Genomic DNA, 56,327 nt, shown 5'->3' with positions numbered 1-56,327 from the left:
TCTCGCGCCAACGCGTACCGTCCAGTGGCTGCAAGCCCTGCACATTGGCAAAGTTGGCGAGCAGCACTTGCCCGACATTGCGATACAAGCCATTGCTGAAGGCCGCCCGCAGCATGCCGTCATCGTCGACTTTCAGGCCGTTGAGACTCCCCGCCGCATAGCCGTCGACCTGCGGCGATGCACGATTGTTCTTGTTGTTGTACTGGGTCAAGCGGGTCAGATCGATGGTCAGGCCGTCCGCACTGGCCTGGGCGCCGTTGGCCACCCACTTCTGATTCTGGGAACCGGGATTGTCTACCTTGGCCGGTATCCAGCCATGGAGCGTCAGCTTCTTGTCCTCAACCAGCATGCCGTCGCTGGCGAGGAGCGTGCGCAGGGAACCGTCGCTATCAAACAGCATGCTCGCGGTCATCGGGTCGGTACGTTCCGGATCAAGGGGATTACGCCCGTTGACCAACATATGCAGGTTCCAACTGTTGACGCCGTCCTTGACGAAATAGTGACTCAGCTGATGCCTGTTGCCCTGGCCGTCGTAGATGTCACTGGAAAAGGTTTCGTTATAGGAGTCGGTGTGAGCCGGGTTGAAGGTACGGACCATCCGGGAAATCACCGGATCCCCATCATCAACGCCCAGAATGGCGCCATCACTCAGCTCCAGGGGAATTAACGCGGCTCCCGCCGCCGGACCGGCGACCCAGGTGTGATTGACTTCCATAGCCGGCTTCCAGCCATCCACCGTGAATTCGCGGGCCGTGGTTTTCTTGACGTGGGCGATATCTCCGGCCAGCAACATCTGATTGCCGGGGTGATGACTGACCGTGACCGTCAGCGGCTCACTGGAAGCAGGGTCGACGGGATTGCGTCCATCGATCAGGGTACGCAGTGCCCACTGCCCAGACCCGACGTGGGTAAAGTAGTTTTGCAGTTCGTGCTCGACACCCTCGCCATCGACGACCTTGCTGCTGAGCAGACGGCTGTATGAAGCCGGATTGGCCGGATCGAAGGCCGGACTGCCGCTATGGATTTCGTCACTCGGCTCCATCGCGTTCTTGTCACCCTCAACCAACGGCATCGCCAGGCTGCGCACTGCCGGTGTCGCGGCAGCCACCCAACTGCCATTGACTTGGGCCGCCGGCTGCCAGCCTTCCAGAGTCAACTCCGGCTTGAAACGGGTCCCCAGGCGCTTGCCATCGCCAAGCAGGGAAACACTGCCGTCGGCGTTACGGGTAATGGTCGCGGTCAACGGCGTGATCCGCTGGGGATCCGCCGGATTGCGCCCGTCAATCAGGGTATGCATCAGCCAGCGGTTATCGTCGGTCTTGACGAAGTACTGTTTGAGCTCATGTTCCGCCGGGGCAATCGCCGGCCTGGCTGCCGCTACCAGCTGCGGTACGCCATTGGCGCCAGGGCGGGTAACTTCCGGTACTGCGGCTACGCCCTGATCCATGATGCGTCGGGTAATGACTTTGGTATAGGTGGAAGTATCAGCGGGATTAAACATGGGTACGGAAGATCGTGCCGACTGGGCCGCATTCAGATTGATCGTTTCCTTGATCATGGAAGTTGCCTTCGGCGCCATATCACCCGTATCAATATATAAGTCGCTGCGTATACCGCGAATGACATCGCCCTGGGCATTGACGGTATAACCTTGCAGGCGATGCCCGTCACCGTCGACCACATAACCCTGATTATCCCGGACAAAAGCGCCCGCCCGGCTGTAGTTGATAACGCCATTGTCGCTCAGCACAAAGAAACCGTTGCCCTGGATACGCATATCCAGTGGCCGCCCGGCCGTGGAGATAGCCGTTCCCGAGGAAAAGTCCTGGGAGACATTGGCCAGCCGCACGCCGTCGCCTGTGGCCTGGCCGCCACCCAGATGGGACGAGGCATAGACCGCCGCAAACTCGGCCCTGGACGACTTGTAACCAATTGTACCGACGTTGGCAATGTTATTACCGGCCACTTCCAGACGCTTTTGCGCAGCCTGTAATCCACCCAAGGGAATATTGAATGACATGAACACTCCTGAGCCGTATTAAACGGCACTTCCATTGATGCGATCATTTGATTACCCTCTCGACAGACTGAATTGGAAACATCCATTCAGAACCAATAAAGAGAAGGCGACTTTTATTCTCGCAGCATTGAAAGTAGGAATTTTCTATATATAGAGTGGGATATATCTATAAATTTTCAATTTATAAAACACTTATCAAACACTTCAATACCCTCAAACTCAGGATCGAGTAGGAGGCGGCTTTACAGCCGCCGTCCTCTCACACCACCGTACGTACGGTTCCGTATACGGCGGTTCAAGTTATGCGGCTAAACCGGTTTATCGTATCCAGTACCGAGACTAACCCAAGTTGATCCCATAGCCTCTTCGGCAACGCCTGATTCATATGAGATGCTCCCGAGCTCCACCATGGGCCTCGGCCATTGAAGGCTGATTTGCAGGCACGAGCTTCGCTAAGCCCCAGGCGCATCAAGTTACGCGCCCTCGTTGAGGGCCGCTTCCATTGACGCCAAAGGACGCAGCGGAGCTTGCGCCGCACCCAGCCGTCAATTTCCTCAAGTGGCCGTTTGCTCTGACTGAGCTTGAAGTAGCCTGACCACCCGCGCAGCACAGGGTTTATACGTCCGATGACATTCGCCATCTTGTGGCCCCGTGCCCCGCGCAGCAGCTCCATGAGCCGGTCGCGCAAGCGAGCCAAACTCATCGTTGCCACTCTCAATCTCGGCTGCTGATGCCAGCTCATCCCATAGCCCAAGTAATCACAGAACCACGGACGTGCCACACGGCTCTTTTCCCGATTCAGCGTCAGTTTTAGGCGCTGATTCAGGAAGCGCTCAACACCGGCCAACACTCGCTCGCCCGCACGACGAGTGCGCACATAAATGTTCGTATCGTCGGCATACCTCACGAAACGATGTCCCCGTCGTTCCAGCTCGCGGTCGAGTTCGTTAAGCAGGATGTTCGACAGCAACGGCGAGAGCGGGCCGCCTTGCGGCGTCCCCTCCTGTCGTCGGCTGACGATCCCGCTCGACATCGCTCCGGCTTCGAGGTAACGACGGATCAGTCTAAGCACGCGCTTGTCTTCGACGTGACGCTCTATCTTGTCCATCAATACGTCGTGGTTTACTCGATCAAAGAACTTTTCAAGATCAAGTTCCACACACCAGCGGTTGCCCGCTCCTACGTGGTCACGGGCCTTTTCGATGGCTTGATGAGCGCTTCTACCCGGACGAAAGCCGTAGCTATAGTCCGAGAACAGAGGATCGAAGATCGGCGTGAGCTGTTGCAGCAGTGCCTGCTGGATCAGGCGATCCACGACGCTGGGAATACCCAGTTGTCGTGTTCCGCCTTTGGGTTTGGGGATGTCAACGGCGCGTACACCCTGCGGGTGATACTCGCCGACCAGCAACCGAGCCTTGAGGATCGGCCAATACTGTTTCACGTAGCCCGCCAATTGCTCGACCGTCATGCCATCGGTACCCGGCGAGCCCTTGTTGCTGACCACGCGTTGATAAGCACGCCTAAGGTTAGCGGGTGCAAGCACCCGTTCCATCAGCGTGTCCGGCTCCGCGTTCGTCCACGTCACAGACGCCGCCGATACCTGTGCGCTGTCAGCCGTCATCCTCGGATACTGTCCCGGACTCGGAGTAACAGTCTTCTCTGGGAGAAATTTCTGCATTTCGGTATTCAACGAGACTTTGACGCCTACTGGCGGCATACCTTGTTCGGCCCTTGGTGACGGGGTTATTCGCCACTTACTACGGCCTCGGCTGACTTCTGCACGCTCATCCCGTCGCCTCTCGACGCTCGGTAGCACAGTGGCAAACGCGCAGATCTCCCAGGGTAATTCGCGCGACCTTCCTGCTTATGCCTGTCGGATCTACGTCACAGCGTTCCGTGCAAGTATCGGGCTTTGGGAAAATACGCCCCCTTACCCCGCTGTGCCGCCTCATCCGCTTCCTGTTCGTCAGGCCAGCATTTTGCCTCGGGCTTCCTTCAGATTCGCAGTCACCCGCGACACCCTTGCCTCTGGCTAACACTTCCCCTTGCCGGGTGTGTAGAGGACTTTCACCTCCCAGTCACCAGCATGGCCACCACAGCCAAACTGGTTGCGCTACGCGCAACGCGCCATGCCTGGCGCACGCAAAAAAAAGCCCCTTCGAAAAGGGGCTTTTTCAGCAGCTCGACGCTTACACTTAGCCAACCATCTGGATAGTGGTCTGCATGACAGTGCTTTCAGTCGAAATGGTTTTCGCATTCGCCTGGTAGTTACTTTGCGCCTTAATCAGGTTGACCAGTTCACTGGTCAGGTCGACGTTGGAATCTTCCAGTGCCTGACCCTGAACATAACCCAGAGTACCGCTGGTCGGTGCGCCGCTGACCGGCACACCGGAAGCGAAGGTTTCACGCCAGTTGGTACCACCAGCCGGGGACAGGCCCTGGACGTTGGCGAAGTTGGTCAGGGACACCTGGCCGATCACCTTGGACTGACCGTTGGTGTAGGTGGCGAACAGGTTACCGGTCTGGTCAACACTCATGTTGCTGATCTGGCCGGTGGCGTAGCCGTTCTGACTCTGGCTGATCAGGCCGGTTTTCGACGCGGTCTGACTGGTAGCAATCATGTCCAGTTTGATACCGGTAGTGCCGTTGGAATCCGCACCGTTCTTGACCCAGGTAGCGGTAGTGCCAGTACCCTGCTGCACGCCGGGTACCCAGCCGGTCAACTGGAAGGTGCCGTCGGTATTGAGCTTGAGATTGGTCGAGTCGGTCGGCTTGCCGGTACCTGTGGTGATCAGGTTGCCCGAAGAGTCGAACGTCAAGGTGTTTTTATCCGGCACTGGCGGGCTCACAGTCGGGTCAGCGATGCCACGACCGTCAACCAGGGAATACATGTCCCAAGTATTGGTGCCGGTTTTCACGAAGTACTGATCCAGGGTGTGGGCGTTGCCCTGAGTGTCATAGATCGGGGTGCTGTACTTGGTGTTGTAGCTGGTCGTCACCGTCGGGTCGAACGTGGTGATCACCGGAAGCGCTTCCGTCGAGTTCAGGTTGGACTTGTTGGTGATCTGGGTAGTGGTCTGCGGCGCCTGGTTCGACGAGTCGACACGCAAGTTGCTCAGGGCACCCACTACGACGTTGCCGTTGGCGTCAACGTTGTAGCCTTGCAGGTTATCGCCAGCACTGTTGACGACATAGCCGTCCTTGTCAGTGTGGAAGGCACCGGAACGGGTGTACAGCTTCTCGCCGTTGTTGCTCAGCATGAAGAAACCGTTGCCCTGGATCGCCAGGTCGAGGCTGTTGGCGGTGCCGGTGGTCAGGGAACCCTGAGTGAACTGCTGGGCCACGGCGGCAACGGTTACGCCGCTACCAACGTTGGTGTTGCCGGAAGTACCGCGAATGGATTGCGCGTACTGGTCGGCGAACTCGACACGGGAGGCCTTGAAGCCGGTGGTCGCGACGTTGGCAATGTTGTTGCCGGTAACGTCCAGAGCCTTGTTTGCTGCGAAGAGCCCGCTAAGACCGATATTGTAAGACATGTATCACTCCTCTGCCGTCGAGCCGGCTCTAGATTCCGATGGTTTGGACTTGAGACAGGGCAATGCTGGTGCCGCCCGCCAGGTTGAGAGTCATGCTGCCGCCGTTGGTCGCGGTGGTAACACTGTTGACGGTGGCTGGCAGGTAAGTCACCAGACCCGTGCCCGCACCATTGATAGTGCCGTTGGCCACGAAGCTGTAGTTGCCCGCTGCCAGGGTGTTGCCGGCGCTGTCTTTGCCATCCCAGGTGAACGAGGTGGTACCGGCTTTCTGCGGGCCCAGGTCGATGGTGTCGACCAGCGTGCCCGTCGAATCGCTGACCTTGATGGTGGTCGCGGTGGTGGTATCCGGAATGACGACCGAACCGTTCATTTCCTTGGTCGGATCGACATAGGTCGCGCCGGCATTGACGATCACCGAACGGCCAACCAGAGAAGAAGCCTGCAGAGCCTGGGACGACTGATAGCTGGTGGAGATCGAGTCCACGGAAGACGTCAGGTTCTGCATGCTTTCCAGGCTGCTGAACTGCGCCAACTGGGACACGAACGCAGTGTTGTCCTGAGGGCTCAAGGGGTCCTGGTTACGCAACTGGGTCGTGAGCAACTGCAGGAACGCGTCTTTGCCCAAGGTGGAGCTGCTTGAGTTAGGAACGGTCGGCGTCGGGTTCTGCAGTGCGGTGATGAACGCATTGCTGGTTACATCGCTAGTGGTAGTCATTTATTGCGCCCCTTGTTACTGACCCAGAGTCAGTACTTTCTGCATCATTGTCTTGGCGGTATTCATAATGTCCGCGTTGGTCTGGAACGAACGGCTGGCGGAAATCATGTCAGCCATTTCCTGAACCACGTTGACGTTCGGGTAGTAGACGTAACCGTTCTTGTCCGCTGCCGGATGGTTGGGCTCGTAACGTGCTTCCAGGTTCGATGGATCTTCGACGATGCCGGAAACCGATACGCCCTGCCCCGCTTCACCCTGGTCCTGGAACAGCGAGGTGCCGCCGGCACTCTGGCTCTGCTGGAACACGGTGGCGAACACCGGGTGCCGGGCACGGTAGGTGGTATCCATGCTCGAGGACACGGTTTCGGCGTTGGCGATGTTACTGGCGGTGGTGTTCAGACGGGTGGTCTGGGCACTCATGCCGCTGCCGGCGATATTGAAAACATTGGCTAGAGACATGAATTACTCCCCGCGCAGGGCTGCTACCAGCCCTTTGAATTTGCTGTTGAGCAAGGTGAAGCTGGCCTGGAACCCGACAGAGTTCTGTGCGTAGTTGGCCTGCTCGACCTGAGCGTCAACGGTGTTCTGGTCCAGGGACGGCTGCGACGGCGTGCGATACAGCAGAGTGCCATCGCCTTCACTATCGACGTTTTCCGCTTCGATGTGGCGACTGTTGGTGGTGGCCAAGGAGAAAGTGCCGTTCTGGCTCTTTTCGCTCTGGGCGGCCAGCACCGAAGAGAAATCCAGATCGCGGGCCTTGTAGTTCGGCGTGTCAGCGTTGGTGATGTTGTTGGCCAACACCTCGGCACGCTGCGCGCGGAAGCTCAATGCCTTCTCGTGGATACCCAGTGCTTTATCGAAGTTGATGCTCATGTCGGGAAACCTTTGCCGGCTGACCTGATTGACGTACCAGATATATAGCAATCGGCGTGCCAAATCCCCTCAGGCCTGTATTCAAAGGATTTTTCCTACGTCGGCGGGCGGCAATGCCAGAAAAGCGGCAAGTGATTTCCGCCTGATAACGGCAAAGCGGCAAGGGTGGCGTCGTTTTTCTGCCAGGGGCCTTGCCGTAGATTCCAGTAGCAGGATGAGCGTAGGACCGGCTTTAGCCGGGAAGGCGATGTTTTGATACCGCCATAGCGCCTGACGTATTGCCTTCCCGGCTAAAGCCGGTCCCACCTGACGCAACTAAAGTCTGCCCATAAAAAAAGAGACCCTGAGGTCTCTTCCTTGCACATCCACACGTATCACTTGGCCTGATAGATGATACCGGGGCTGCATTGCACCATCTGATAATGAGTCGGCAAACCGTTCAGGGCTTCCGATGCCCCGAGAAACAGATAACCGCCCGGTTTCAGGGTGCTGTGGATACGCATAAGGATGTCTTTCTTCACTTCGGCCGAAAAATAGATCAGCACGTTGCGACAGAAGACGATATCGAACTTGCCCAGGCTCGCGTAGCTGTCCAGCAGATTGAACGAGCGAAACTCGACGCGACTTTTGATCGGCGCCTTGATTGCCCAACGCCCCGGCGACTTGACGTCGAAGTAGCGCTGCAATCGCTCCGGCGACAGGCCGCGGGCAATCGCCAGGCTGTCGTACTCACCTGCCTTGCAGTTGGTGAGCATGGTGCCGGACAAGTCCGTGGCGACAATCTGCACGCCCGACCTGAGCGCACTGGGATTGCTGCGCTCGAACTCATCGATCGACATCGACAACGAGTACGGCTCCTGCCCCGAGGAACATGCAGCCGACCAGATGCGCAACCGCTGGCCGGGGCTTGCCTTGATCATCTCGGGAAGCACCTTGTTCTTGAGCACCTCAAACGGATAGGTATCACGAAACCACAGGGTTTCGTTGGTTGTCATCGCATCCACCACCTGCTCGCGCAAACCACTGCGCGGCTGGGTCTGGATACGCTGGACCAACTCGCCCAGGGACTTGATACCCTGCTGCTCCATCAGCTTGTTGAGACGGCTGGAGACCAGGTACTGCTTGTTTTCACCGAGCAAGATGCCACAGGCTTTTTCCAGGAAACCCCGGAACTGTTCGAAATCCAAATTAGCCGTAGACAAAGATGCCGCCTCTCAAATCATGTGAACCACCAGGAGCGACGCCCCTAGCTGATATCTGCCGCCTTGATCCGGTCGATGACCCTGGCCGCAAGGTCATCGGGCCGGAACTTGGCCAGAAAGTCATCAGCACCGACCTTCTTGACCATCGCCTGGTTGAAAACGCCAGACAAAGAAGTATGCAGGATGATATGTAGCTTTTGCATACGGGGATCATTTCGAATCTCCGCAGTGAGGGTATAGCCATCCATCTCCGGCATTTCAATGTCGGAGATCATCATCAGGAATTCTTCTTCCGGTTTTTTCCCCTCAGCCACCATCTGTTTCAGGTAATCCAGGGCCTGGCGCCCGTCATTCAGCGCCGTAACTTCGACACCGACGGTTTCCAGGCAACGGCTGACCTGCTTGCGCGCCACCGACGAGTCATCGACCGTCAGGACCCGCAGGGAAACGGCCTTGTGTTGCGTTTCGGCGTCGATCACACCGACGGAAATGGACTCCGACATGGGCGCCACTTCAGCCAGAATCTTCTCGACATCGATGATTTCCACCAACTGGTTATCGACCCGGGTCACTGCCGTAAGATAGTGATCGCGGCCGGTGCCCTTGGGTGGTGGATGAATCTCTTCCCAGTTCATGTTGACGATGCGTTCTACTGAATGCACCAGAAAACCCTGAACCTTGGTGTTGTACTCGGTAATGATTACAAACGCGTTGTCGAGCTGCGTCTGCCCCGGCAAGCCGGTCGCCATTGCCAGGTCGAGGATCGGAATCGTGCCGCCGCGAATGTTCGCAACGCCCCGTACCACCCGATTGGATTTAGGCATGATGGTAAGTTTGGGGCATTGCAGCACCTCTTTTACCTTGAACACGTTAATCCCATACAACTGCTTGCCGTCCAGACGGAAAAGCAGCAGCTCAAGGCGATTCTGCCCCACCAGCTGAGTGCGCTGGTTCACCGAATCCATTACACCCGCCATTGCGCACTCCTTCATCCAAAGCGACCAACCACCGTTGCGCCAAACCGGGCAAACGGCACGGGCCTTGCTTTTTATACGTCATGAACGCGAAAACGACAATTTCCCGACACAGCACTTTTGAAAAATGCCGCTTATTTTGCGTCATCGTGGCCTTGTGCCTGTTCAGCCTCGACAGCCATGGCCAGACATACACCGCCACCTTGCCTGAACAGCTTATCGGCGTCACGCAGGGGTTTCTTGAATTCACTGTGGAAGACTATTTGGCGACCAATCAAATTGATGGACGCTATCAGATCGAAGTCAACACCCTTGATCCGCGTCTGCGCATGCCCGGATGCGACAAGGATTTGACAGCCACCCTGGAAAGCCCGAAACCCGTGGGCCGGGTCACGGTCAGGGTACGCTGCGAAGGCGCAGGCCCCTGGACAGTCTTTGTACCTGCCCAGGTTCATCTGTTTCGCAACGTCGTCGTCACCGTACGGCCGCTCAAGCGCTTGGCGATCATCAGCGAAGAAGACGTTGCCATCCGCGAACGGGATATCGGCCAACTGGGCCAGGGTTTCCTGCCATCGCTGGACCAGGCGGTCGGGCAGAAATTACTCCGACCAACGGTCGTCGATCAGGTATTGGCGCCCAACTTCGTCGAGCAACCGGAGATGGTGCACAAGGGCGATCAGGTGGTGATTACCGCCCGCAGCGGCAGCCTGTCCGTGCGCATGCCGGGGGAAGCCTTGTCCGACGGCGGTTTCAACGAACAGATACGGGTAAAGAACCTCAATTCGCAAAGGGTGATAAAAGCCAACGTAACTGGCCCAGGCCAAGTGGAAGTCGCCATGTAAATCACTCGGAGACTGGCGTACAACCCACGTTTTTCCTAGACTGGGAACCTGATCCGGTCTTGCGCAGTCCATTTGAAACGGATTTCGCATCTAGCCTAAAGTTTTTTCTGGGTTGGTCGAAAACATGGCAAGCGTCCAATTACCCAGAGGTTTTCATCATGGTCATCGACTTCAGTCGTTTGAATAACGCTCCATCCGTTGGAGGCACCACACGCACCAGCAGCGGCAAAGAAACCGGCAAGATCGATACGCAGGCAACAGGCAGCGCATCGAGTGAACAGGTCAGCGGCAGCGGTGAATCCGTTCACTTCAGCAGCGAGGCCCAAAAATTGCAGAAGGTTACTGACACCCTGCGCGATCTGCCTACCGTCAACAGCAGCCGTGTGGCTGAGTTGAAACAGGCTATCGCCGACGGCAGCTATAAAGTCGACAGCAACCGCGTCGCCAGCAAGCTGCTCAATTTCGAAGCTCAGCAATAGCCCGAAAAGCTTGCGCTGGAATTATGGACGCTTAAAAACCAGAGCATGCGATGCAAGACACTACTTTGCTTCAACTGATCACTGACGATATCGTCCCGGCACAGCAGCTGCTGGGCCTGCTCCAGGCTGAAACACTGGTCCTGCACGGCCGCGATATGTTCGAAATGGAAAATATCCTGGCGCAGAAGCAGGCGCTGGTGATCGTCCTCGACCAGCATGGCCGCAAGCGCAGCCAGTTGCTGGCCAGCATGGGCCTGCCCCAGAACCGTAATGGTCTGGTCGCACTCGCCGCCCAGTCCTCTATCGGTGAGCAATTGATTGCCGCAGGCGATGAGTTAAGCGATCTGCTCGCTCAATGCCAGACAGCCAATGAGAACAATGGCAATCTGATCCAGCTGCAACAAATCAGCACTGCCCACCAACTCAGGATTCTGACCGGCGAAACACCTACGCTGTATGACAGCCGTGGGTCGACTGCTGGCAGATCGAAACCACGCCCGTTAAGCCAGGCGTAACTTCCTGTATCAAGGCGTCGTGCATACTGGCAAAATGCCTGCTATTGCGTTGCTGTCGTATTTTGCCTGGAGATGGAAAAAAGTGAATGGCTCAAGCGCGGAAGATGCTCCGCAGCCCCCAAAGGTTCTCACCACTCCTTTGGAAATTGCCGCTAACCTGCGGCAGCTACTCGAAAGTCATGATCCGCTGATCATTACTTTTCATGAGCGTTCCCAGCGCTTTCAAAGCTATGTCATTGAGGTCGACCGCGACACCAATGTGCTTGCGCTCGATGAAATGATCCCCCGTGACGGCGAGCGCTACCTGGCTGCCGGTGAACCCTTCAAGGTCGAAGGCTTCCACGACGGCGTGCGCATCGCCTGGGAATGCAGCGAACAGATGGAAATCGTCGACAGCGACAGCCAGCGCTTCTATCGCGGCACGCTTCCCGAAGAAATCGTCTACCACCAGCGTCGCAATGCCTTCCGCGCTGCGTTGAAGCTGGCGCAACTGGTCAGCATCCAGATGGATGGCGACAAGCTCAAGAAGCCGCTGCCCGGCAAGCTCCTGGATATTTCGGCAACCGGCGCCAAGCTGCGTTTCGATGGTGACCTGTCGGAAAGCATGCAATTGGGCCAGGTTTACGAGCGCTTCCTCGCCAAGCTGCCATTCGGCAACATGACCGCACCGGTCGAACTGCGTTACCTGCACTTCGAAGAGCGCTTCAACACCACCTTCGCCGGTGTGCGCTTCCACAACATGAGCGGGCTGGTGCAGCGTCAGGTTGAACGTTTCGTGTACCAGTTGCAGCGTGAAGCGCGTCGCTTCGATAAAGACGACGACTTCTGATCCACGCGCCAACAAAAAAGGGCTGCCCATTGGGCAGCCCTTTTTCTGCTCTCGGCCCCTCGCAGGACCGGCTTCAGCCGGGAGGGAGCCCTCGCGGCTGAAGCCGCCCCTACAGGTATGCGAAATAGCGTCAGACCACTTTCTCGGTCTCGGCCACAGGCTCCGCCACTTCCGGCTCGGCAACAGGCTCGACCGTATTCTGCATCTGATCCTGCACCACCTTCTCATCGACCCGCGGATCAAGCGCCACGACCAGTGGTGACGCGCACATGCTATCCGGCATGGCTACGTGATGCAGCGGTGCATCCTCGACCTGATGCAGGTTGGTGACCGCTTTCGGGCGGATCCGCCAGACCAGCATCAGCGCCACGAACGCGTCGAAGGCATACAGCATATTGCTGCCGAACGACTTCATCATGACACCGGTAAGCAGCGGACCGATGCTGGCGCCGATGCCATAAGTCATCAGCAGCATGGCCGTCAGGGAGACCCGGCGCTCGCCTTCGATATGGTCGTTGGAGAATGCCACGGCCAATGGATACAGGCCGAACAACAGCAACGACGCGGTAAAGCCCAGAACAAACATCACCTCAAGCGGCAAATGCGGAATGATCGCCAGCGGCAACACCGCAACGAACAGCACACCGGCAAAGCCGCGGATCAACTTGGCCCGGTCGTAACGGTCCGACAACCGCCCCAGCGGCCCCTGCACCAGCAGCCCGGCCAGAATGCAGCAACCCATGAACCAGCCAATTTCTTCGGTGGACAGCCCCTGCTGCTGCGCATACAGCGGCGCCAGGCCGTAGAACGAACCGAGCATGGAGCCGGCGCACAGCACGGTGGTCAGGGATTGCGGCACCCGCTTCATGAAGAAGCGCGGTTCAAGCGGTGCCGGATGCATGGGCGCCGGGTGAATGCTGCGGGTCATGGCCACTGGCACCAGACACAGGGCGAAACACAGGGCAACCAGCATCAGCAATTCCAGGCCCAGATGTGGATGAACCACCAGAATCAGCTGGCCCAGCACCAGCCCCAGGTACGAGGCGATCATATAGCCGCTGAACACTGTACCGCGCTGCTTGGCATCGGCCTGCTCATTGAGCCAGCTCTCGATCACCATGTACTGGCACATCATCCCCAGGCCGACGATCACACGCAGGAACAGCCAGGCCGGCAGCCAGTCGATCAGACCGTGACCCAGCACGGCGGCACTGACGATACCGGCACAGGTGGCGTAGGCACGAATATGCCCGACCCGACCGATCAGGCGGTGGCCGATCTTGCCGCCCAGCACCAGGCCGAAATAGTTGGCCGCCATCAAGCCACCGACCCATAGCCCATCGACATGATCGGCCGCCAGGCGCAGGGCCAGGTAGGTACTCAACAAGCCTGAGCCGATCAACATCATCAGCGAGGCGAAATACAGCGCGCGAAAGGACTTCCAGATTTGACGCATGGACTTTCCAATATAAGAGGCCCTCTTGAGACGGCCTCCAGACAGCGGTTTTTTAAGCCTGAGCAGCCAGTACGCGGCGTTCCCAGGGGGTAATTTCGTCAAAGAAACTGGTCAGTTCCATGACTTTAGAAGCAATGTAGCCTTCGACAAACTCGGCGCCGAACAATTCTCGGGCCAATTGACTGCGCTTCAGACGCTCCAGAGCGTCGTGCAAGGTACATGGCAGCGACAATTCATCGGGCACGGTGAAATCGCCCTGAATCGGCGGCGTCGGTGCAAGCTCCTGCTCGATGCCATACAGCCCCGCCGCCAGGCTGGCAGCGATGGCCAGGTAAGGGTTGGCGTCAGCGCCGGGCAGGCGATTCTCGACACGCCGGGCTATCGGCGCACTGGCCGGGATCCTTAGGCCCGCCGAGCGGTTATCGTACGACCAACAGGCATTGTTCGGCGACGCAAAGGGATGACACAGACGCTGATAGGAATTGACGTTCGGCGCAAACAACGCTGTGAACTGCGCCATGCACGCCTGCTGACCGGCAATGAATTGATGAAACAGTGCCGTGGGCGAACCATCTGCGGCGCTGAACACATTGCGCCCACTGGTCGAATCGACCACGCTCTGATGGATATGCATCGAGCTGCCCGGGGTGTGCGCCAAAGGTTTGGCCATACACACTACGGTCAGACCATGCTTGAGCGCTACCTCCTTGAGCAGGTGCTTGAACAGGAAGGTCTGGTCGGCCAACGACAAAGGGTCGCCATGCAACAGATTGATCTCGAACTGGCTGACGCCCATCTCGTGCATGAAGGTGTCACGGGGCAGCTCAAGCGCCGCCATGCAGGCATAGACCTCCTGGAAGAACGGACGCAGCCCGTTGTTCGAGCTGATACTGAATGCCGATTGGCCGTCCTCGCGACGCCCATCCAGGCCAATGGGCGGCTGGAATGGCTGACGCGGATCGGGATTGGGCGCAAAGACAAAGAACTCCAGTTCCGTGGCCACCACTGGCGACAGGCCACGCGCGGCATACCGGGCAATGATGTTTTTCAACAGAACGCGGGTCGACAGCGGCGAACCGCCACCACTGAGCTCCTCGGTATCGCAGATGGCCAGGGCCCGGGGCTGCTCGCTCCAGGGCAGGCGGTGGATCTGCCGGGGGTCGGCGACCATCGCTACATCACCGTCATCACTGCCGTAGAACCGCGACGGTGGATAACCGCCCATGATGCACTGCAGCAGGACCCCGCGCGCCAGCTGCAATCGTCGCCCCTCGAGAAATCCTTCGGCAGTCATGACCTTGCCCCGTGGCACGCCATTCAAATCCGGGGTAACGCATTCAATTTCAGCAACGCCAGCCAGGCGTTGAGCAAGTGAATTGTGGCCATCGCTGGTCATGACGCAGATCCTTGAGGGTTAGACAGGCCGCTCGGCGGCAAGGTGTACAAAATACGCAGCAGCCGTTCGAAATTTCAAGCACGACTAAGGGATATTCTCTACCCGGTCGGAGGCCGGAGAAATGGTATTACAGACCATTGCAGTTGCGGCCGATAACCGCTCATCTGGCCGAGTTATTGCTTCAGCAATACCCGCAGATAAACCGCCGGTTTAGTGACGGTTCATTACTGTTTTTCTTGAATTTTCTGGATGTATGCATGGACTCCTCCCGACTGGTCAGTATTGTCATTCCTGCCTTGCGCGCCGACTTCCTTGAACAGACCCTCGCCAGTGCCCTGGCGCAGAGCTACGCTGCCTGCGAAATCGTGATCTGCGATGACAGTACCGACAGTGCTATCGAGAACTTCGTCGAGGCCCTGCGTCCGTCCGCCACGCACCCCATCCGCTATCTGCGCAACGTTGTGCCAGTCGGTGAGACGGCAAGCCTCAGCCGTGCCATCGAGCAGGCGCAGGGGCTGTATATCAAGGTGTTGCAGGACGGTGCCCTGCTCGCCCCCGAATGCGTCGAGCGCATGCTGGGCGCCCTGCAGCGGCATGACAGCGCCAGCCTGGTCACTTCGCGGCGCCAGTGGATCGACGCCCAGGGCCAGCCCGTCGACACCCTGACCGTGGAGAACCCGCTGTTCGTCGAAGACGCCATGCTCGACAGCAGCGACACCCTGGCCTTCCTGGCCGGGCATGCCTGCAACTTCATCGGTGAACTGGGCAGCGTACTGTTTCGCCGCAGTACCTTTCTCGCACTGGGCAACGCGGCATTCAGCCTCAAAGGCCAATCCCTGCCAGCCATCAGCGAGCTGCTGCTGTTCGCCAACCTGCTGCGCAAAGGCCACCTGATCATGCTCAGCGAGCCCATGGTGACCAGTCGCCTGGTTCCACCTCATGGCGATGCGCCCTTGTCCATCGTGCCGGGGCGGCACACCGAGGAGCACATCCAGTTTCAGCGCCTGATGCGTGAAGCCGGGTTGAGCGCACCCTTGCTGATCAATCATCTGGCCAAGGGCGTCGCTCTCAGCGCCCCGCAGATCGTACGTCACTACAACCTGCTGGTGAGTTCATGGCAGCCTGAGTTGATTCTCAGCGCTGAACAGGTGGAAAACTGGCAGAACGGGCGTCAACCCAATGCGACCCAGCTACCGCTGATCGAAGACTACCTGGCGGCGCCCCAGAATCATCAGTCCCTGCTGATCGTCGTATTCGACGACTCCGGCAGCGATCAGGCACTGAATACCACTCTGCAAAGTCTGGAAGGTCTAAGCCCCCAATTGCCGGCCCTGGAAGTCGTGGTGGTCTCGCCTCGCCATGGGCTGCCTGCCACCTCGTTCACCGGCAGCCTGACTCTGCATCCACATAACGGCGCCGACCGCGCGTCGCTGATGAACCAGGTGATCGATCGCTTTACCTTTGACTGGGTCATGTTCACCGAGGCAGGGACCCGCTTCACTGCGTTCGGCCTCCCCGCCGTAGCGATCAGACTGGCGACCTCGCTGCACTGCCGCGCCCTGTTCGCCGACGAAATGTACCGCAATCAACTGGGCCAGATGAGTTCCGCCATGCGTCCGGACCTGAACCTGGACTACCTGCTCAGCTTGCCGCTGATCATGGCCGGTCACTGGTTCTTCCGTCGGGATGAGCTGTTGCAACTCGACGGCTTCGACCCGGCTTATGCCGGGGCTGCGGAGTTCGACCTGATCCTGCGCCTGATCGAGCGCGACGGTCTGAAAGACATCGAGCACGTCAGCGAACCCTTGCTGGTGCGGGACATTCCCGTACCGGACGACAACCCCGATGAATTGCGCACACTGCAACGCCATCTGCAGGTGCGCGGCTACCCCGACGCTCAAGTGCTGCACAGCGTACCGCGCCGCTATCACGTGCAGTATGGCCATAAAGCCCGGCCGCTGGTGTCGATCATCGTGCCGACCAAGGACCAGTTGCCGATGCTGCGGCGCTGTGTTGACAGCCTGCTGGAAAAGACCCTGTACACCAACTACGAGCTGTTGATCGTCGATAACAACAGCGAAACCCCCGAGGCGCTGGAGTGGTTCGCCGGGATCGACGCGCTGAACGACGATAAGGTACGCATCCTGCGCTACCCCCTGCCCTTCAATTATTCGGCGATCAATAACATGGCCGCGCGCCAGGCCCGGGGCGAATACCTGGTTCTGCTTAACAACGACACGGCAGTGGTCCACGGAAACTGGCTGGACGAGTTGCTCAACCACGCCCTGCGCCCGGAAGTCGGCACGGTCGGCGCCAAATTGCTGTTTACCAGTGGTCGTCTGCAACACGCCGGTGTGCTGCTGGGTTACAGCGGCCCGGCCACGCATATTTTTGTCGGCGACAGCATGTATAGCGCTGGCTATATGCAACGCGTCCAGGTCGATAACAACTACAGCGCGGTCACGGCAGCCTGCATGATGATTCGCCGCTCGATCTACGAAGAAGTCGGCGGTCTCAACGAACAGGACTTCACGGTTTCCTACAACGATGTCGACCTGTGCATGAACGTCGGCGCCCTCGGTTATCTGCACGTATGGACGCCGCACTCGGTGCTGATCCACGAAGGCAGCATCAGCCAGGTGTACATGGACACCGATAAAGGCAGGGAGAAACGCAGGCGCTTCGAGGCCGAACAGGCAGCCATGTACCGCAAGTGGCTGCCCGTGCTGGCCAACGACCCGGCCATCAATCGCAACATGGCCACCCACGTCACATCCATCGAACTGGAAAGCCTGAGCCAGACCTGGCAGCCCATGCCGTGGCGCCCGCTGCCGGTCACGCTGGTGCACCCAGGTGGTTCCGAGGAAATCGCCAGCTACGGCCTGATTGCGCCCTTCCTGAAACTGCGTGATGCTGGCCTGATCGATGGTTCGATCAGCACACGCACACTGTCGGTCATCGATATGGAGCGCTACAAGCCGGATGTGCTGGTGTTCCAGTGCCGTCTTGATCAGGCCCTGCTCGACGCCATGGAACAGGCCCGCCGCTACTGCGGCGCTCTGATCGTCCTGGAGCTGGGCGAGTTGCCGATCGAACTCGCTGCAGTCGGCCACGACCCGGACAATCGCTACGAAGCCGCCTTCGAATTGCTCCACGCCATCGTGCGCCAGGTCGACCGGGTCGTCGTACCGAGCCAGGCCCTGGCGCAGATCGCCAGAGGCCTGCACAACGATGTACGCGTCATCGAACATCGCCTGGACAGCAACAACTTCCCGGTCATTGCCGCGCGCACGGCCAATGCCAGGCCACGTATCGGCCTGCTGGGCAGATCCTGTCAGCTGGAAGACCTGCAGGAACTGCTGCCGACCCTGCAGGCGCTGGCCGATGAGGTGGACTGGGTCATGATCGGCAACTACCCGCCGGCACTGCGCGAGCTGCTGTGTGAAGTCCACGACGACAATGAGTCCCACAGCCTGCCGGGCCTGCTTGCCAGCCTCAATCTCGACCTGGGTCTGGCCCCGGCCGTGCAGAACCTGTACAGCGACTGCAAGAGCAACCTGGCCCTGCTGCACTTCGGCGCAGCGGGTATTCCCGTGGTCTGCAGCGAGGCCCGCTGCCACGACGGCGACTTACCGGTGACTCGAGTAAGAAATGGCAGCGATGAATGGCTGTCAGCCATTGCCGCCCATATCAATGATCCGCAGGGTGCAGTCAATCTGGGACAGCAACTGCGCAGGCAGGTGCTCAGGGACTGGACCTGGCAACAGGCTCATCTGCTGGCGTGGGGCGAGGCGTGGTTGGTGCGGTAGAGGTATTGCAGGGCGAGTAGTGAAGTGAAATGTGGGAGCGAATTTATTCGCGAATAAGCCAGTACATTCGAAGCATTTTCGGCGTCTGAACGACAGCTTTCGCGAATGAATTCGCTCCCACACCATCAGATGCGGAAATAACCCACGCACGAATCAAACGGCAGGCGCTTGAGCTCGACCTTGTTCAGGTCCAGCACTTCGCGCAGGGCGCTGGTTTCGCCGGGGAAGTTGCGGTAAGCCACTTCGTCCAGCACCACGATGGCGCCTTTGGGCATGTACGGAAGGAAGGTTTCCAGGGCGACCTTGGTCGACGAATACAGGTCGGTGTCGAGGATCAGCATCGCCACGACCAGGTCCGGACGGGTTTTCGGGAACGCCGGAACAGTCTCCATGATGTCGCCCTTGATGATCTCGCAACGCGGGATACGGTTGACCGGACGCACCAGGTCGTTGGCATCGATCATGTCCTGGATCAGCGACTCGTCAGTGTCAGAGAACATGGTTTCGTTGATATCGGCCGGGTCTTCTTCCGAGTCGATACTGGCAAAGCCTGAGAACGTGTCGAAACCGATGATCGAGCGGTTGATCGCATAAGGCTCGAGGATCATCGACAGCTGCATGTACAGCATCAGCGAGTTGCCCTTGTACACACCGCACTCAATGATCGCGCCAGGAATGTCCTGGACCATCTTGAACAGCTCGATACGCGACAGCGCAGCCGTGACCGCGATGCGGTTGGCAAATACGAACGGCGCGTCGGCCACGTATTGGGAATCCACGCGCTTGAGCACATTGGCACGTTTTTCGTTGTACTCGGCCTCAGGCCCGGTCAGGCGGCGCTTGGTCATTGGTTGACTCCCTGGAATGACGAAAAATCGTTGAGATGAAAGAGGTCCTTGTAACCGGCCTCGGAATCCTTGACGCCGCTGTCGACGTTGACCGCACCGCGTCCGCTCAACAGATCGGCGATGTGCAGCAAACGGAAATCGACGCTGAAGCGTGTCTCGTTGGTGTGATTGGCGACGGTGCCATGCAGATGCGCTCCGGAGAACGTCAGCATCTCACCGGCATTACCGGCAATGCGCAGCTCCGAAGCCGTGGAAATCTCTTCCAGTGGCAGCGGATGAACCCGGACTTCTTCAGTGACATTGCTGCCAGCCAGCGGGCGCTGCACGTTGATCCACTCGTTCAGGCTCCAGTCCACCGAGGAGTTCTTCACCGGCTCGGCGAAGTAACCGGCGTTGATCATCATGGTCTGCCCGGGCTCGATGGTGTAGACCGGCATCCAGGTATTGATCTGCGCCTGGGAGCTGCCGTACCAGGTATCCCTATGCGGCTTGTAGGCGTAGCTGACGCCCGCGTGCAGGTATTCGTAGTTGGGCACTACGCGCAGACGCGGCACGTCGAACAGATATTCATTGGGGTCGATGCCGATTTCCAGGGCGAAGCGCTGAATCATCTCCTTGACCTCCAGGCAATTGGTGAACTGCCCCTTGAGTCGGGTCACCAGGCGGATGAACTCGGTGACCGGCATCTTGGTGTGCAAGGCTTTGTGATCGGTCTCGCCATCGAACGCGGCAGTAATGCTCTGACGGGCGAACGCACACAGCTCGGCCGGAGCCGCAAGGGCGGTGTCGAGGAAGATATCCCCGGCGTAGACGCGCCCCTTGAAATCAGCCTTCTTTTTAAGTTGGTTGATGTACAGATTCACGGTTTTGCTCCTTAAGGCCGGTCTTGGATAATAGTCGGCGGCCCGGGGAAAAACTGAAGTCAGGGCAGATAGATACTGAACAGCCCGCCGCCCAGCGCGCCGCCATTACTGATCTCGATGCGCCCATGCACCCCGTTGCGCTCGTGGCGTTGGGCGATATGAGTGGAGAAGTACAAACCCAGGCCGGTGCTGCCACTGCGCTGATTGATGCCCTGCACATAGTCGGCCTGAGTACCGATCATGTAGTCCGGATAGCCGGGGCCGTCGTCGTTGATACTGATCACCAGTTGCTCGTCGTCTTCCCGGGCGCTGATCAGGATCGAACTGCGGGCAAAGCGGATGGCGTTGATGATGATATTGGCCACGACCGAGCCGATCAGCTCGCGGTCGAAGAACCCCAGCGTACTGATCCCTTCGACCTCGTAGCTGGCAGTAATGCCCCGGCTCTCGAGCACTTCGCGATGATGGGCCAGTTGCGCTTCGATGAAGTCATCCAGTTCGTGGTAGTCGGGGCGCAACGGCAGTTGATTGACGCCGAGTTTGTACAACCCCAGCAACTGCACAAGCATACCGTTCAGGTGGGCGAACTCGTAATCGATCACCGCGCCTTCCGGGGTCTTGCGCTGCTCCGGCGACAACTGTCCCAGCCAGTCGCTGTGGGCGTGCATCAGGGTTGCCAGGGAGTTCTTCATGTCATGCACGGTGGAGGCGATCACCATGGAAAAATCCAGCCCCGAATCCTGCTCACTCATGTAGCAAACGCCTTGCTCTGCAACTTCTGGAAACGCTCGAAACGAGCATCGGTGTCGGGCATCTTGCCGACCATCTTCAGACACGCCTGGCACTCGGCCAGCTGCTGCGGATTGAGGTTCTCGACCTTCAGGTGCAGCAAGGACTGCGCCATATTCAGGGCAATACTGATGTTCTTCGGTTGCAACGCCAGGGCCTTGCGGAACAACTCCTGAGCCTCGGCCAATTCACCGGCCTTGTAGCTGCGCACGCCCTGCAGATTGAGGTCGATGGCGGTCTTGTTGGCGCCCAGAATCTCCGGGTCATCCGTTTGACGGGCGATGCTCTGCATCACGGTCGGGTCATCGCCGTAGATTTCTGCACAGTTCTTGAGCAACCCGGAACTGGCATCTTCCTCCCCCAGGTTCTTCAACTGCGCGGCCACGGCCAGGGCGGCATCGGCACTGAGAAACTGCTCCATGCCCGACAAGTGTTCCATGGCCGAAGCCGTCAGCTTGGCGGCCATTTCCGGGTCGCTGCGCTGCAGGCTGGTGGCCTTCATCAGGCGCGCACGGACCTGCAGGCCGGGATCATCGGCGTTCTCCTTGGCCACTTCGCCAAGAGCCTGGTTGATCTCCACCCGGGAACGCGCATCCAGGCCCTGGTCACCGCCCTTGCTGATCAGCGCCTGGGCCAGGCCCAGATTGGTTTCCGGATCCTTGAAGCGCGAGAACTGGCCTTGGGAGACCGCCTGGCGATAGGCCTTGGAGGCGCTCTCAAAATCTTCGTTATCCAGCGCCAGCTTGCCCAGCATGCGCTGACGGCGCACGGCCAGAGGCGACAGGCGCACGGCATCCTCAAGGACCTTCTGCGCGCGCTTGAGATCGCCACGGGCAACCAGGGCATCGGCCAGGCCGTCGAACAGCACCGGCATCATAGGGAACGCCTTGACCGCCTGCTCGAAGACCGCCTGCGCCTCCGTGTGCTTGCCACGCTTGAGCAACACCTTGCCCAGTGCCGCGTAGGCCCAGGGCTGCGGGCGGTCGGCGAGGATTTTCTTGAGGAAGTTTTCCAGGGTCTCGTGCTGATTCAGATCACGCAGGGCATCGGCGCGAAAACGCAGGCACAGTGGCGCGAAACGCGGGTCTTTCTGCGACAGCGCGGTGCAGGCCGCCAGTACTTCGGCAGGTTTGCCGCGATCCAGGGCCTGCAGGATCGGCTTGAGCAGGGTCTTGCGCTGGACCAGCTTCTCCAGACGCTGGGCCAGGCCGGCGCGGTTGAACGGCTTGGTCAGATAGGCATCGGGCTCCCATTCCAGAGCACTCATGACCATAGCCTGACTGTTTTCCGCCGTGACCATGATGAACACGCTTTCATAGCTGAGCAGTCGCTCGGTCATCAGATCTTCGAGCACCTGCTGGCCGTTTTTCTTGCCGTCGCCGAGGTTGAAGTCGTGCAGGACAAAATCGTAGCGCTTCTGCGAGCACATTTTCAGCGCCTGCTCGCCGGTATCAGCCGTATCGACTTCCTTGACCCCCAGTTCGCGCAGCATGGACCGGACCGAACTGCGGAAATCAGAAAAATCATCGACGATCAGAAACTTTTTTTCGTTGTACGCCAGCATCGAGATTCCTGTTCTGCAGATAAGTATGGAAGGTGAGCCCTAGGGCAAAGGCATAACGGGTTCAGCTTCCCTGCGCCAGTGAGCGCGCAGATTCCGGCTATTGGCAATTTGATATCGGCCGATTTTACACGAACTCGATACCCTTCTGCCTGTCGAGTACCTTAGGTCGGCTGCAAGGGTTTTCCCGAGGAAGTGAAAACGAAATTATAGGGGCTTTACCCCATGTGCAAGGTACGGGTTCTCAGATCCCTCCCATGCCCCGCAAGCCTTGCCGGTCCTCGTTATCAAAGAGTAAAGCCAACGTGTCAGCGCCTCCGACGGGAAACATCTCGTCGGGTTTGCCAACAATTTCTCAATTCCCCGATAAATCGGACGACATTTACTGGAACACGTCTTCACTGGCAAAAAAGTGGAAGCCTTCGGCTGGGCCGGAGCATGCGCCAGGCATTCAGGGATTTATTCGATGAATTGGTTAAACCAGGCAAAAATCGCGACAAAACTGCTGACCGCATTCGTGTTGTGTGCGGTGATCACATTAGTTGTTGGAGCATTGGGCAGCCGCGGTATCGCGCGGATTTCCGACAACATGGACGAAGTGTTCGCCAATAACGTTTATTCCGTGACCAAAAGCTCCGAAGCCAAGTCCCGGGCCATCTCACAGAACCGCGACCTGTACCGCGCACTCTCGGCGGCGGCAGAAGATCTTCCACCGGCCGAAATAGACGCCATCATCAAGACGCTCAAGGAGAACCAGGCCCTGAGCGAGAAAGCCTTCAGGGAATACCGCACCACCGATCTGGCTGACGACGAACGTGCGGCCGGTGATCAACTGGAGAAAGACTGGCCGGTTTATCAACGGCAGATCGATGAATTTCTGGACAAGCTCAAACAGGATGATCTGGGTGGCTCGCGACTGCTGCTCAGCGCCGATGTGGAGAAACTGTTCCAGAGCATTCTTGGCCAGTTGGACACCATCGTCGACTCCAATAACCGGCAGATCGACGAAAGCGCCGTGCAAGTCAGGCAGGTCGCCAGCTCGGCCAACTGGGTGCTGTACACAGGCGTTGCCGTTGCCTTTCTCGCTGCCATCGGCCTGGGTCTGTTGATCACGCGCTTGATCAGCCCGCCGATTACCCAGGCCGTCGGTTTTGCCCAGCGCATTGCCGCAGGCGACTTGACCCAGCAGATCAAATCCGCCAACACCGATGAAACCGGGCAGTTGCTCAATGCGCTGAACGCCATGCAAGGCAGCCTCAAGGGCACCCTGGCGCAGATCGCCGCGGCGTCGACGCAACTGGCGACGGCGGCGACCGAACTGAGCACCATCACTCAGGACAGCAGCCACAGCCTCAACCAACAGAACGCCGAGATCCAGCAGGCTGCAACCGCAGTGACGCAAATGACCACGGCGGTGGAAGAGGTTGCGCGCAATGCCATCTCGACCTCGCAAGCGTCTTCCGCCGCCAGCTCTGAATCCGCCACCGGCCGCGATCAAGCCCGCGACGCCGTTACTGCAATCACCAACGTCAACGCCGAAATCAACAAGTCCACAGGCCTGGTGGAAACCCTGGCCGGGCAGGTTCGCGATATCGGCAAGGTGCTGGAGGTGATTCGCTCGATTGCCGAGCAGACCAACCTGTTGGCTCTCAACGCCGCCATCGAAGCGGCACGGGCCGGGGAACAAGGTCGCGGCTTTGCCGTGGTCGCCGACGAAGTCCGCGCCCTCGCCGCCCGCACCCAAGTCTCCACCACCGAAATCGAGAGCATGATCAGCGCCGTACACAACAGTGCCGACCAGGCCGTTGCGGCCATGGGCAGCAGCCGGACGCTGGCCGCCAACACTCAGGAACTGGCCAAGGCCACCGGCGAATCCCTGGAACGCATCGCCGCCAGTGTCGCGGGTATCAACGACCGCAACCTGATCATCGCCAGCGCTTCGGAAGAACAGGCTCAGGTCGCGCGGGAAGTGGACCGCAACCTGATCAATATCCAGGACCTGTCCAACAACACCGCCGAAGGCGCCCGCTCGAGCAATGCCGCCAGCCAGGAACTGTCGAAACTGGCCAGCTCGTTTGATGTGCTGGTGGCGCGGTTCAAGCTCTGAATCCTGTCAGGCCCTGCCGGATCCTCTGCGGGATGCCCCCCCTGTGGGACCGGCTTCAGCCGGGAAGGCGTAGGTTACAGGCGATACACATCTATCGAATGTACCGACCTCTTCCCGGCTGAAGCCGGTCCTACAGGGTGCAGCACTCATCCTATGCACCCGGCATATGCAACATCTCGATCCACAACGCGCCCTTGCCCGACGGTGCTTCGCTGACTCGCTTCAGTGCGCCCTTGTCACCGATGGCATAGCTGCCCACTGTGGCGCTCTTCTCCCCGGTCACCAACAACCAGCGACCATTGGCGGAAAGCGCGATATTGCGCGGCTGTTTTTCCTCGACCGGGTAGTTGCCGAGAAAGCTCAACTGGCCGCTGGCCGGCTCCAGGCGGAAGGCTGAGACACTGCTGCTGGTGCGTTCGGTCATGTACAACAGCGTGCCGTCGGCGGAAATGCGCAGGTCCGCCGCCCAGATGCGTGGCGTCGGATCATCTTTCAAATCATTGTTGCTGGCGTCGCGCACTTCACCGTGGGCCAGCTTCAGGCTCGCCGGAATACCGTCGGCCACCGCGACCTGGGTCAGCGCGCCGCTGTCCGGGTCGATGGAAAAACTGGTCACCGTGCCGCTCATTTCCCCGACCACATACAGGTACTTGCCATTGGGCGCGAAGGCCAGATGACGGGGGCCGGTCTTGGCGGGCACGCTGACGAAACCTGCGCCGATGGGGTTCAGGCTGCCGGTCTTGGCATCGAGACGGTATTGCAGGACATGATCGGCGCCCAGGTTACCGGCGTAGACGAAGCGATTGCTCAGGTCCGTGCGGATCGAGTGAGCGTGGGGGCCGGTCTTGACCGTCTGGATCTGCTCGCTGGGGCGCGTTCCGCCGTCGATGGCCTGGACGCTGAGCAAGTCAGCCCCATAGGACGCACCGAGCAGGAAATGTCCGGAACGATCGACAGACAGGTAGGCCAGGCTATCGGCCAGCGGCGCTTTGCTGATGGCCTGCAAGTGCCCGTTTTTCTGATCGATGCTGAAGCCCTGTACCTGAAACGGCTTGACCCGCTGGGCAGCAAACAACACCTTGCCGTCCGGACTGATGGCCAGTGGATTGACCTGATCACCCACCAGCGTCTGCTCGACCAGCGTCAGGGCACCGGTGTTTTCATCGAGTTGATACTGGGTAACCAGACCGTCGCCGGGGCTGGAGATATAGGCAAAGGTGGCCGCGTGAACGTTGACGGCCAGGGTGCAGGCCATGACTGCCGCGAGAACCAGGGGCTGTTTCATGGTAGATCCTTCTTATTGTGGGAAAAAACCAATGACCGTCCTCATGGCGAAGACGGTCAGCGAGAATAGTGTCAGACCGCAGCCTCAGGTGAAGTGCCCTTTGGCTCGATGGTCGATGCTGCCGGGCGCGCCGCTTCACGGGCAACCGCGAGGACCACACCGGCCGCGACGATATCGAAAATCGCCAGCACCACGAACAGCGGACTGTAGCCGATCCTGGTCACCATAATGCCGAACACCAGGGTGAACAGCGCCGCGCCAAGGTAGCCGAACATTCCCGCCATCCCCGTAGCCGTCGCCACTTCGTTCTTGCCGAAGGAGTCGGACGTGATCGAATACAGCGCCCCGGACAACATCTGGTGAGCGAAACCACCGGCACAAAGTAAGGCGATCGCCGCATACGGGCTGCTGACCAGGCCGACACAGGCCGGGCCGATCATGCACAGTGAGCCGGTGAGCATCACCAGTTTGCGCGAGGTGAACAGCGACACCTTCAGATAGCGGTGGAAAATCGGGCTGAGGTAACCGCCCAGTACCGAGCCCAGGTCCGCCGCGAGGAACGGCAGCCAGGCGAACATGGCAATTTCCTTGATATTCATGTGCCGTTCGGTCATCAAGAACAGCGGAATCCAGGCGTTGAACGTCTGCCAGGCCGGCTCCGAGAGCACCCGCGCCAGACCGACGGCAAAGAAATTGCGCTTGGTGATGGTCTTTTTCCAGTTGGCTTTCTCGGCGACCGCATCGTTGAAATGAGCTTCCTGGCCCTCAAGGATATAGGCCCGCTCGGCGTCGCTGATGGAGCTTTGATGCGGACGCTTGTACAGCCAGATCCACAATAGCGTCCACAGCCCGCCCAGCACGCCGACGACGATAAATGCCAGCTGCCAACCGCTGTTGAGGATCGACCAGACCACTAGCGGTGGCGCCAGCAAGGCGCCCAGGGACGAACCAATATTGAACCAGCCGATGGCCACGGAGCGCTCCTTGGCCGGGAACCACTCAGTGACCACCTTGACCCCGGCCGGATAGCCCGCCGCCTCGGTAAAACCGAGCAGGCCGCGCAGAAACGCCAGGCTCTGCCAGCCGGTTGCCAGGGCCGCCGCCGCACACATCGCCGACCAGGCCAGGGCAAAAATCGCCAGGCCCATCTTGGTGCCGATGGCATCGATCACGTAACCGGCCACCGGCTGCATGAAGGCATAGGCCATCTGCCAGGCAATCACGATATGGGAGTATTGCTCGGTCGAGATATCAAGCTGGGTCATCATGGTGGGCGCGGCCACCGAGAGCGTGTTGCGCGCCAGGTAATTGATCACCAGGCCGCCGGACAGCAGGCAGACGATCCACCAACGCATTCCTTTCACTTTCATGTTTCACCTGATTATTTTTTTTGAGAGGTGATGGGTGCGCTGTGACCAGGTTGGCCGAAGCGCAAGTTATACGTCATCGTATGAGATAAAACGAAGCTCGCGAAACATTTTCTTACATTTCCCCGCAGCTCGCAGAATAGGGCCAGGACTAACCTCAAGGCCAGCGTGCTCTAAAGAACAATTTGTCACCATCCGGTGACAAAACCAGCACTCATAAGCCCAGTGTGTTGACCGAATCTGAATGATTGACAAGGCCAATCAACAGTCGATTTAATTAAGTCGTACGACAACCAACAATAAAAGCCCCGAGGATTCACCGGCCATGACCACTTCTTCATCCCACACTCCACTCCCCCGCCTGCTGCTGACCGGCGCCGCCGGTGGCCTTGGCAAGGAATTGCGTCAGCGCCTCAAGCCTTTCTGCAAAGTCCTGCGCCTGTCAGACATCGCCGAGATGGCCCCGGCGGCGGACGCCAGCGAAGAAGTCCAGGTATGCGATCTGTCGGATAAACAGGCCGTTGACAAGCTGGTGGCTGGCGTCGACGCCATCGCGCATTTCGGCGGCGTCTCCGTGGAGCGGCCGTTCGAAGAAGTGCTCGGCGCCAATATCAGCGGTATTTTCCACATTTATGAAGCGGCACGGCGCCACGGCGTCAAGCGCGTGATCTTCGCCAGCTCCAACCATGTGATCGGCTTTCACAAGCAGGACGAAGTGCTAGACGCCCACAGCGCCAAGCGCCCGGACAGCTACTACGGCCTGTCCAAGGCTTATGGCGAAGACATGGCCAGCTTCTATTTCGACCGCTACGGCATCGAGACCGTGAGCATCCGCATCGGCTCGTCCTTCCCCGAAGCACAGAACCGCCGCATGCTCTGCACCTGGTTGAGCTTTGATGATCTGACGCAACTGATCGAACGCTCGCTGTTCACCCCGAATGTTGGCCACACCATCGTCTATGGCGCCTCGGCGAACAAAGTCACCTGGTGGGACAACCGCTTCGCCGCACACCTGAATTACCAGCCCAAGGACAGCTCGGAACAATTCCGCGCCAAGGTCGAAGCCCAGCCGATGCCGGCAGCGGATGATCCGGCCATGGTTTATCAGGGTGGCGCGTTTGTGGCGTCAGGGCCTTTTGAATAAAGCAGCATACATCCCGTTGTAGGCGATTTTGTGGGACCGGCTTTAGCCGGGAAGAGGCCAGTGAATACCGACGAGTATCTTTCGTCTGTACCGACGCCTTCCCGGCTAAAGCCGGTCCCACACTCGGCTCTCAGACAACCCCGTGCAACGCCAACCCCGCCAGATACAACAACGCCACCCCGCACAACCCGTAACTGACCCGCTGCCAACGATCCGATGCCGACGTGCGCAGCAGTTCCACCAACCCGGCAATCAAGAAACAGCACAGCACCGAAGCCAGCATGAAGCCGCCAAAGAAGGTCAGGGTCTGGACATGGCTCGGCGTATCGCCAACGATCCCCGCCAGTGCCGTACCCAGCGCGCCCCAATAGACAATGTTCTTCGGATTGGTCAACGACAACGCCGCCCCCACCGCGAGGGCACTGCGCTCGCCGCCCACTGCCCCGCTATCCGCCACCGGCAAACGCCAGGCATCGCGCAAACTGCCAATCCCAAGCCACGCCAGGTACAGCGCACAGACCAGTCCCAAGGGCAACTTGACCGCGGGGTATTCAAACAACAGCGCCAAACCTGTCAGGCCAATCACCGCCCATAACGCATCCCCCAGCAATGAGCCGACCTGCACACAGAGCGCCGGGGCAAAGCCATGCTGCAAGCCACGGCGCAAGGTCTCGGCCAGGATCGCGCCAGGGGACAGGCAGAACACCACGCCGAAGATAAAGGCGCTGAGGAAAATCGTTAGCATGGGCAACATTCACCGAACAGAAATTAAGACGACAGCCCGTTGGAGCCGGGCTTGCCCGCGAAATGGGCGATGCGGTGTATCAGGATGGCCGCGTCAAGGCCTTCGCGGGCAAGCCTCGCTCCCACGGGCTCTGCCTGTCTTGAACCAGATTGCAGCTTCAGCCCAATGCCGCCCGCTGAAACGCCCCCGGCGCCATGCCGTAGGCGGCACGGAAATGCCGGTGAAAATGGCTCTGATCGGCAAAACCCAACTCATGGGCAACGACCACGGCGGGCAATCCGGCCCGCAACAGGCCCCGGGCCCGCCGGGTGCGCAGATGCATCGCCCACTGTCGGGGCGTAAGACCGGTCTGTTTTTGAAAGGCGCGCAATAACTGGAATTTCGATACACCGAAGGCCGCGCTCAGCGGTTCCAGATCAGGCGTGTCCTGCAGACATTCGGCCAGCCACTCCTGCACCGACGTCACCAGCCCCTGATCAGCCGGTACGGCAACCGGCATGCGCGTCCGGTTGAATGCCAACGCATCCGCCAGCGCCGTCAGCAATTGCTCTTCGGCCCGCTCTCGCAAAAAAGCATCCGCAGAGAACGCCCCCTGAATCGCCCCGGCCAATGCCCCGGCCACCTTTGGCGAATGACAAAGCGCCCGCTCGAACGCCACACCCGTCACACCCAAATCCGCCGCCAATTGCTCCTGGCGGACATACAGCCCGACATAGCTCCACGCCTGCCCCACCTTCGCCCCGCCGCCCTGAATCTGTCCGGGGTTATAGAGGGTGATATCGCCACGGCTCGCATGAAAGGTGCGCCGATCCAGCCAGACATGCTCCTCACCGCTGAGATTGACGCCAATCACACACTCATCGTGACTGTGCCGCGCAAACTGCATGCCCACGCTTGAGGCACTGCACAGTTCATAGGGGCCGAGCCGGGCTTGGTGCAGGGTGTCAGTCATGGCGGATGTCATTGGCTGGGTGGTGGCGAAACAGGCTAACGCCTGGGGCTGTTTTTGTAACCTCAAACCACTCCACGGCGATGAGGCTGTGTAGGAGCGCTGTGCAAGAGCCGTTGGAGCGAGGCTTGCCCGCGAATTCTCAAACACCATCATTATCTGAACTGCAATGAGATCCAGGCAGGAGCCAACTTGTTGGCGAGCAAGCTCGGCGCGGAGTATCAGGCACACCGTCTCGCGAACAAGTTCGCTCCTACCGGGTTTATGCCACCTAGTGAATGACCGCCTCCGCCGACAGCCCGCTCACGACCTCATCCATCCGCGTCTTGGTCAGCTCGATCAGATGCATGACCGAGAACGCCAGATCTCGGTCCGAGCCTTTGAGTTGATCGCCGGTTTCATAGGCCGTGGCGGCGGCGCATTGGAGGATGTGGGAGATAGTGTTGAGGGATTGTTCGAGATTCGACGGTGGATTGGAAGTAACGTCAGTCATATTCAAACTCTTGATATCAAAGGGAGCTGCCTGCATCGCTACTAATCGATTGGGTGGCAGCTGTACGCAGGTTAGTAGACCGGGATATCAGAACCGGCGCACCCGAAGGCGCCCTACGCACAGCCGCCATAGAGCGTAGGCATTAATGAATGCCTTACTCAGAGAGCACACCATGCGCTGATATATTCGCGGGCTACTAAACCCAGCCACTGCTTTTGCAGCGACCGGCGCACATTAGTAGCCGAAATACTCAGATGCAAGTAGCTGAAATCATCTAGGAAATTTCGTTCAAAAGAAAGAGGCAGATCCTACTGCGACGCAATATTGCTACCCGAACCGTCGGCTTATCGGGTGGTATATATCGCAACAAATTCTTTCGAGAAATTGCCCAATGGTTTTTGGGACCTTTCCTACATAACTAATCCTAATTTTCATTTAGTTTTCTTCATATTGCCGCAACCGGTTATCGGTCGAGTCGCAAAAACACCAATCGGATAATGAACATGGATACGCCTTTACACATATCACCCGAGCGTCCGTCTAGAACGGATCGCATCTGCCGCCAACACTTTCGAGCACTAACCGAGGATTGAACCATGGGACGACGTAGTGCCAACGGACTGGGAATAGGAACCCATGGTGACCTGACCACTACCGGCGCGGTGTGCATCAGCAGCCTGCCACACGCATCTTTTGAACAAAGTGGAGTATTAAGGCTCGGGGACGTGACTACACCGTGCCCCAAGTGCTCAAGACCCGGCAAAATCGTCGAAAGCTACCCGGCCATGGATTGGGAGGGAATACCCACCGCGCTGGATGGCGCAGTTATCCACTGCGGCTGCCCACCCGGCAGCAACCGGCTGATTGCCCCGTGTGAACGAGCACCGGAGAGCAGGACCTCGTCAGGGCCAACGGCACAACCGAATGGCACCGCATCGACACACGCTCAACCATCGCAGTCAGCCCAGAGCAGCCAACTCGAGACACCTTTGCCCGTTGCGGAAACGGCAACCAAGCCCCAACCCGTTTACGGTCGAACCTTTTCCATTATCGACAGCGAAACGCGTCGTCCTTTTTCAAATCGAGTATTCATCGAATACGGTAGAGGGGCGGCAAAAGGTCGGCATGACAGATACGTACGGTGTGGCTCATGTAATGGCACCTGCAGAGGGCTCAGCTATTTCGATACATGTCCCGTTCCAGTCTCCGGCACGGGTACTGAATGAGCTGACGATTCAACCGATGGTGGGCAATAACTTCAAAACCCAAACCCAGGCGCAAGAACTGCAATCGGCCCGCCCCTTCGGGCCCATTGAGATCACCGTCAATGATCGGGCGGCTACACGGGAGGCAATTATTCGTCAGGTACGATCGTTTGGGCATGAGTTTGTAGAGCGCTCAGAATGGAAAGCACGCCCTCCAAAGAATCCGCTGGAATATGATTGGGACTACAGCATGATCGCGTTACATCACGCGGGCCGTGGTTACGAATGCAGCGTCGGAGCAGAACAGATGCTAGACGTCCAAATAGTCCATCTGAAGCGATACGATGATATCGGCTATCATTTTGGAATTGACTGCGCGGGAACGATTTATGAGGGGCGGGATATTCGCTTTAAAGGTTCTAGCATTGACAAATACAATACCGGCCTGATTGGAATTGTACTTTTGAACAATCTGGCAACCGCAGAGGAAGGTAATGACGGCGTAGCTGTCTTCAACATAGCCAAGAAATACTTAGGAATAGGTTCATCTGACAAAATACCCGCCCCTCAAATAGATGCAACGTTAAAACTACTTACTGCACTGAGCAGCACTTTTCTGATTAAACACTGTGGAGGCCATATGGAATACCCTGGCCAAAAAGAAGACGGAAAAATCTGCCCAGGCCACATCGGAATGAAATTAGTCAAAAGTATCCGTATAAAAACCAAACTATTACCTCCACCCAAACCACTCAAATCGCTTGATTAAATGCCGACAGAAGAATGATTAAATCCAGAAAAATAGACGTGTATCGCAAGCTAAAATAGAGATCCTGGCGGTTACCTAACCGCCCCATCAAAACTCAGCAATAACAGATCAGATTAAGCAATGAAAAAAATATTTACAATAGCCACTTTCGTCTTTATTTTGCTATCAATGCTTTTCATCGGCTTTTACGAAACACACTGGGCAGAAGACAATAAAATAGTTTTCTTCATAAAAAAGAAGCCAACATTACAGATCGAATTTGTAAATTTTTTCGCCACCGACTCTGAAGACAAGTCCAAGTTACACAAACTGGATAAAAATGAACGCCAACTTGTGATTGATTATTGCAAATACCATTTAGGGATAGAAATAGAAATGAAAAATCAAGAGGAAATGGATAACTGCGACCAAGGATATCGAGCAACAAAAAGAAACCTACAGCCTCAATAATTCATAAGTCGTAGACATTGAAACCTCGAGGAAAAGCGAAAAGGCATTTGAAGCCTGCAACGCCAAATATTGGCAAAAACCATTCGCACTCAACCTAAACCCTTACCACTGCCGGTGCCATGGAAAAATTACTAATAACTCTAGCGGCCCTACTTATAGTCCACCTGTATGTGGGCTACTACACTAATCTAAGCATTCACGGAGGAGAAAAGATCTTTTTCATAAAGAAACACCCTACTCTTCAAGTAAAATTCGATAATCTTTACACCAAAGAAGGTGACTACACCCCTTTGGACCGAATGGGAGCAATAGAAGCAAATGTCATCATCGACTACTGCAAATACCGTTTAGGCATAGAAACCCGACTTAAAAACGAGAAAGAATTGGAGGCTTGCAAAGCGGAATAGGATACACATTCGGGCGGTTAATGAACCGCCCGGTAAAAAACACTTGCAGAATCGCTGACGATGACAAAACTGATTTTCATATTTTTAATTAGCGTTACTCTTCCAGCAGCAATTTTCGTAGGTTACTACGAAACCCGTTTCTGGGAGGACGATGAAGAGCGGTTTGTCTTCTTTATCAAAAAGAAGCCCACCCTCCAATTCAGATTCGTGAACATTTTCGCCACAGAGTCCGAAGACCGGGCTCAGCTATACAAAGTGGACAAAAAGGATCGCCAATACGCCATTGATTATTGCAAATATCATCTCGGTATCGAAATCGAAATGAAAACCCAGGAAGAAATGGACACTTGCAAACGCGGCTACTACGCCACCTTCAAAAAGAAGCCTCTTACTTACATCAATCACGAGTCATGGGATGTGGAACCCGAATGACTATCGAGTAGTGGGTGGAGCTCTGCTTGTTGCTGATTGCGTCGGACCAGCCGCTGACATCTTTACGAGCGCTTCGCACTTGATCGCCACGGTGCGGCGATCCGACAAGCCGGCTCCCACGAGTTCTGTATTTGCCGAGTGACAGCGCTGTGTCAGGACGCCTCCCAAAGGATGGCGCTACCGCCCCACCCGATACACCAGACTCTGCGCCTGCCCCGGCACATCATCCAAAGTATCCACCAGCTGCATGCCGATCTTCTCCAGCACCTTGATCGAGGCCATATGGGCCGGCCTGACCACGGCGAAGACTTCCGGCACGGCCAGTTCAGCGAAGCCGTATTCCAGTGCCGCGCGGCTCAGTTCCGTGGCGTAGCCCTGGCCCCAGGCCGAGGCGGCGAAGCGGTAGCCGAGGTTGAGGCGTTCGGTGTCCAGGTACAGGCGTGCGTCGAGGCCGCCGAAGCCGATGATTTCGTCGGGGTTGGCGACAGTCGCGATGGTCCATTGGCCGTAGCCTTTGTCGCGCCAGTGCTTGAGCCAGGTGTCCAGCAGCGCCTCGGCCTTGTGCATATCGGCAAGTGGTCCGGACGGGTTGAACTGGTTGGTGGCCGGGTCGCCGTAGATGGCGAACAGGCTGGTCAGGTCGTCGAGCCGGGGTGGTCGCAGGATAAGACGGGACGTGGTGCGCTGCTGGGTCATGGCGTTGCTCAGTTCATTTTCATTGTGCTGTGGTCGTGCATGTCGCCGTGATCATCGGTGGTCAGAGCACGGGCAGTGGCATCGACTTTTATGGGAGTTTTCACGCCCTGGGCATCTTCGACGACCAGGGTCAGGGGCACATGATCGCCCTCCTTCACCTGGGCTGTCAGGTCGATCAGCATGACGTGATAGCTGTTGGTGTCGAACGCTACCGGTTTGCCTGCGGGCAGCGCCACCGATTCGACTTCCTGCATGATCATCACGTCGTTTTTCATGCTCGACTGATGGATCTGCACGATCTTCGCCACCGGCGATTGCACGCTGAGCAGCTTGCTGGCGGTGCTGGCAGTGACGGTCATAAAGGCACCGCTGGAGGCCTGCCCCGGCACGGTGGCGCGGACCCAGGCATTTTCGACCACGGTTTGTGCGGCAGCATGGCCAGCCAGGGTAATCAGGGACAGGCCAAGCAACAGGTTTTTCAGCAGGTTCATCAGCAGACCTCCATCAGGGTGAGCAAATCTTCGGTGCATTCTTGGGCAGTGAGGGACGGCGACAGGCTCAGGCGCATCACGCCCTGGGTGTCAAAGATGTAGCTGGTCGCCGTGTGGGACATGGTGTAGGTCGAACCGTTGGGGACTTTTTCATAGAACACGCCGAACTCCTTGGCGGTGGCGGCGGTTTCTTCGAGGGTGCCGTAGAGGCCGACAAAGGACGGATCAAAGGCCTTGACGTAGGCGTTAAGCATCTCGGGCTTGTCCCGCTCCGGGTCGACGGTGATGAAGATCACCTGCAGCTTGTCACCGTCGCGGCCCATGAGTTTCTTGATCTTTGCCGCACGCGCCAATGTCGTCGGACACACGGCCGGGCATTGGGTAAAGCCGAAAAACACCATGGGCATCATGCCGCCGAAGCTCGACAGGGTACGGATCCGCCCTTGAGGGTCCTTGAGCCGAAAGCTGCGTCCGGTGATCTTGTCGCTCATGTCTTTGCCGTACTTGAACGCCAGTTTGTTCGAGTCATCACAACCGGCCAGCAGGCCCAGGCTCAGTACACTCAGGCCGCCGATAAGCTGGCGCCTGGTCAGAAGCGTATTCATTCGCTGTTTCCTTTTTCTCGGTATCTCATTGCAAGCGCAAGACCGTAGGAACGGCTTTAGCCGCGAGGAAATCCTCCCGGCCAAAGCCGGTCCTACGCCAAATCGTGTTCCGTCATCTATCGTTAAAAACTGAAATCCACCTTGGTCCACAAGGTCCGCCCCGGCTCGTTGAGGGCCTTGTCGCCGGGGAAGCCGAAGCCCGCATCCCCTGCCAGGTTCAGGTGCTCGGCGTAGTTCTGGCCGAACAGGTTATCGACCCCGGTACTGACCTTGAGCTGCTTGCTGAGCTTGTAGCTGCCATTGAGGGAGAACACGCCGAAGCCGGCGCTCTTGCCGAAATCCTGGCCGACCACGTTGCCTTTGCCCACGGCCACGCGATCCTGTGCCGCCACCACGCGCCATAGCGCTCCGGCGCTCCAGACGTCCTGCTCGTAGGTCAGGCCGAGCTTGCTTTCCAGCGGTGGCATTTGCGGCAGGGCCTGGCCATCGGAGGTGTTCTTGCCCCAGGCGTAGGCCAGGGTGGCGTCGGTTTTCCAGTTCGCCGTCAGGCGCCAGGCAACCCCCAGTTCACCGCCCATGATCCGCGCGTCGACGTTCTGCGTGCGGGTGCTGCTCATGCCCATCATGTCGTTGCTGTAGTCGAACAGGATGAAGTCACGCACTTGCCCGACATAACCCGAGGCCCAAGCCTGCAAGTCGTCGCCGTTGTACTGCGCGCCGAAATCCAGCTGGGTGGTTTTCTCCGGTTTCACCCCTTCGAATGCATTGCGCGAACCGCTCGGCCCGCTGCCGGCGGAGAACAGCTCCCAGTAATCAGGGAAGCGCTGCACATGGCCGATACCGGCATAGAGGGTGGTCGGCGAGTCGGCCAGGTCGTATTCATAGCGGGCAAAACCGCTGGGCAACGTGTCGGCGCGGGTGTCGTCCGCAGTGGGGTTGGCGCGGCTCATGCTCATGCCGCTGATCGACTGCCGGTAATCCTTGGCCGAGGCCCGATCCAGGCGTGCGCCGGTGACCACGCGGTTGCGTTCGGCGGCGTACCAGGTCATCTCGGCAAAGGCGCCGTAGGTGTGCTCGACGGCGTCCTTGTTCCAGGCAATCGCATCGGTATCGGTGTAGACATTGGTCATCATGTTGTAACTGGAGTTGCGCGTGCGGTGCTCACTGCGCAGGGCGTCGACCCCGGTGACCAGTTCGACGTCCGCCCATTTCCAGGTCGCGGCCAGTCGCCCGCCCATGGTCCGCCGGTCGACCTGGGAGGCCATGGGCATGGCCATGGAGCTGGTTGGATCCGGCGTGCGCAGGCGGAAGTTGTCCATGATGTGGTCGGCGTAGTTGTAGTAGACCTGGGCTTCAAGCTTGTCCAGCACGCCGCTGAGGTTGCGCTTCTCGAACTTGAGGCCGAGGCTTTCGCGCTCCAGTTGCGAGCTGTCCATACCGCGCCCGCCCAGGCGCGCCTCGCCGTTGCCCTTGCCTGCTGTCAGCTCGACCAGGGTGTCCGCGTCCGGCGTCCAGCCCAGGGCCACATCGCCGTTCCACTTGTCCCAGCGTGACGGCACGCTATGGCCGTGACCGTCCTTGTAGTCGTCAGCCTCGGACTGATTGCCCACTGCCCGCAGATAACCTTGCGGACCGCCGACGGCGCCATCGAGAACCTTGTCGAAGCGCCCGTTGGAGCCCACCAGTACGCTGCCATTGAGGCGGCTGCCCAGTTCACCGAAATGCTCCGGCCCGCGTTCGAACAGCACCGTGCCCGCCGAGGCGCCGGGGCCCCACTGCACGGTTTGCGGGCCTTTGATCACGGTGAGTTTGTCGAAGGTTTCCGGGGCGATATAAGAGCTGGGCGCATCCATCCGATACGGACAGGCGCCGAGCATCAGGCCGCCATTGGTACGCAGGTTCAGGCGCGAACCGAACATGCCGCGCAGCACCGGGTCGCCGTTGGAGCCACCACTGCGAATCGCCGAAAAGCCGGGGATGGTTTTGAGGTAGTCGGTGCCGTCACTGGCGGGTACTGGCTGCCGGGCTTCCTTGGGGTTGGTGACGATGGTCAGCGGCGAGCTTTGCTGCACCGCGGTGATCACCAAGGGTGACAAACCCAAGGGTTGCGGGGTATCGGCGTCATCGGCCCGGGCCAACGCGGGTAAGGTCAACAGTAGACAAAAAGCCTGGCGCCAGCGCAGATGCGGCCGGGCAAGGGTGAACAGCGGCTCGTTCTTGGTCGAGTGCATGGCAGGTATTCCGGAGCAAGTCAGGTGTCCGAGCGCAGGCATTCACCCACCGACCGCGACGCTCAGGATGCGACGTCGACTCGGGGGCGGCCACGCTCAACAGAAATTGCAGCTGCAGACGACCGCTCAGGGAGCCTGGGGAACGAGTCCGGGGAAGGTGTGACGCGAAGGAGTCCGGCAGAACCGGTAGACGGCAGGCAAGCGTGGCCGCGTGCGGCGAATCAGCCAGCCCAGACCGATAAAGAACAGCAGCGAAAGGGCCAGGGTGCCGGCGAAGGCACAGTCGGTCATGGACATTTTCATGATCAGGGCATGCTCGCCCATTTTGGCCATGTCCATGCCGGGCATAGCCATGTTTGGCATGGACATATCCATGGCGGACATGTCCATGCCGTCGGCACCATGCTGGTCGCCGCAATCCATGGCCGGATCGGCAGCGGAAAATGCCTTGAGCATCTGCCCATGCCCCAGACCGCACGCGAGCCCGCTGAACAGGATGAAGCTGCACAGCATCCAGGCAATGAGGGATCGATGGGTTCGGGCGAAATTCATGGCCGGGGAATTTAGCACTGTCGGGAACATTCAGGGCAACGGATGTGGTGCGGCAAAATTACGCAGGGTATCAATACTCTCCCAGGCAAAGTTCTGTTGGAGCGAGGCCAGCCCGCGAAGACCTGGACGCGGTGTGCCTGACTTACCGCGTCGCCTGATTCGCGGGCAAGCCTCGCTCCAACGTATCGCCACCAAGACGGCTCATATGGCACACCTGTTTTCTCTGCGAATCAACCAAGGACCACCATAAAAAACCTCACCACCAGCCTGCTCAGCCTGGCGATAAGCAGCGCAAGCGCCCACGGCCTGTGGACCGAACAACGCCGAAGGTCGCGCTGAAATCATCGTCGGCAACGAAGGCTTGAACGTCATCGCCGCCCAGACCGTGCTGCCGGTCAGCGGCAACCCGGATATCAGCGAACGCGGGGCTGTTCACCTCCCTGACCTTCGTCGGTGCCGAACACAAACACTGATCGACACGGACACTAACTGGAAGAAGGTACGCCCGCAGTTCCGGCGTACCGGGCTTCACCGGGCAGCATCAGCGTCAGCGCGACAAGCATCACCGCCACCACACCAATCACCCCATAGACCCCGGCAAAGCTGCCACTGTGGCTGGCCAGCAGGCCCGCGCCATAGTTGCCGAGCATGCCGCCCGTGCCCTGCATCACATTGGCGATGGCGAAAATGGCCACAGCCATGGAAGCTGAACTGGCCAGCTTGGACACATAAGCCGGAATCAGGCCGAAGATCGGATAGAACGCCAGCGAGAACAACACCCCCGCCACCAACGGCCAGTAACCCGTTGGCTGGAACACGAAGATCAGCGCCGCCAGCAGCACACTGAGGAAGACCAGCACCATGGTCGTACGCAAGCCGATGCGGTCCGAAAGCATGCCCACCGCCAGCCCGGAGAACATGCCGACAAAGCCTATGGCCGCCCAGATTTGCGCGGTGTAGGACACATCGAAGCCCAGCTCGCTGCGCAAGTAGGACGACAGGTAGTTCTGAAACGGAAAGGTGGAAAAACCCATAAGAAAATTCATGGCCCAGACAATCAGCACCCAAGGCTTGATCCACGCCAGTGAACCGAAGCGCTTGCGGGATGCCGGGGCAACAGCCGCAGCTGCAGGCTCAGTGACCGCCTTGCTGAACAACCCGCTGCGCTTGAACGTCCACAGCACCATGACGCTCATGATCACCGTCAGCAGACCGACCCACCACCAGACCATCCGCCATTCGCCCTGGGGTGCATAAACAGGCACCAGCAGGCTGTTGACGAACACGCCATAACTGGTGCCGCTGGAAACCAGGCCCATGGCCATGCCCCGATAGCGCCAGCTCACCACCTTCGAGACCACATCGACCATGGGCACGAAGATGGTCGCCGCACTGGCCGCCAACAAAGTCAGCAGTACCCCGATCAGCAGGATATTGTCAGTCAATGGAATCAACATCAGCGCAACGGCGCAGACCACTCCCGAGACAAAGATCACCCGACCGCCGCCGATTCGCGGCGTCAGCCAGGCCGCCAGCAGCGCCGCGGCCAGATAGCCGCACTGCCCCGACGCCGTAATGGCACCGACCCAGGACAGGTCAAAGCCCAGGCTGGCGCGCATGTCCGGGACCAGTTGGGCAAACAGGTAGATACCAAAACCAAAGGTGGCACCGACCAGCCCCGTCAACAACACCACGATTGCAGCATTCATGCGCATCACAGCCTCCTTTGCAGGTATTTGTCTTTAGCGGGAAGCGTTGTGGATCAACTCACTGGCCAACTGCCGGGCCACGTCGAAAACGCCGTCGTCGTTTTCCAGTGCGCCGGTCAGAAAGGCGCCTTCGAGCAGCAGGAACAGGCGCTGAGCAACGACTTGGGGATCGTTCAGCCCCGCCGCCGTAGCCAGGTTCAACAAATGCGCCCTGACACTCTGTTTGTGCCGGGCCACGGCCTGGCGCACCGGATGATCGCGCTCGGGAAACTCGGCGGCGCAATTGACGTAGGCACAGCCCCGGGCATTGCCCTTGAGCAGCCACTCCCGGTACAGATCGAACAGCCCCAGCAGTTTTTCCGAAGGCCTGGCAATGTTGTCGAGGCTGACATCCACCGCCGCGTTCCAGGCTTCGTTGCGTTGGTCGAGATAGACGACGATCAGTTCGTCCTTGGAAGCGAAGTGCGCATAGAGCGTCATTTTCGACACTCCGGCGTGCTCGGCGACGGCGGCAATGCCGGTGGCATGAATACCGTCGCGCAGAAACAGCTCGGCGGCGGCATTGACCAGGCGTTGGTTGTTATCAGCAGATTTGCTGTTCATTCGGCTTCACCTTTAGGCAGAACTATACTGACCGGTAAGCCTAATAACAGCACAAAAAACGCCCCCTGCACACCTCCTGGCGACATTCTTCCGATGAGTGTCATTTGTGAACACGGGCCCGTGGAGCGCCTCCCACAGGATCATCTCCCACTCCTTCCAAGCGCGTTCAAGAATGTGAAAATTTTGTGATTTATCAATAACAATTACCAATTACTTCCTGATAGCATTCGCGCCTTGAGAATCAATCTCAATGCCATGGAGGCAAATTCCTACAGTCCCGATAGGTACCGCGTACATGATCCTCCGCTTCCCTTCCCGCCCAACGCTGCTGGCACTGTGCTGTTCAGTAAGTTTCACCGCCTATGCTGCCGATCAGGCCATTGAACTGGGCGCCACGCCGATCAATGCCGATGCGCTCAAGCAGTCCAGCAACGAACTGCCTGAGGCCTATGCCGGTGGTCAGGTCGCTCGCGGCGGGCAAATGGGGGTTCTGGGTAATCAGGACAACATGAATGTGCCGTTCACCATGACCAGTTACACCTCGAAACTGATCGAGGACCAGCAGGCAGAAAATATCGGTGACGTGCTGCTCAATGACCCGTCCGTGCGCCAGTCCATGGGCTTCGGTAACCAGTCCCAGGCCTTCGTCATCCGCGGCCTGCCCCTGAACGGCGATGATATTTCCTTCAATGGCCTGTATGGCGTACTGCCGCGGCAGATCATGTCCACCGACGCCGTCGAGCGCGTCGAAGTATTCAAAGGCCCCAATGCTTTTATCAATGGTGTCAGCCCTACCGGCACCGGCCTGGGCGGCAACGTCAATCTGCAACCCAAGCGCGCCACCGACACACCGATCCGCCGCTACACCCAGGACATCAGCACCGATGGCCGTATCGGCGAACACTTGGACCTGGGCCAGCGCTTCGGTGAAGACAACCGCTTCGGCGCGCGAGTCAACCTGAGCCAGCGTGAAGGCGAAACCGCGATCAACGACGAAGACCAGCGCACCAAGCTGTTCACTGCGGGGCTTGACTACCGGGGCGACCGATTCCGTCTGTCCACTGATTTCGGTTACCAGAAGCAGCGTATCAATCACCTGCGCAATACCGTACAGATCGGCAGCGGCCTGACCAGTATTCCTCATGCTCCGGATGCCGATCATAACTATGGTCAGGACTGGACCCATGCCGAAACCGAAGACACCTTCGGTATGGCCCGTGGCGAGTGGGACCTCAACGACAGCTGGACCGCCTACCTGGCCGGCGGCGCCAAGCACACCCGGGAAACCGGCGTCTACGGCACCCCGACCCTGACCAACGCCACCACCGGCGCCGCCACCATCGGTGGCTCGATCATTCCGCACAACGAAGACAACACCACGGTCATGGCCGGCCTCAACGGCAAGCTGCAGACCGGCCCGGTCAGCCATCAGATCAATATCGGCGCATCGAGCATCTGGACCCAGCAGGAGAACGCCTACACCTTCTTCAGTACCAGAGCGACCAATATCTACAACACCGCGAGCCTGAGCAAACCCACCAACGTCACCCTGACCGGCGGCGACCTGGGTGATCCGGGCGTGACCGGCAAGACGCGCAACCGCAGCCTGGCCATCTCCGACACCGTCGGCCTGTTCGACGACAGCCTGCTGCTGACCTACGGCCTGCGCCGCCAGCAACTGCTGGTGGAAAACTACACCTATGAAGGCACCACCTCCGGCGGCGTGGCCAATCCCAAAAATGACGGCAGCCGCAGCGCCATGTATGACGAGTCCATCACCACGCCGGTCTACGGCATCGTCTACAGGCCGGTGCAATTCGTTTCCCTGTACGCCAACCGCATCGAAGGCCTGGCCAAGGGCCCGACCGCCTCGGGCGATGTGAGCAATGTGGGGCAATCTTTCCCGCCGGGCCGCACCAAGCAACTGGAAGCGGGCATCAAGCTCGATATGGGTACCTTCGGCGCCAACCTCGCGGCATTCCGCATCGAGAAACCCACCGATGGCTACACCGATGCCGCCGCCAAGCTGTACGTCCGTGATGGCGAACAGGTCAACCGTGGCATCGAGCTGAGCGTATTCGGCGAGCCGGTAGAGGGCCTGCGCTTGATGGCGGGCGGTACGCGCATGACCTCGGAACTGAAGAAAACCCAGGGCGGCCTCGCCGACGGCAACCACGCCATTGGCGTACCGACCTTCCTGATGAACGCCAGCGTCGACTGGGATGTACCGGGCCTGCAAGGTGTGGCGCTGAACGCGCGGATGCTGCGCACCGGCGGGCAGTACGCGGATCAAGCCAACAATCTGAGCCTGCCGACCTGGAACCGCTTCGATGCTGGCGCGCGCTACACCTTCAAGGTCGAACAGAAGGACGTGACCCTGCGCGCCAATGTCGAAAACATCGCCAACAAGAACTATTGGGAATCAGCCAACGGCGGCTACCTGACCCAGGGCGATCCGCGTCTGGTCAAGTTCTCCGGGACTATCGATTTCTGATTCACCCGCCGCACAAAAAAAGCTCGACAACGCGGTTCAGATTGCCAAGGCGGTGGTGTAACGGCCTGGCCGTGGGCGCCGCCTTGGTGGCGATCGAGCACGAAGTGCTCGTCAATGACTGACCCGACGCCATCGCCAGCAAGCCAGCTCCCACACGGCCCATTTCAGCTCAAAAATCCAGTCGTATCTGATAGGCAAGTGCGTGCGATAGCCGACATTGATGAGCCCCGCTAATAAGCGCATGCGGCTCAGGCCCATAGTGGTTTTGCGGAAGTTGGCCTACCTTCACGGCATCCTGAAATGCACGAAGGCTCGATAAGCATGAAGAAGTCCATTTGCACCGCCCTGACGGTTCTCTGCGCCAGCTCGGCTGCGGTGGCCGAAGAGGAAAAGATCCGGCCCGATCCAAAACCTTCTCCCGATGTTCAGCAAATCACCCCGCAGCTTTACGGCTACACCACCGAACTGCTGTTTGGCGAGGTGTGGAAACGCTCGCAATTGTTGCCCCGTGATCGCAGCCTGATCACCTTGGCCGCCCTGATCAGCGCCGGGCAGACCGCACAGATGACCGGGCACTTGAAATTGGGCCTGGATAATGGTCTCAAGCCCAGTGAAATCAGCGCGCTGATCACTCATCTGGCGTTTTACGCAGGCTGGCCCAATGCAATGTCCGCTGTGACTGTCACCCGCCAGATCTTCACTGAACGCGGCATCCCCGCCGAGCAACTGGTGCCGCCGTCCGAGCCGTTGCTGACCCTCGTGGGCTGGCCGAAGGCTATGTCTGCGGTGCCGGTGCTCAAGGAAGTGTTTGCGGCCCGGGCAGCCAAGAGTTAAGCCTGATGCCATTTGGGCGAACTGAGCTATTGCGCTACAAACATGGTTATGTAGGAGCTGCCGAAGGCTGCGAATGGAGCTGCCGGATACACCGCTTTCGCAGCCTTCGGCAGCTCCTACAAAAAATCGTATTCCAATTCACCCGCCGACGAAGGGTACGACCGCTCGGCAACTCAGTCAGAACGAGCAAAAGCGTGGCGCCTCCAACAAGCACGCCCGATATGGCGGGCACAGGAGGTGACCATGACTGCTCCAACGTTCACGAAGATACATATGAATGGCTATGAAGTAATAAGCGCAAGCAGCGGCGATTGGCGGGTGTGCACCAAGTCTGATCGACTGGGTGCCTTTGGTTCGCGAGAAGAGGCCCTGGCCTTCGCCGCATCCCTGCCTGGCTATAAGGAGAGGCCGGAACAATCGGCACCTACGCAAAAGCCGTCGAACCTGCATTGACCACGGAATGTCGACAGCGCTAATGGCATGGCCGCAAGCAAGGCTCGCGGCCATGGATCAGCGGGCTTGAAGCCGATTCAAGCCTTCAGCCGTTCCTGAATGGTCAGCCGCCCGAGCCGCAATTCTTCCTTGAGTTCAGCCACCAGAGCAGCAATGGCGCGGCTGCTGGCCATGGATGTGGCATCGATGCCGGTCACGGTCAGTTGCTCTTCGGCGTTGTCAGGGCTGCTCAGTTGAATCGTCATGGTGCCGTCGGAACTGATGGTGCAGGCACATTTTGTCGGTAGAAAAGCCGCTTCAATGATGTGACGTAACTCCAGGCTGGAGATCATTTCGGGCCTCGCTTGTTATTGGTTGGCTGCCTGAGGTATCAGTCCGAAAATTATAATCACATCAATGCGCTTTGTTGACGCCTGAAATACGTCATTTACGTTCACTATTTGACGTATGCCTGCCTCCTACCCGCTCAAAGATGTCTGGATACCGAAGCTCTAACGCCTGTTTGATCAGGTTCTTTGCTGCCCGGCTCGTCACGGCGTAGCATCGATTAGCCTGCGTCCGGCCGCTTATCTGCTGGTTTCTCACCCGTCGTCGGTAACGACGTCATTATCTCGGCACGGCAAACGTCGAGTATTTCGTCCGCAAGCGCAGAGTCATCCGGGCAGGCCCGCGACAACATGACCGCACCAATTGAATGCGCCAGCAGGTCGATCATCTTCGCTCGAACGGCTTGGTTCGCCTCACCAAGACCCTCCCGATAATTTTCTTCGAGCGCTGCCAGCGTGTTTTCTACTCCATTGGCAAAGGTCACCTTCAGCTCGTCCGATTGGCGGGCAGCGTCACCGCACAGCGCTGCCATCGTACATCCCCGTCCTCTGCCGTCTCTGTGATTCCTCGATACGTACACATTAACGAACTCCGCAACAGTGAGGTTGCAGGTACTGGCCAGGGATTGCGAAAGGCTGTTTTCAGCAGCCTCGGCCATCAAATCTGCCTTGGAGCCAAAGTGTTTGTAGAAGCCTCCCTGAGTAAAACCGGCGGTGGCCATCAACTCAGCCACACCCACACCATCGTATCCACGCTCACGAAACAGCTCTGATGCCGTTTCAACAATATGCGCTCGGTTAGCGAGGGATTGAGCCTTGGTGATCTTCATTTCGCGCCTCCAGCCTCCTGAAAATTTGCCTGACTATACTCTGATGTCAGTCATAATCAAAACCATTGACTTTTTTGAGCACGATCAACATCATAAAAACACACCCGCAAGCCCTTGCGAATGTGCAGCAGATATCTGCCGTCATTAATTAACGAGTATGGAATCGATATGAACGACAAGACCTTGTTTGAGCCGTACACGCTGGGCTCACTGACGCTTTCCAATAGAATCGTAATGGCTCCACTGACGCGTAATCGCGCAGGAACGGGCTTTATTCCCAGCGAGCTAGCTGCGCTCTATTACAGTCAGCGAGCATCGGCAGGCTTGCTCATTTGCGAAGCCACCCAGGTCTCACAGCAGGGTCAGGGCTATCAAGATACGCCAGGGATTTATACACCGGCCCAGATAGATGGATGGCGCAAAGTCACCGACGCAGTCCACACCAACGGCGGACGCATCTTTTTGCAGTTGTGGCATGTCGGGCGTGTTTCGCACGTTGACCTTCAGCACAACGGTGCTGCTCCGGTAGCACCCTCTGCCTTGCGAGCTGCAACAAAGGTTTTCGTCAACAATAGCTTCGAGAATGTCTCAGAACCGCGAGCGCTTGATATCAGCGAGCTGCCAGGGATCGTTAATGACTTTCGTCAGGCGGCGGCAAATGCAATTGCAGCGGGCTTCGACGGCGTGGAAATACACGGTGCGAACGGCTATTTGCTGGATCAGTTCCTCAAGGACGGCTCCAACATCCGTACCGATGCCTACGGTGGTTCAGTCGAAAATCGCGCTCGCTTGCTGCTGGAGGTAGCAGCCGCCGTGGTCGACGAAATCGGGGCAGATCGAACAGGAGTCCGTATTTCTCCAGTGTCGCCTGCCAATGGCGTTTCCAGCAGCGATCCTCAGGCCCAGTTCGACTACGTTGTCGATCACCTCGATGCACTGGGCCTGGTTTACCTGCATGTGGTTGAAGGAGCAACGGGTGGGCCACGCGATATCGCCCCATTCGACTTTGGCTCCCTGCGCAAGCGATTCAAAAATGCCTACATTGCCAACAACGGCTATGACCTGAATCTCGCGACCTCCCGGCTCAACGATGACAAGGCTGATCTGATCGCCTTTGGCCGTCCATTTATAGGCAACCCTGATTTGGTAGAGCGGCTCAAGAGCAATGCCACGTTGTCCGCATTCGACCCTGTGACTCTGTATGGCGGGGGCGCTGCGGGCTACATCGACTACCCGACGCTTGCCGGGTCCGCCCCGGCGCAGGGCTGAACAGTCACAAAGACTGAATCGCTAATCGACATCCATTCAAGAGAATCCCTATATGAGCATCCTCGAAACCGTACTCATTACCGGCGCCTCGACAGGTATTGGCGCAACTTACGCTGAGCGCTTTGCCCAACGCGGACACAACCTGGTACTGGTCGCACGCGACAAAAACCGGCTAACTACATTGTCGTCCCGCCTGAGTGAGGAACACGGTGTTGCCATTGATGTTATTCAGGCTGACCTGACGCTAACCAGCGATTTGGCGACCGTTGAAGCTCGCCTGCGCGAGGATGCCAGCATCGGCATCCTCGTGAATAATGCGGGCGCAGCCCAATCCGGCAGCTTCATAGAGCAATCTACAGACAGTATTGCCAACCTTGTCGCGCTGAACACCACCGCACTGGTGCGCCTGGCCAGCGCAATTGCTCCGCGCCTCGCACAGGCCGGTACTGGCGCGATTATCAATATTGGCTCAGTTGTCGGGCTGGCACCTGAATACGGCATGACGGTCTACGGCGCGACCAAGGCCTTTGTGCTGTTTCTCTCGCAAGGGATGAGCCTTGAGCTCACGCCCAAAGGCGTCTATGTCCAGGCCGTTCTGCCAGCAGCCACTCGCACTGAAATCTGGGAACGAGCGGGATACGACATCAATGCCCTGAGCGAAATCATGGACGTGGGCGATCTGGTCGACGCAGCGCTGGTTGGTTTTGATCGTCGCGAGCCGGTGACCATTCCACCACTGCATGACGGCGCTCGTTGGGATGCGCTGCAAGCCATCCGCCAGGGTTTGCTAGCAGAGATTCGTCAATCAGCAGTCGCCGAGCGTTATCAAACCCAGGCCTGATCGTCAGGCAGCAGGCGCTGGTGCGCATCGTTCAAGGTAATGGCGCCTGCTGCCATCCCGTTGAAATCAAGAGAAACGAATAATGAAGGCCTTTTTAATCGATCGTTACGGCAAGGGTCATGGACGTATTGGCGAGGTATCGGTACCCGAAATGGGAGGCAACGACGTACTGGTGCAAGTGCATGCCAGTAGCGTCAACGTGCTGGATTCGAAGATCAGCAAGGGTGAATTCAAGCTTATCCTGCCCTATTCATTCCCTTTGATAATGGGTAATGACTTGGCCGGCGTAGTGGTTCGTGTGGGGTCGGGCGTACGCCGGTTCAAGGCGGGTGATGAGGTCTATGCCCGCGCCCCCCAGGACCGCATCGGGGCCTTTGCCGAACTGATTGCAATTGATGAGAGTGCCCTCGCGCTGAAACCCAAAAATACCACCATGCAAGAAGCAGCTTCCCTTCCATTGGTTGCACTGACGGCCTGGCAAGTACTGGTTGAAACAGCCCGGTTAAAAAAGGGGCAAAAAGTATTTATCCACGCAGGATCCGGAGGTGTCGGCACCATCGCGATCCAGCTTGCAAAACATTTGGGTGCCTTCGTTGCGACGACGACCGGCACTGATAACGTAGATTGGGTCAAGGCATTGGGTGCCGATGTCGTGATCGACTACAAGCAGCAAAACGTCGAAAACGTCTTGCGTGACTATGATGTGGTGCTCAACAGCCTGGGTCCTGCCGAACTGGAACAATCACTCAGCACGCTCAAACCCGGTGGTCAGCTGATTTCCATCTCTGGGCCACCGACGCCAGAGTTCGCCAAAGAGCACAAGCTGTTCTGGGGACTCGGCTGGGTGGTGCGACTGCTGAGCAGCGGCATCCGCAGAAAAGCCCGAAAACGGGATATCCATTATGCATTCCTGTTTATGCAGGCAAACGGCGCCCAGCTGGAAAACATCACCGCACTTGTCGAAGCCGGAATCATCACACCGGTGGTTGATCGAATTTTCCCTTTCGAGTCAACGGCTGAAGCATTGAGCTATGTCGAACGAGGAAGGGCCAAAGGCAAAGTGATCATCCAGATTATATGACAGGTAAATCTGCGACCCAAAAAACCAGATCAAGGTGAAGGTCAAAGAGGCAACGTCGACTTACCGATTCCTTGCTCGACCGGCCCGACGAATCAGATACCTGGCTTCGCCATACAGTGAAGATCAATTGTCGGAGCGATCCTTTATCGCCCCTTACTCGCCGCCAGGAAAAATCGCATCGACGGCCAAACTTGTTCCGCCAACGCCTGCACTAATCATCTGGCGAAAATTAATGTTGGAGCAACAGCAGTTGAACTGCGGCTGTACATCACCACGTTGATTTTCATCGTGGTAGTGCGGGGTTCGTGACGCTGGCTGCAACGCTCACGACCATCCACTCCACTCCTCAGGCAGGTCTCGTTTTGCTCTTGGCCATTGACCGGTTCCTGAACGAAGCGCGGGCGATTACTAATCTGATCGGTAATGGCATCGGCACCATTGCCATTGCCAAGTGAGACAACTCGTTCGATGTTGAGGCATGGGAGCTTGAAATTGCTGACATGAAACATGAAAAGACAGCAAGGACGGCAACCGGTGCAAAAGTAATCCCAGCGTGCGCCGGTCATGTCGTTCCAATACGGCATGCCCGGTCATGGTTATCCTATACGTTCTTCTTCAAGCTTTCCGGGCTGCCAGCGCATAAACCATCCATCACCAGATTCATCAATCGGGCGAGACGCGAGCGCCAGTCGCTCTGCGAATCCATTTGCCATATTCCGGCAATGGCTAGAAAAAAGTCGTCGTGAGTGATCCCGCCACGAATAGTTCCGGCCTTTTCATTTGCCCTCAACAGAGATTCCGCCGCTTCCTGAACAGGCGCGTACCCCGACTTCCCCGGGAACTCGTAAATAGACGCGGCCTGTTGTATCGCAGCCGCCAGACCTGCCTTGGTCATCGCATATTCAGCGAGGCAGTCCATCCATTCTCGCAGAGCCTCCTTGGGGGGCTTAGTCGCGAGCAGCTGTTGCGCCAACGATGCCACCTGCTGCATCTCGAATTGGTACACCTCGAATACCAGCTTCTCTCTGGTCGCGAAGTGGCGATAGAAGGTGCCCTGCCCGACCCCAGCCTTCTTCGCAATCGTGCTCAACGGGACCGCAGGATCGCCAGTCAGCTCTACCACCGCGACCTCCAGTATCCGTTGCCGGTTTTTCCTGGCGTCAGAACGCATCACCAACTCATCAGTCATGAGCAACATTTTTCCTTGAGAGCATTGCTAAACGGACAACTGTCCGATACCGTTTAAAAGCGGACACATGTCCGCTTAAGCATCGTTTCTGGAGTTTACTATGAACAGCACTGGCAACACGATTCTGGTTACTGGCGGCACCTCAGGCATCGGCCTTGGCCTGGCACTCAGACTTCACAAGGCGGGCAATAAAGTCATCATCGCGGGACGTCGCCAGGCTCTGCTGGACAAGATTGTGGCGCAACACCCAGGTATCGAATCAGTATTGCTGGACGTGTGCGATTCACAATCCATCCAGCGCAGCAGCGAAGCGCTTGCGATCAGCCATCCAAATCTGAACGTTCTTATAAACAACGCCGGGATCATGCACTGGGAGGACCTGACTGATCAGCAATACCTGAGCACAGCCGAGGATATAGTGACAACGAACCTGCTCGGCACGATTCGTATGGTGTATGCATTCATTCCCCAACTGATCAAGCAGCACAGTGCAACGATTGTGAACGTCAGTTCGGCCTTGGCATTCGTACCGCTGCCAGCCACACCGACTTACAGCGCAACCAAAGCCGCAGTTCATTCGTTCACCCAAAGTCTTCGAGTTCAGCTGGAAACCTCACCAATCGAGGTCATCGAGCTTGCTCCGCCCGGTGTACGCACCACTTTGCTCGGGCAGGAAAACGACGAACACGCTATGCCCCTGGAGGAGTTTCTGGATCAAGTCTTCGAACTGCTCGAGATATCTCCGACCCCGCGTGAGCTTATCGTCGAGCGCGCCAAGCCGTTACGGTTTGCTGAAGCGAGCGGCTCACATAATGAGGTGCTGAAAATGCTTGCCGGTTACAAACCACCGGCAGAATGACTTACGCCTCATGGCTGTAGGCGTCCAAGGCAGGCAGATTGCATCTGCCTGCCTGAAGGCGAGGCTCTACCCGGACTAAAGCGCTACAGGCAACCGCCTACATAAGAAACGTGTGCCGATCACCAACAGCATCACATTTCATTCTTGAAGAGCTGTATTTACCTGAATCAGGCGACATGCGCAGACATCTGGATTGCAGTGGCTTCACGACACGCTTGATTCAATCGCATACCCAACCAAGCGGTCACTTAGATATTGGTTGTAGATCAGGAGTTTATTGAAATGAAAATCGGAATTATCGGCGCCGGCAATATTGGGGCTACCCTTGCCCGAAAGCTCGCTGCACGCGGCCATGAAGTCAAGCTGGCAAACTCGAAAGACCCACAAAGCATCCAGAGCCTTGCCAATGAAATCGGCGTAAACGCGGCGACCAAGGAAGATGCTGTTTGCGACGTGGACGTTGTCATCCTCTCGATACCCTTCGCAAATTACCCGGATCTCAAACACACCTTGAAGAATGTTCCAGAGAAAACCGTCGTCATTGACACGTCCAATTACTATCCTGGGCGTGACGGGGCCATCAAAGAAGTTGACGACGGCAAGCCGGAGAGTGTTTGGGTAAGCGAGCAAATAGGCCGGCCGGTCATCAAGGCTTGGAACGCCGTCCTCGCAAAGACTCTAGCCTACGAAGGCCAACCTGTCGGGCTCTCTTCACGCATAGCCTTACCTGTAGCTGGGGATGACACCAATGCACAGATAATCACGCAGGATCTAGTTGAGGATACGGGCTTCATCGCGCTGGACGCAGGCAACCTTGAGGACTCATGGCGTCAGCAACCAGGCACGCCTGCCTATTGCACTGAATTAACGTTAGCGGAGTTGAAGGTGGCCCTGTGCGTGGCTGACAAGGCGCGCGCGCCCCAAAACCGCGATGCATTGATTGCCAGCTTTATGGCTCCTGGCACTCAATTTACCCATGAGCAAATAGTTGCCGCCAATCGTGCCATGACTGCCTGAAAAACTGGTTTGGGAGGGAATCTTTACCTGAAGTCCCGCCTAAATGATTGAGTAAGGCAGAGGTCTGAAGGATGTGGCCGAAGGTTTTGATTATATGGTGTCCCAGGGCAGGTTCGAACTGCCAACCTTCCCCTTAGGAGGGGGATGCTCTATCCAATTGAGCTACTGAGACACTGTGCGCTGGACTGACGCGCGACTGGCATCAGTGAGAACGGCGTGCATCTTAGCGACAAGGGCCGGTTTTGTCATGTTGTCATTGGCCGTGGAGGTTGTAGTACCCGTCTGAAGGACGGCCCTGCCATGGAGTATCGTGCAAATTGCAACACAGCGAAAAGCCATCATTGCAAAACGCAATGCAACAATGTCGTCATTTTCAAATAAACAATTGATTTATAACGTTTTTTATCCATAAAATTATTGGCATGCAGGCTGCATTATTCATCCTCGTGGACACCCCTAACAAATAGTCTCAAGTGGAGGTACTCGAAATGAACATGTTCCTTTGCGCACTCAACGTTGCAGCCCTGGCTACCTTGGCAACACTGCATTTCTCAGGCGCTGACGAGCGGAGTGAGCAGGTCATTGTTCAATCGCAACCGCACTTGATACAACCAGCGACTCGCTTGGCCCTGCGCACTGCCCCGGCAAGCGCTTTGCTGGCCAATGACAGCGAAGTGACCACGCCTGAGTCCAACCAACGCTGGGTTTTCTAACGTTCAGCCGTCCACGAAGGAGCCTGCGTCATGTCGAAATCCGCCCTGTCGTTCGCGATACTGACCCTGATGGCCGTTTTTGTCAGCTATCTGATACCCGATCAGGCACCCGCCTTTACTACTCTGGCCAGAATCACCGCCGGGGTTTTCTTCACTCTGTTTATTGCCGCGCTGATCGTCGGGCGCCGTTTCAAGTTTGATCCAGTCCTGCGCTGACCGGCGCAGCTTTCCCCGTCATCCTGCCGCGTTTGTCGGCAAATCCGCGCAATTGCCCCGCAACCTTCTACGCTGAAGACAGATAGCCATCATCGGTCAAAATGTAAGGCGATTTGAAAACGGCTATCAGATGAGCGTCGCTGCATCGTGCTTTGCAAAACCGCTCGCAATTCTGATAATTGGTGCTGGCAAATCGCCGTTACCTGAGTCAATATTTGGTCACAGAATTGACGCCAAGGATCTGGCAGTTTGGGGCATGATGCTGACCTAAATTGACAATCCAGGTTGAACATTTTGCCAATGTGGCTGTCAGAACATGACACCTTGCGGCCAATTGCGAGAACCGCTCCTCTGAACTTACCGGTTAACTATATGCGCCCAATAAAACAGGCTGTTTATTCCAGCCGCACGGCTGACAAGTTCGTTGTACGCCTGCCAGACGGCATGCGTGAACACATAGCTGAAGTGGCGAAAAACCACCACCGCAGCATGAACTCCGAAATCATCGCTCGACTCGAACAGAGCCTGGTTCAGGAAGGTGCTTTTGGCCAAGAGCCAAGCATGCGCCTTGACAGCCCTGAGTTGTCCTTGCACGAACGCGAGTTGCTGCAACGTTTTCGGCAACTGGCCCACCGCCAACAGAACGCTCTGCTTGCCCTGATCGCCCACGACACCGAAATGGCCGCAGCAGAAGCTGAAGCCTGATATGCAGAGCTACAACAAAAGGCCGGCAGCCCTTGCCGGCTTTTTTGTGCCTGCCGCAAGGTGACGAAAGCCCAAACGAAAATGCCCCGCATCGGTGGATGCGGGGCATTTTTTTTGAGCGCGGAACAGGCTTGGGCTACATCAGGAAGATTGTCGCCAGCCCCAGGAAAATAAAGAAGCCGCCACTGTCGGTCACCGCTGTGATCATCACGCTTGACCCCATGGCCGGATCGCGCCCCAGGCGCGCCAGGCCCATGGGGATGGTAACGCCCATGAATGCTGCCAGCAGCAGGTTCAGGGTCATCGCCGCGGTCATTACCACGCCCAGTGACCAGCTGTTATAGAGCAGGAAGGAAACGATACCGATCACCCCCCCCCAGATCACGCCATTGATCAGGGAAACCGCCAGCTCCTTGCGTAGCAGGCGACTGGTATTGCCGGTGCTGACCTGGTCCAATGCCATGGCGCGCACGATCATGGTGATGGTCTGGTTGCCAGAATTACCGCCGATACCCGCCACAATGGGCATCAACGCCGCCAGTGCGACCAGTTTCTCGATGGAGCCTTCGAACAGGCCGATGACCCGTGAAGCGATAAACGCAGTGATCAGGTTGACGGCCAGCCAGGCCCAACGGTTACGCAGAGAGCGCCAGACCGAGGCGAAGATATCTTCCTCTTCGCGCAGACCGGCCATGCTCAGGACTTCGCTCTCGCTCTCCTCACGGATCAGGTCGACCATTTCATCGATGGTCAGACGGCCGATCAGCTTGCCGTTCTTATCGACCACCGGGGACGAGATCAGGTCATAACGCTCGAAAGCCTGGGCCGCGTCGTACGCATCTTCATCCGGATGGAAACTCACCGGATCGTTGGCCATGACTTCGCCAACCTGCTTGTCGGGATCGTTGACCAGCAGACGCTTGATCGGCAGCACGCCCTTGAGAATGCCGTCGTAGTCGACGACAAACAGCTTGTCGGTATGGCTCGGCAGCTCTTTGAGGCGGCGCAGGTAACGCAGGACCACTTCCAGACTGACATCTTCGCGGATGGTGACCATCTCGAAGTCCATCAGCGCACCGATCTGATCCTCTTCGTAGGACAGCGCCGAACGTACACGCTCGCGCTGCTGCACATCCAGAGCTTCCATCAGCTCATGAACGACATCACGGGGCAGTTCGGGGGCAAGGTCAGCCAGTTCGTCGGCGTCCATTTCCTTGGCCGCCGCCAACAACTCGTGATCGTCCATGTCGGCGATCAGGGTTTCACGAACCGAATCGGATACTTCGAGGAGAATGTCGCCGTCGCGCTCGGCCTTGACCAGTTGCCAGACCGTCAGACGCTCTTCGAGGGGCAATGCTTCGAGGATATAGGCAACGTCAGCGGAGTGCAGATCATCGAGCTTGCGTTGCAGCTCGACGAGATTTTGCCGATGCACCAGGTTTTCCACACGATCCTGGTTCTGACCTTCCTGGCGGTGAGTCAGGTCTTCGACAACACGCTGGCGCTGCAGCAGCTCGACGACCTGAGCCAGTCGATCCTGCAAGCTTTCCTGCGTCTTTTTTACTTCGATTTCGGTCATAGGCGAACTCCACCCCCAGCGGAGGAGCACGCCGGGGGATCAATCAGTTAGTGCATGATTGTTGAATCGTACGGTCAAGTAACTACTGGGTAAGTCCATGGAGGTTTTCCACAAGCCCCGGCGGGGCTGACGGGCGCAATGATACACCGCTTGGGCATGCCGGAGGCGACAAAATTCAACCTGAAACAAATGCTTGCAACACACACTTGAGTCAACGAGGAAACATTAATAGTGCGACGTTACATTCAGCCAAGAAAACACGCTCGCCGGAAAAAAAGCGCTTGGCTAGGCTGTCGCTCTGCCGTCAAGGAGGACGTCGAATGCCAGCCTACCGCCCAGGAATATTGCTCGCCACCCTGATCTGCCTGCCCGCCATGTCTTCGGCCACCCTGGTCAATCGTTGCGAGGACGCAGAGGGCAATATCACCTTCACCACCCTCTCCTGCCCGATGAACCACGAACGCACTGTACAACACGCCTATAACCCGCCACCCGGAGGCGGATTCGCCGTGCTGCCACCGGCAGAATCACGCCAGCAATACAACCGCAGGAGCGCCGTCAGGCCGATAAAGGAAGAGGAGACTCTGGTGGTAGGGGAATGGCAGGACGGCTGCGGCAATCGTCTGAGCCCCGAACAACGCCGCAAGGCAATCATGAATCGTCAGACACCGCCCGGCATGACCCGTCGGGATGTGGAAAGCATGCTCGGCAAACCCGATCGCATTACCAGCCGCAATGGCGAGCAGCACTACACCTATAAAAACGAGGAAGGTCGCAGCAATAGCGTGGCATTTGATCTGGATGGGTGTGTGAAGGGTAAGAAATAGATCGCACCGCAATCACCCGTTCTGTAGGACCGGCTTTAGCCGGGAGGGCACCCTCGCGGCTAAAGCCACTCCTACGCAACTTCATTCCAGATAAAAGACGCTAAAAAGCAAAAAGCCCATATCTTTCGATATGGGCTTTTTGGTGTA

The 56,327-nt window shown here is 57.9% G+C and carries 53 protein-coding genes, 1 tRNA gene and 3 pseudogenes (1 of these 57 running past the window's edge); 26 read left to right on the top strand and 31 right to left on the bottom strand.

Features of this window, described 5'->3' with window-relative positions:
- The 8 genes from AC1Z24_RS09090 to AC1Z24_RS09055 all read right to left on the bottom strand — a co-directional run.
- Positions 1 to 2,020: the 5' portion of a flagellar hook-basal body complex protein gene (locus AC1Z24_RS09090; protein ID WP_483745356.1), read on the bottom strand. 203 nt of this gene lie to the left of the window's left edge; 2,020 of the gene's 2,223 nt are visible here — the first part of the coding sequence; its start codon is at positions 2,018 to 2,020; the stop codon falls past the left edge of the window.
- A 295-nt stretch (positions 2,021 to 2,315) separates the two neighbouring features.
- Positions 2,316 to 3,737 carry a group II intron reverse transcriptase/maturase gene (gene ltrA, locus AC1Z24_RS09085; RefSeq protein ID WP_483743767.1) on the bottom strand — a complete coding sequence of 474 codons (1,422 nt, stop codon included), beginning with the start codon at positions 3,735 to 3,737 and terminating at the stop codon, positions 2,316 to 2,318.
- 478 nt (positions 3,738 to 4,215) lie between these two features.
- On the bottom strand, positions 4,216 to 5,556 hold the full coding sequence (gene flgE / locus AC1Z24_RS09080) for a flagellar hook protein FlgE (protein WP_483745355.1): 1,341 nt from the start codon (positions 5,554 to 5,556) through the stop codon (positions 4,216 to 4,218).
- A 28-nt stretch (positions 5,557 to 5,584) separates the two neighbouring features.
- Positions 5,585 to 6,271 (bottom strand): flagellar hook assembly protein FlgD, encoded by a 687-nt coding sequence (locus AC1Z24_RS09075; protein WP_483745354.1) that lies wholly within the window; start codon positions 6,269 to 6,271, stop codon positions 5,585 to 5,587.
- A 15-nt stretch (positions 6,272 to 6,286) separates the two neighbouring features.
- Positions 6,287 to 6,730 (bottom strand): flagellar basal body rod protein FlgC, encoded by a 444-nt coding sequence (flgC, locus tag AC1Z24_RS09070; protein ID WP_259105521.1) that lies wholly within the window; start codon positions 6,728 to 6,730, stop codon positions 6,287 to 6,289.
- A 3-nt stretch (positions 6,731 to 6,733) separates the two neighbouring features.
- A complete protein-coding gene (gene flgB / locus AC1Z24_RS09065) occupies positions 6,734 to 7,144 on the bottom strand; it encodes a flagellar basal body rod protein FlgB (RefSeq protein ID WP_259105523.1) in 411 nt (136 codons plus the stop codon).
- A 374-nt stretch (positions 7,145 to 7,518) separates the two neighbouring features.
- Positions 7,519 to 8,346: a protein-glutamate O-methyltransferase CheR gene (gene cheR / locus AC1Z24_RS09060; protein ID WP_483745353.1), complete on the bottom strand. Its 828-nt coding sequence runs from the start codon at positions 8,344 to 8,346 to the stop codon at positions 7,519 to 7,521.
- A 44-nt stretch (positions 8,347 to 8,390) separates the two neighbouring features.
- Positions 8,391 to 9,323 carry a chemotaxis protein CheV gene (locus AC1Z24_RS09055; protein ID WP_483745352.1) on the bottom strand — a complete coding sequence of 311 codons (933 nt, stop codon included), beginning with the start codon at positions 9,321 to 9,323 and terminating at the stop codon, positions 8,391 to 8,393.
- Positions 9,324 to 9,403: 80 nt separating this feature from the next.
- Here AC1Z24_RS09055 and flgA point away from each other — a divergent pair, with 80 nt between their 5' ends.
- The 4 genes from flgA to AC1Z24_RS09035 all read left to right on the top strand — a co-directional run bounded on the left by flgA (position 9,404) and on the right by AC1Z24_RS09035 (position 11,985).
- Positions 9,404 to 10,162, top strand: coding sequence for a flagellar basal body P-ring formation chaperone FlgA (gene flgA / locus AC1Z24_RS09050; RefSeq protein WP_483745351.1), 759 nt, complete (start codon positions 9,404 to 9,406; stop codon positions 10,160 to 10,162).
- Between the two features lie 158 nt (positions 10,163 to 10,320).
- Complete coding sequence (flgM, locus tag AC1Z24_RS09045) at positions 10,321 to 10,641, top strand: flagellar biosynthesis anti-sigma factor FlgM (protein ID WP_483746578.1); 321 nt, start codon at positions 10,321 to 10,323, stop codon at positions 10,639 to 10,641.
- 50 nt (positions 10,642 to 10,691) lie between these two features.
- Complete coding sequence (locus AC1Z24_RS09040; RefSeq protein ID WP_483745350.1) at positions 10,692 to 11,156, top strand: flagella synthesis protein FlgN; 465 nt, start codon at positions 10,692 to 10,694, stop codon at positions 11,154 to 11,156.
- Positions 11,157 to 11,238: 82 nt separating this feature from the next.
- Positions 11,239 to 11,985: a flagellar brake protein gene (locus AC1Z24_RS09035; RefSeq protein WP_259105532.1), complete on the top strand. Its 747-nt coding sequence runs from the start codon at positions 11,239 to 11,241 to the stop codon at positions 11,983 to 11,985.
- A 130-nt stretch (positions 11,986 to 12,115) separates the two neighbouring features.
- Here AC1Z24_RS09035 and AC1Z24_RS09030 read toward each other — a convergent pair whose 3' ends face one another.
- A complete protein-coding gene (locus AC1Z24_RS09030) occupies positions 12,116 to 13,441 on the bottom strand; it encodes an MFS transporter (protein WP_483745349.1) in 1,326 nt (441 codons plus the stop codon).
- Between the two features lie 52 nt (positions 13,442 to 13,493).
- The gene (locus AC1Z24_RS09025; RefSeq protein ID WP_483746577.1) at positions 13,494 to 14,735 is read right to left on the bottom strand and encodes a glutamine synthetase family protein; all 1,242 of its coding nucleotides are present in this window, start codon (positions 14,733 to 14,735) and stop codon (positions 13,494 to 13,496) included.
- 359 nt (positions 14,736 to 15,094) lie between these two features.
- Here AC1Z24_RS09025 and AC1Z24_RS09020 point away from each other — a divergent pair, with 359 nt between their 5' ends.
- Entirely contained in the window at positions 15,095 to 18,646 is a 3,552-nt protein-coding gene (locus tag AC1Z24_RS09020; protein WP_483745348.1) for a glycosyltransferase, read from the top strand.
- A 125-nt stretch (positions 18,647 to 18,771) separates the two neighbouring features.
- Here AC1Z24_RS09020 and AC1Z24_RS09015 read toward each other — a convergent pair whose 3' ends face one another.
- From AC1Z24_RS09015 to AC1Z24_RS09000, 4 genes are read right to left on the bottom strand one after another with little or no spacing between them, the layout of a single operon-like run.
- Positions 18,772 to 19,494 carry a TylF/MycF family methyltransferase gene (locus AC1Z24_RS09015; protein WP_259105538.1) on the bottom strand — a complete coding sequence of 241 codons (723 nt, stop codon included), beginning with the start codon at positions 19,492 to 19,494 and terminating at the stop codon, positions 18,772 to 18,774.
- Positions 19,491 to 20,357: a hypothetical protein gene (locus AC1Z24_RS09010; protein WP_483745347.1), complete on the bottom strand. Its 867-nt coding sequence runs from the start codon at positions 20,355 to 20,357 to the stop codon at positions 19,491 to 19,493. Before AC1Z24_RS09010 ends, AC1Z24_RS09015 begins: the two co-directional genes overlap by 4 nt.
- A gap of 59 nt (positions 20,358 to 20,416) precedes the next feature.
- Complete coding sequence (locus tag AC1Z24_RS09005) at positions 20,417 to 21,109, bottom strand: sensor histidine kinase (RefSeq protein WP_483745346.1); 693 nt, start codon at positions 21,107 to 21,109, stop codon at positions 20,417 to 20,419.
- Positions 21,106 to 22,710 (bottom strand): response regulator, encoded by a 1,605-nt coding sequence (locus tag AC1Z24_RS09000; RefSeq protein WP_483745345.1) that lies wholly within the window; start codon positions 22,708 to 22,710, stop codon positions 21,106 to 21,108. The genes AC1Z24_RS09005 and AC1Z24_RS09000 overlap by 4 nt, the downstream gene beginning before the upstream one ends.
- Positions 22,711 to 23,173: 463 nt before the next feature.
- On the opposite strand from AC1Z24_RS09000, the pseudogene AC1Z24_RS08995 reads away from it, so the two are divergent.
- Positions 23,174 to 23,908: pseudogene (locus tag AC1Z24_RS08995) on the top strand (MCP four helix bundle domain-containing protein); the annotation flags it as partial.
- A 42-nt stretch (positions 23,909 to 23,950) separates the two neighbouring features.
- Entirely contained in the window at positions 23,951 to 24,814 is an 864-nt protein-coding gene (locus AC1Z24_RS08990) for a methyl-accepting chemotaxis protein (protein WP_483746576.1), read from the top strand.
- Positions 24,815 to 24,965: 151 nt separating this feature from the next.
- On the opposite strand, the gene AC1Z24_RS08985 is transcribed toward AC1Z24_RS08990, so the two are convergent.
- Positions 24,966 to 26,099: a lactonase family protein gene (locus tag AC1Z24_RS08985; RefSeq protein ID WP_483745344.1), complete on the bottom strand. Its 1,134-nt coding sequence runs from the start codon at positions 26,097 to 26,099 to the stop codon at positions 24,966 to 24,968.
- A gap of 71 nt (positions 26,100 to 26,170) precedes the next feature.
- Positions 26,171 to 27,469, bottom strand: a complete 1,299-nt coding sequence (locus AC1Z24_RS08980) for an MFS transporter (RefSeq protein WP_483745343.1) — start codon at positions 27,467 to 27,469, stop codon at positions 26,171 to 26,173.
- 322 nt (positions 27,470 to 27,791) lie between these two features.
- On the opposite strand from AC1Z24_RS08980, the gene AC1Z24_RS08975 reads away from it, so the two are divergent.
- Positions 27,792 to 28,610 (top strand): NAD-dependent epimerase/dehydratase family protein, encoded by an 819-nt coding sequence (locus tag AC1Z24_RS08975; protein ID WP_483745342.1) that lies wholly within the window; start codon positions 27,792 to 27,794, stop codon positions 28,608 to 28,610.
- Positions 28,611 to 28,740: 130 nt separating this feature from the next.
- Here the strand turns inward: AC1Z24_RS08975 and AC1Z24_RS08970 are convergent, their stop codons facing one another.
- The 3 genes from AC1Z24_RS08970 to AC1Z24_RS08960 form a co-directional block, all read right to left on the bottom strand.
- A complete protein-coding gene (locus tag AC1Z24_RS08970) occupies positions 28,741 to 29,355 on the bottom strand; it encodes a LysE family transporter (RefSeq protein WP_483745341.1) in 615 nt (204 codons plus the stop codon).
- Positions 29,356 to 29,512: 157 nt separating this feature from the next.
- On the bottom strand, positions 29,513 to 30,307 hold the full coding sequence (locus tag AC1Z24_RS08965) for a helix-turn-helix transcriptional regulator (protein ID WP_483745340.1): 795 nt from the start codon (positions 30,305 to 30,307) through the stop codon (positions 29,513 to 29,515).
- A 268-nt stretch (positions 30,308 to 30,575) separates the two neighbouring features.
- Positions 30,576 to 30,797: a DUF6124 family protein gene (locus tag AC1Z24_RS08960; protein ID WP_483745339.1), complete on the bottom strand. Its 222-nt coding sequence runs from the start codon at positions 30,795 to 30,797 to the stop codon at positions 30,576 to 30,578.
- A 596-nt stretch (positions 30,798 to 31,393) separates the two neighbouring features.
- Between AC1Z24_RS08960 and AC1Z24_RS08955 the strand changes: the two genes are divergently transcribed.
- From AC1Z24_RS08955 to AC1Z24_RS08940, 4 genes are all read left to right on the top strand, one after another.
- Positions 31,394 to 32,023 (top strand): PAAR domain-containing protein, encoded by a 630-nt coding sequence (locus AC1Z24_RS08955; protein ID WP_483745338.1) that lies wholly within the window; start codon positions 31,394 to 31,396, stop codon positions 32,021 to 32,023.
- A complete protein-coding gene (locus tag AC1Z24_RS08950; RefSeq protein WP_483745337.1) occupies positions 31,923 to 32,771 on the top strand; it encodes an N-acetylmuramoyl-L-alanine amidase in 849 nt (282 codons plus the stop codon). Before AC1Z24_RS08955 ends, AC1Z24_RS08950 begins: the two co-directional genes overlap by 101 nt.
- Positions 32,772 to 32,891: 120 nt before the next feature.
- Positions 32,892 to 33,221 (top strand): hypothetical protein, encoded by a 330-nt coding sequence (locus AC1Z24_RS08945; RefSeq protein ID WP_483745336.1) that lies wholly within the window; start codon positions 32,892 to 32,894, stop codon positions 33,219 to 33,221.
- A gap of 467 nt (positions 33,222 to 33,688) precedes the next feature.
- Positions 33,689 to 34,060 (top strand): hypothetical protein, encoded by a 372-nt coding sequence (locus AC1Z24_RS08940; RefSeq protein ID WP_483745335.1) that lies wholly within the window; start codon positions 33,689 to 33,691, stop codon positions 34,058 to 34,060.
- Positions 34,061 to 34,237: 177 nt separating this feature from the next.
- Here AC1Z24_RS08940 and AC1Z24_RS08935 read toward each other — a convergent pair whose 3' ends face one another.
- The 5 genes from AC1Z24_RS08935 to AC1Z24_RS08915 form a co-directional block, all read right to left on the bottom strand.
- Positions 34,238 to 34,756, bottom strand: coding sequence for a GNAT family N-acetyltransferase (locus AC1Z24_RS08935; RefSeq protein ID WP_483745334.1), 519 nt, complete (start codon positions 34,754 to 34,756; stop codon positions 34,238 to 34,240).
- A gap of 8 nt (positions 34,757 to 34,764) precedes the next feature.
- Positions 34,765 to 35,247: a copper chaperone PCu(A)C gene (locus tag AC1Z24_RS08930; protein WP_483745333.1), complete on the bottom strand. Its 483-nt coding sequence runs from the start codon at positions 35,245 to 35,247 to the stop codon at positions 34,765 to 34,767.
- Positions 35,247 to 35,852: an SCO family protein gene (locus tag AC1Z24_RS08925; protein WP_483745332.1), complete on the bottom strand. Its 606-nt coding sequence runs from the start codon at positions 35,850 to 35,852 to the stop codon at positions 35,247 to 35,249. Before AC1Z24_RS08925 ends, AC1Z24_RS08930 begins: the two co-directional genes overlap by 1 nt.
- Positions 35,853 to 35,974: 122 nt before the next feature.
- On the bottom strand, positions 35,975 to 38,083 hold the full coding sequence (locus tag AC1Z24_RS08920) for a TonB-dependent copper receptor (RefSeq protein ID WP_483745331.1): 2,109 nt from the start codon (positions 38,081 to 38,083) through the stop codon (positions 35,975 to 35,977).
- A 126-nt stretch (positions 38,084 to 38,209) separates the two neighbouring features.
- Positions 38,210 to 38,635, bottom strand: a complete 426-nt coding sequence (locus tag AC1Z24_RS08915) for a DUF2946 domain-containing protein (RefSeq protein ID WP_483745330.1) — start codon at positions 38,633 to 38,635, stop codon at positions 38,210 to 38,212.
- Positions 38,636 to 38,954: 319 nt separating this feature from the next.
- Here AC1Z24_RS08915 and AC1Z24_RS08910 point away from each other — a divergent pair.
- A pseudogene (locus AC1Z24_RS08910) lies at positions 38,955 to 39,108 on the top strand (DUF4198 domain-containing protein); the annotation flags it as partial.
- A 12-nt stretch (positions 39,109 to 39,120) separates the two neighbouring features.
- Here the strand turns inward: AC1Z24_RS08910 and AC1Z24_RS08905 are convergent.
- Together AC1Z24_RS08905 and AC1Z24_RS08900 are read right to left on the bottom strand one after the other, a co-directional pair.
- Positions 39,121 to 40,344, bottom strand: a complete 1,224-nt coding sequence (locus AC1Z24_RS08905; RefSeq protein ID WP_483745329.1) for an MFS transporter — start codon at positions 40,342 to 40,344, stop codon at positions 39,121 to 39,123.
- A 33-nt stretch (positions 40,345 to 40,377) separates the two neighbouring features.
- The gene (locus tag AC1Z24_RS08900; protein WP_483745328.1) at positions 40,378 to 40,947 is read right to left on the bottom strand and encodes a TetR/AcrR family transcriptional regulator; all 570 of its coding nucleotides are present in this window, start codon (positions 40,945 to 40,947) and stop codon (positions 40,378 to 40,380) included.
- 295 nt (positions 40,948 to 41,242) lie between these two features.
- Between AC1Z24_RS08900 and AC1Z24_RS08895 the strand changes: the two genes are divergently transcribed.
- From AC1Z24_RS08895 to AC1Z24_RS08885, 3 genes are all read left to right on the top strand, one after another.
- Positions 41,243 to 43,441, top strand: coding sequence for a TonB-dependent receptor (locus tag AC1Z24_RS08895; RefSeq protein WP_483745327.1), 2,199 nt, complete (start codon positions 41,243 to 41,245; stop codon positions 43,439 to 43,441).
- Between the two features lie 321 nt (positions 43,442 to 43,762).
- Positions 43,763 to 44,275 (top strand): carboxymuconolactone decarboxylase family protein, encoded by a 513-nt coding sequence (locus AC1Z24_RS08890; protein WP_483745326.1) that lies wholly within the window; start codon positions 43,763 to 43,765, stop codon positions 44,273 to 44,275.
- Positions 44,276 to 44,518: 243 nt separating this feature from the next.
- On the top strand, positions 44,519 to 44,728 hold the full coding sequence (locus AC1Z24_RS08885; protein ID WP_483745325.1) for a DUF2188 domain-containing protein: 210 nt from the start codon (positions 44,519 to 44,521) through the stop codon (positions 44,726 to 44,728).
- 77 nt (positions 44,729 to 44,805) lie between these two features.
- Here AC1Z24_RS08885 and AC1Z24_RS08880 read toward each other — a convergent pair whose 3' ends face one another.
- Together AC1Z24_RS08880 and AC1Z24_RS08875 are read right to left on the bottom strand one after the other, a co-directional pair.
- Positions 44,806 to 45,060: a DUF1652 domain-containing protein gene (locus tag AC1Z24_RS08880; protein WP_259105582.1), complete on the bottom strand. Its 255-nt coding sequence runs from the start codon at positions 45,058 to 45,060 to the stop codon at positions 44,806 to 44,808.
- A 215-nt stretch (positions 45,061 to 45,275) separates the two neighbouring features.
- On the bottom strand, positions 45,276 to 45,884 hold the full coding sequence (locus tag AC1Z24_RS08875; RefSeq protein WP_483745324.1) for a TetR/AcrR family transcriptional regulator: 609 nt from the start codon (positions 45,882 to 45,884) through the stop codon (positions 45,276 to 45,278).
- Positions 45,885 to 46,052: 168 nt separating this feature from the next.
- On the opposite strand from AC1Z24_RS08875, the gene AC1Z24_RS08870 reads away from it, so the two are divergent.
- From AC1Z24_RS08870 to AC1Z24_RS08855, 4 genes and pseudogenes are all read left to right on the top strand, one after another.
- On the top strand, positions 46,053 to 47,153 hold the full coding sequence (locus AC1Z24_RS08870) for an alkene reductase (protein WP_483745323.1): 1,101 nt from the start codon (positions 46,053 to 46,055) through the stop codon (positions 47,151 to 47,153).
- A 52-nt stretch (positions 47,154 to 47,205) separates the two neighbouring features.
- Complete coding sequence (locus tag AC1Z24_RS08865; protein WP_483745322.1) at positions 47,206 to 47,994, top strand: SDR family NAD(P)-dependent oxidoreductase; 789 nt, start codon at positions 47,206 to 47,208, stop codon at positions 47,992 to 47,994.
- Positions 47,995 to 48,076: 82 nt separating this feature from the next.
- Positions 48,077 to 49,075, top strand: a complete 999-nt coding sequence (locus tag AC1Z24_RS08860) for an NADP-dependent oxidoreductase (protein ID WP_483745321.1) — start codon at positions 48,077 to 48,079, stop codon at positions 49,073 to 49,075.
- Between the two features lie 296 nt (positions 49,076 to 49,371).
- Positions 49,372 to 49,605: pseudogene (locus tag AC1Z24_RS08855) on the top strand (cation:dicarboxylate symporter family transporter); the annotation flags it as partial.
- Positions 49,606 to 49,676: 71 nt separating this feature from the next.
- Here AC1Z24_RS08855 and AC1Z24_RS08850 read toward each other — a convergent pair.
- Positions 49,677 to 50,264 carry a TetR/AcrR family transcriptional regulator gene (locus AC1Z24_RS08850; protein ID WP_483745320.1) on the bottom strand — a complete coding sequence of 196 codons (588 nt, stop codon included), beginning with the start codon at positions 50,262 to 50,264 and terminating at the stop codon, positions 49,677 to 49,679.
- A 100-nt stretch (positions 50,265 to 50,364) separates the two neighbouring features.
- Between AC1Z24_RS08850 and AC1Z24_RS08845 the strand changes: the two genes are divergently transcribed.
- Positions 50,365 to 51,123, top strand: coding sequence for an SDR family oxidoreductase (locus AC1Z24_RS08845; protein ID WP_483745319.1), 759 nt, complete (start codon positions 50,365 to 50,367; stop codon positions 51,121 to 51,123).
- Between the two features lie 282 nt (positions 51,124 to 51,405).
- On the top strand, positions 51,406 to 52,140 hold the full coding sequence (locus tag AC1Z24_RS08840) for an NADPH-dependent F420 reductase (protein WP_483745318.1): 735 nt from the start codon (positions 51,406 to 51,408) through the stop codon (positions 52,138 to 52,140).
- Positions 52,141 to 52,235: 95 nt separating this feature from the next.
- On the opposite strand, the gene AC1Z24_RS08835 is transcribed toward AC1Z24_RS08840, so the two are convergent.
- Positions 52,236 to 52,312 (bottom strand) — tRNA-Arg (locus AC1Z24_RS08835).
- Positions 52,313 to 52,628: 316 nt separating this feature from the next.
- Here AC1Z24_RS08835 and AC1Z24_RS08830 point away from each other — a divergent pair.
- The 3 genes from AC1Z24_RS08830 to AC1Z24_RS08820 all read left to right on the top strand — a co-directional run bounded on the left by AC1Z24_RS08830 (position 52,629) and on the right by AC1Z24_RS08820 (position 53,774).
- On the top strand, positions 52,629 to 52,853 hold the full coding sequence (locus tag AC1Z24_RS08830; protein WP_483745317.1) for a hypothetical protein: 225 nt from the start codon (positions 52,629 to 52,631) through the stop codon (positions 52,851 to 52,853).
- A 30-nt stretch (positions 52,854 to 52,883) separates the two neighbouring features.
- Complete coding sequence (locus tag AC1Z24_RS08825; protein ID WP_483745316.1) at positions 52,884 to 53,069, top strand: PA3371 family protein; 186 nt, start codon at positions 52,884 to 52,886, stop codon at positions 53,067 to 53,069.
- A gap of 372 nt (positions 53,070 to 53,441) precedes the next feature.
- Entirely contained in the window at positions 53,442 to 53,774 is a 333-nt protein-coding gene (locus tag AC1Z24_RS08820) for an Arc family DNA-binding protein (RefSeq protein ID WP_259105592.1), read from the top strand.
- 136 nt (positions 53,775 to 53,910) lie between these two features.
- Here the strand turns inward: AC1Z24_RS08820 and mgtE are convergent, their stop codons facing one another.
- Complete coding sequence (gene mgtE, locus AC1Z24_RS08815; protein ID WP_483745315.1) at positions 53,911 to 55,353, bottom strand: magnesium transporter; 1,443 nt, start codon at positions 55,351 to 55,353, stop codon at positions 53,911 to 53,913.
- A 320-nt stretch (positions 55,354 to 55,673) separates the two neighbouring features.
- Between mgtE and AC1Z24_RS08810 the strand changes: the two genes are divergently transcribed.
- Positions 55,674 to 56,180, top strand: a complete 507-nt coding sequence (locus AC1Z24_RS08810) for a cell envelope protein SmpA (protein WP_483745314.1) — start codon at positions 55,674 to 55,676, stop codon at positions 56,178 to 56,180.
- The last annotated feature ends 147 nt before the right edge of the window (positions 56,181 to 56,327 follow it).

Source organism: Pseudomonas sp. JL23 (genome assembly GCF_056933585.1).
Note: the sequence above shows the minus strand (reverse complement) of the source record. Positions and strands in the feature narration are given on the sequence as shown.

Coding starts and splice junctions, on each gene's coding strand:
- AC1Z24_RS08860 (WP_483745321.1), top strand. CDS start 48,077: ATGAAGGCCTTTTTAATCGATCGTTACGGCAAGGGTCATGGACGTATT.
- AC1Z24_RS08945 (WP_483745336.1), top strand. CDS start 32,892: ATGAAAAAAATATTTACAATAGCCACTTTCGTCTTTATTTTGCTATCA.
- AC1Z24_RS08960 (WP_483745339.1), bottom strand. CDS start 30,797: ATGACTGACGTTACTTCCAATCCACCGTCGAATCTCGAACAATCCCTC.
- AC1Z24_RS08975 (WP_483745342.1), top strand. CDS start 27,792: ATGACCACTTCTTCATCCCACACTCCACTCCCCCGCCTGCTGCTGACC.
- AC1Z24_RS09040 (WP_483745350.1), top strand. CDS start 10,692: ATGCAAGACACTACTTTGCTTCAACTGATCACTGACGATATCGTCCCG.
- AC1Z24_RS09075 (WP_483745354.1), bottom strand. CDS start 6,271: ATGACTACCACTAGCGATGTAACCAGCAATGCGTTCATCACCGCACTG.
- AC1Z24_RS08850 (WP_483745320.1), bottom strand. CDS start 50,264: ATGACTGATGAGTTGGTGATGCGTTCTGACGCCAGGAAAAACCGGCAA.
- AC1Z24_RS09025 (WP_483746577.1), bottom strand. CDS start 14,735: ATGACTGCCGAAGGATTTCTCGAGGGGCGACGATTGCAGCTGGCGCGC.
- AC1Z24_RS08980 (WP_483745343.1), bottom strand. CDS start 27,469: ATGAAAGTGAAAGGAATGCGTTGGTGGATCGTCTGCCTGCTGTCCGGC.
- AC1Z24_RS09015 (WP_259105538.1), bottom strand. CDS start 19,494: ATGACCAAGCGCCGCCTGACCGGGCCTGAGGCCGAGTACAACGAAAAA.
- AC1Z24_RS09055 (WP_483745352.1), bottom strand. CDS start 9,323: ATGGCGGGTGTAATGGATTCGGTGAACCAGCGCACTCAGCTGGTGGGG.
- AC1Z24_RS08915 (WP_483745330.1), bottom strand. CDS start 38,635: ATGAATTTCGCCCGAACCCATCGATCCCTCATTGCCTGGATGCTGTGC.
- flgA (WP_483745351.1), top strand. CDS start 9,404: ATGAACGCGAAAACGACAATTTCCCGACACAGCACTTTTGAAAAATGC.
- AC1Z24_RS08990 (WP_483746576.1), top strand. CDS start 23,951: ATGCAAGGCAGCCTCAAGGGCACCCTGGCGCAGATCGCCGCGGCGTCG.
- AC1Z24_RS08925 (WP_483745332.1), bottom strand. CDS start 35,852: ATGAATACGCTTCTGACCAGGCGCCAGCTTATCGGCGGCCTGAGTGTA.
- AC1Z24_RS08920 (WP_483745331.1), bottom strand. CDS start 38,083: ATGCACTCGACCAAGAACGAGCCGCTGTTCACCCTTGCCCGGCCGCAT.
- AC1Z24_RS08880 (WP_259105582.1), bottom strand. CDS start 45,060: ATGATCTCCAGCCTGGAGTTACGTCACATCATTGAAGCGGCTTTTCTA.
- AC1Z24_RS08985 (WP_483745344.1), bottom strand. CDS start 26,099: ATGAAACAGCCCCTGGTTCTCGCGGCAGTCATGGCCTGCACCCTGGCC.
- AC1Z24_RS08865 (WP_483745322.1), top strand. CDS start 47,206: ATGAGCATCCTCGAAACCGTACTCATTACCGGCGCCTCGACAGGTATT.
- flgC (WP_259105521.1), bottom strand. CDS start 6,730: ATGTCTCTAGCCAATGTTTTCAATATCGCCGGCAGCGGCATGAGTGCC.
- AC1Z24_RS08955 (WP_483745338.1), top strand. CDS start 31,394: ATGGGACGACGTAGTGCCAACGGACTGGGAATAGGAACCCATGGTGAC.
- AC1Z24_RS08935 (WP_483745334.1), bottom strand. CDS start 34,756: ATGACCCAGCAGCGCACCACGTCCCGTCTTATCCTGCGACCACCCCGG.
- AC1Z24_RS08940 (WP_483745335.1), top strand. CDS start 33,689: ATGACAAAACTGATTTTCATATTTTTAATTAGCGTTACTCTTCCAGCA.
- AC1Z24_RS08870 (WP_483745323.1), top strand. CDS start 46,053: ATGAACGACAAGACCTTGTTTGAGCCGTACACGCTGGGCTCACTGACG.
- AC1Z24_RS08900 (WP_483745328.1), bottom strand. CDS start 40,947: ATGAACAGCAAATCTGCTGATAACAACCAACGCCTGGTCAATGCCGCC.
- AC1Z24_RS08885 (WP_483745325.1), top strand. CDS start 44,519: ATGACTGCTCCAACGTTCACGAAGATACATATGAATGGCTATGAAGTA.
- AC1Z24_RS08970 (WP_483745341.1), bottom strand. CDS start 29,355: ATGCTAACGATTTTCCTCAGCGCCTTTATCTTCGGCGTGGTGTTCTGC.
- AC1Z24_RS08890 (WP_483745326.1), top strand. CDS start 43,763: ATGAAGAAGTCCATTTGCACCGCCCTGACGGTTCTCTGCGCCAGCTCG.
- AC1Z24_RS08950 (WP_483745337.1), top strand. CDS start 31,923: ATGACAGATACGTACGGTGTGGCTCATGTAATGGCACCTGCAGAGGGC.
- flgB (WP_259105523.1), bottom strand. CDS start 7,144: ATGAGCATCAACTTCGATAAAGCACTGGGTATCCACGAGAAGGCATTG.
- AC1Z24_RS08840 (WP_483745318.1), top strand. CDS start 51,406: ATGAAAATCGGAATTATCGGCGCCGGCAATATTGGGGCTACCCTTGCC.
- AC1Z24_RS08820 (WP_259105592.1), top strand. CDS start 53,442: ATGCGCCCAATAAAACAGGCTGTTTATTCCAGCCGCACGGCTGACAAG.
- AC1Z24_RS08905 (WP_483745329.1), bottom strand. CDS start 40,344: ATGAATGCTGCAATCGTGGTGTTGTTGACGGGGCTGGTCGGTGCCACC.
- AC1Z24_RS08965 (WP_483745340.1), bottom strand. CDS start 30,307: ATGACTGACACCCTGCACCAAGCCCGGCTCGGCCCCTATGAACTGTGC.
- mgtE (WP_483745315.1), bottom strand. CDS start 55,353: ATGACCGAAATCGAAGTAAAAAAGACGCAGGAAAGCTTGCAGGATCGA.
- AC1Z24_RS09000 (WP_483745345.1), bottom strand. CDS start 22,710: ATGCTGGCGTACAACGAAAAAAAGTTTCTGATCGTCGATGATTTTTCT.
- AC1Z24_RS09005 (WP_483745346.1), bottom strand. CDS start 21,109: ATGAGTGAGCAGGATTCGGGGCTGGATTTTTCCATGGTGATCGCCTCC.
- AC1Z24_RS08845 (WP_483745319.1), top strand. CDS start 50,365: ATGAACAGCACTGGCAACACGATTCTGGTTACTGGCGGCACCTCAGGC.
- AC1Z24_RS08895 (WP_483745327.1), top strand. CDS start 41,243: ATGATCCTCCGCTTCCCTTCCCGCCCAACGCTGCTGGCACTGTGCTGT.
- ltrA (WP_483743767.1), bottom strand. CDS start 3,737: ATGCCGCCAGTAGGCGTCAAAGTCTCGTTGAATACCGAAATGCAGAAA.
- flgE (WP_483745355.1), bottom strand. CDS start 5,556: ATGTCTTACAATATCGGTCTTAGCGGGCTCTTCGCAGCAAACAAGGCT.
- AC1Z24_RS08875 (WP_483745324.1), bottom strand. CDS start 45,884: ATGAAGATCACCAAGGCTCAATCCCTCGCTAACCGAGCGCATATTGTT.
- AC1Z24_RS08825 (WP_483745316.1), top strand. CDS start 52,884: ATGTCGAAATCCGCCCTGTCGTTCGCGATACTGACCCTGATGGCCGTT.
- AC1Z24_RS09020 (WP_483745348.1), top strand. CDS start 15,095: ATGGACTCCTCCCGACTGGTCAGTATTGTCATTCCTGCCTTGCGCGCC.
- AC1Z24_RS08930 (WP_483745333.1), bottom strand. CDS start 35,247: ATGAACCTGCTGAAAAACCTGTTGCTTGGCCTGTCCCTGATTACCCTG.
- AC1Z24_RS08810 (WP_483745314.1), top strand. CDS start 55,674: ATGCCAGCCTACCGCCCAGGAATATTGCTCGCCACCCTGATCTGCCTG.
- AC1Z24_RS08830 (WP_483745317.1), top strand. CDS start 52,629: ATGAACATGTTCCTTTGCGCACTCAACGTTGCAGCCCTGGCTACCTTG.
- flgM (WP_483746578.1), top strand. CDS start 10,321: ATGGTCATCGACTTCAGTCGTTTGAATAACGCTCCATCCGTTGGAGGC.
- AC1Z24_RS09030 (WP_483745349.1), bottom strand. CDS start 13,441: ATGCGTCAAATCTGGAAGTCCTTTCGCGCGCTGTATTTCGCCTCGCTG.